We start from the raw sequence: 55,829 nt of genomic DNA, 5'->3' as shown, positions 1-55,829 counted from the left end.
GACCTCGAAGGGAGCGCCGTTCTTGATCTGTGCGTAGAACTGTCCGGTGGCGCCGAAGGCGGCGACCAGCTTGTGGCCGGTGTCTTTCTCGAAGTCCTTGGCAATGGCCTGGATGGGTGCGGTGAAGTTGGCTGCGACGGCCACCTGGACTTCATCGGCCCACGCGCTGTTGAGGGAGATCAGGCTGGCCAGGGCACTGGCGGCCAGGTGGGACAGACGAATACGCATGAAGACGGCTCCTGGGGAGGGGTTATCGTTATATAGCGGACTATATAGCGATAACCTCCTCTCCGGGAAGAGGTGAAATCATGGCAGGGTGATATCGGTCGCCCGCTGACCTCGCGTCAGCTCCGTATCACCCTGCAGATGCCGGTTCAGGCGACTTCGCGCGAGTCCCGAACCATGTCCACGTGAGGAATGCCGGCTTCGAGAAACTCCTCGCTGACCACCTTGAAGCCCAGGCGCTCGTAGAACGAGGTGGCATGAACCTGCGCACTGAGCATCTGCTGCTTGAGGTCACGGTTCTGCGCCTCGGCGATCACCGCCTTCATCAAGGCATCGCCGACCTTCAGCCCGCGCCAGTCCCTGAGCACCGAGACCCGGCCGATGGTGCCGTCCGGCAGCAGGCGAGCGGTGCCGATCGGGTAGTCGCCCTCCAGCGCGAGGAAATGCACGGCGGTCGGGTCTTCGGCATCGAATTCCAGCTCCGGCGGCACGTGCTGCTCGGCGATGAACACGGCGCTGCGGATGCGGTGGATATCGGCGTTGTCTTTGTGCCAGTCGGCGAGGCGAACGCTGATCTTATTCATTGGCAAATCCCAGGCTTCCTTGTTGGACCAGCTGGCAGACCAGCGTCAGGCCCTCTTCGTCTTGCAGCCACTCTACAAGGTTTTCGCTGTGCAAGGCGTCGGCTGAACAAATCAGTTGCAAAAGAGCGCGCAGGTGGCCGGACAGCAGGCGGCTCTGGCCGCTGGCGAACAGCAGCAGGTTGTCGTCGACTTCCGACCAGGCCAGGCGCGCGCTCGGGTTGCGCACCAGGATCGCGCCCTGTTCGAGGTAGTTGACCAGCTCTTCCTCGCTCAGCGCTTCGCCCGCGACCTGCTCGGGGTAGCGCGGCTCGGTCATGAACTGGCCGAACCAGGTCAACAGCAGGCGCTCGTCACCCATGTGCTCGGCCAGCAGCGCCTTGAGGCGGTCCAGGGCGTCGTGCTGGATCTGGTGCGGGTCGCTGACCGGCTGGGCATCGGCGTCGCTGTAGCGCTCTTCGTCAGGCAGGAACTGGCTGAGGAAGTCGGTGAAATGGGTCAGCACTTCGGCGGCGCTCGGTGCGCGGAAGCCGACCGAGTAGGTCAGGCAGTCGTCCACGGCAACGCCGTGGTGGGCCAGGCGCGGCGGCAGGTAGAGCATGTCGCCCGGCTCCAGGGTCCACTCGTCGCTCTGCTCGAAGTCGGCGAGGATGCGCAGGTCGGCGTGCTCGATCAGCGGGCTTTCGCTGTTGCACATCTGCCCGACTTTCCAGTTGCGCTTGCCGTGGCCCTGCAGCAGGAAGACGTCGTAGTTGTCGAAGTGCGGACCGACGCTGCCACCCGGGGCGGCGAAGCTGATCATCACGTCGTCGATGCGCCAGCTGGGCAGGAAGCGGAAGTTCTCCAGCAACTCGGCCACTTCCGGGACGAACTGGTCCACCGCCTGCACCAGCAGGGTCCAGTCGCGCTCGGGCAGGGTGGCGAAGGTGTCTTCCTCGAACGGACCACGACGCAGTTCCCACGGGCGCTCGCCGTGCTCGAGCACCAGGCGCGACTCGACTTCCTCTTCCAGGGCCAGGCCGGCCAGTTCGTCAGGATCGATCGGGCTTTCGAAATCGGTGAAGGCCTGGCGCACCAGCAGGGGCTTCTTCTGCCAGTAGTCGCGCAGGAATTCACGAGCGGTAAGGCCGCCAAGCAGCTGCAGTGGAGTATCAGGATTCATGTTCAACCTATTGAAAAAACGTAATTTTCGTCCGGGAATAAAAACGCCCGGCTGAGCCGGGCGTTGTACGCAGGGCGCAGGTCAGATGCGTTTGGCCTGGGCGGCTGCGTTGCCGATGTAGGTGGCCGGGGTGAGCAGCTTGAGCTCTGCCTTGGCGTCGGTCGGCATATCCAGGCCGTCGATGAAGGTCAGCAGCGCTTCAGGCGTGATGCCCTTGCCACGGGTCAGCTCCTTGAGCTTCTCGTAGGGGTTCTCGATGTTGAAGCGACGCATGACGGTCTGGATTGGCTCGGCCAGCACTTCCCAGCAGGCGTCGAGGTCGGCGGCGATGCGCGCTTCGTTGACTTCCAGCTTGCCGATGCCCTTGAGGCTGGCTTCATAGGCGATGACGCTGTGGGCAAAGCCCACGCCCAGGTTGCGCAGCACGGTGGAGTCGGTCAGGTCACGCTGCCAGCGCGAGATCGGCAGCTTGCTGGCCAGGTGCTGGAACAGTGCGTTGGCGATCCCCAGGTTGCCTTCGGAGTTCTCGAAGTCGATCGGGTTGACCTTGTGCGGCATGGTCGAGGAGCCGATTTCGCCGGCGACGGTCTTCTGCTTGAAGTAACCCAGCGAGATGTAGCCCCAGACGTCGCGGTCGAAGTCGATGAGGATGGTGTTGAAGCGCGCGATCGCATCGAACAGCTCGGCGATGTAGTCGTGCGGTTCGATCTGGGTGGTGTACGGGTTGAACTGCAGGCCCAGTTCGTCTTCGATGAAGGCGCGGGCGTTCTGCTCCCAGTCGATCTGCGAGTAGGCCGACAGGTGGGCGTTGTAGTTGCCCACGGCGCCGTTGATCTTGCCCAGCAGCGGCACGGCGGCCACCTGGGCGATCTGGCGTTCGAGGCGGTAGACGACGTTGGCCAGTTCCTTGCCCAGGGTGGTCGGCGAAGCTGGCTGGCCGTGGGTGCGCGACAGCATGGGGACGTCGGCGTGGGCATGGGCCAGGGCGCGGATGGCGTCGGCGATCTGGCGCATCAGCGGCAGCAGCACCTCGTCACGACCGGCGCGCAGCATCAGGGCGTGGGACAGGTTGTTGATGTCCTCGCTGGTGCAGGCGAAGTGGATGAACTCGCTGACCTTGGCCAGCTCAGGCAGCTTGGCGGCCTGCTCCTTGAGGAGGTATTCGATCGCCTTGACGTCGTGGTTGGTGGTGCGCTCGATTTCCTTCACGCGTTCGGCGTGCTCGAGCTTGAAATCGGTGGCCAGGCTGTCCAGCAGGGCATTGGCTTCGGCGGAGAACGCCGGCACTTCGCCGATCTGCGGGTGGGCGGCCAGGCGCTGCAGCCAGCGCACTTCGACCAGGGCGCGGAAACGGATCAGGCCGAATTCGCTGAAGATGGGGCGCAAGGCCTGGGTTTTGCCGGCGTAACGGCCGTCTACAGGGGAAACCGCAGTGAGCGAAGAAAGCTGCATGGGGTGTTCTCGGACAGTCAGGCTTTTGGAAGGGCGCATATCATACATGAAAAATGCACCGAGGTCGGGTGGCTGACCAAAGGTCGGCCGTCGAAAGTGGTGTCGCAGTCCTTGTGGGAGCGGGCTTGCCCGCGAATGCGGCGGTGAATCCGGCATCGCATTCGCGGATGAACCCGCTCCCGCAGGTCAGGAAGGTGCGCGCATCATGTCGTACAGTTCGTTGAGCAGCTTGCGGCGGCTGAACACCAGTTGCCAGCGATGGCCGCCGAGCTGGCGCCACAGGCGAGCGGCACGAATGCCCGCCAGCAGCAGGGCACGGATCTTCGAGGCATTGCTGGCCTGCTGCAGGAAGCGCATGTCGCCGTGTACCTGGATGCGCTGGCGCAGGGTGCTCAGGGTGTCCTGGTACAAGGCTCCGCTGGAAGCGATGACGTTTTCATGAACCAGGCCGAAATGATCGGCCTGCGACTGGATCTGCGGCAGGCGGTTGCCGATGGTGTCGAGCAGGTCGCCACGCTTGGCCAGCTGGCGCTCCAGGCCCAGCATCGACAGGGCGTAGCGCAGCGGTTCGCGCTGCAGGCTGCTGGGGTCGCGCTCCAGGGCGCCGACCAGTGCGCGGTAGCCGTCGCGCAGGTTCAGGTCGTCGCCGCCGAACACCTCCAGGGTGTTGTTCGGGTCGCGCACCAGCAGGCTGCCGAGCATGCAGCCGATATTGGCTTCGCTGGCCTGGCCGGTGCGGGCGATGCGATCGACCAGCACTGCGGCCTGGAACACGCCGCCCAGGGCGATCAGTTGCTCCTGCAGGTTGCTCATGCGCGCGGGCTCCAGGGCTCGGCGGTTTCGATCACGCCGCCGCCCAGGCACACCTCGCCGTCATAGAACACCACCGACTGGCCCGGCGTCACGGCGCGCTGCGGCTCGTCGAACACGGCGCGGTAGCCGGTTTCGGTGCGCTCCAGGGTGCACTGCTGGTCGCCCTGGCGGTAGCGCACCTTGGCGGTGAGTCGGCGTGGGCTGGCCAGGTCGATCGGGTTGACCCAGAAGATGTCTGAGGCGAGCAGGGCGCGGGAGAACAGCCACGGGTGCTCGTTGCCCTGGCCGACCACCAGTACATTGCGCGCCAGGTCTTTTTCCAGCACGTACCACGGCTCGTCGCCGGCGTCTTTCAGGCCGCCGATGCCCAGGCCCTGGCGCTGGCCGATGGTGTGGTACATCAGGCCGTGGTGCTGGCCGATCACTTCGCCGTCGGTGGTCTGGATCTCGCCGGGTTGAGCGGGCAGGTACTGCTTGAGGAAGTCGCTGAAGCGTCGTTCGCCGATGAAGCAGATGCCGGTGGAGTCCTTCTTCTTTGCGGTGGCCAGGCCGTGTTTCTCGGCGATGGCGCGGACTTCGGGCTTTTCCAGCTCGCCGACGGGGAACAGGGTGCGGGCGATTTCCGCACCGCCCACGGCGTGCAGGAAGTAGCTCTGGTCCTTGTTCGGGTCCAGGCCCTTGAGGAGCTCGGTCAGCTCGCCGGTATCGCGGCGGCGCACGTAGTGGCCGGTGGCGATCAGGTCGGCGCCCAGTGACAGTGCGTAGTCGAGGAAGGCCTTGAACTTGATTTCACGGTTGCAGAGGATGTCCGGGTTGGGCGTGCGACCGGCCTTGTACTCCTCGAGGAAGTGCTCGAACACGTTGTCCCAGTACTCTGCGGCGAAGTTGGCGGTGTGCAGCTTGATGCCGATGCGGTCGCACACGGCCTGGGCGTCGGCCAGGTCTTCGCGGGCGGTGCAGTACTCGGTGCCGTCGTCCTCCTCCCAGTTCTTCATGAACAGACCTTCCACCTGATAGCCCTGCTCCATGAGCAGAAGGGCGGAGACGGAAGAGTCCACGCCGCCGGACATGCCGACGATGACGCGGGTCCTGGAGGGATCTTTGGATACTGGGCTGGTCATGGCTACCGATGTGTATCTGGGGGAAAAATTCCGATTCTATCAGGACGGCGCATCCGCGTCAGTCGCGCAGCAGCGAGAGGCTGTGCAGCGGTCCGGCCAGGTAGTCGTCCAGGCAGCGTGGCACCAGCTCGCTGCGCCAGCGCTCGGGTTCTGCGAGCAACTGCTCGCGGGTCAGCCAGACGGCGCGGACGATATCGCTGTCCGGTGGCAGGTCGGGGCGGTGGCGCAGCGGCCGGGCAGCGAAGCAGACGCGCTGGTAGGTGACGCCATTGCTGGGCGCGGTATAGAGGTAGATGCCGATCACACCGGTCAGTTCGACCTCCCAGGCGGTTTCCTCGAGGGTTTCGCGCAGGGCGGCCTGGATGAGCGTCTCGTTGGCTTCGAGGTGGCCGGCGGGTTGGTTGAAGACGTGCAGGCCGGCCTTGAACTCTTCGACGAAGAGAAACTTGCCGTCCTGCTCGACGACGGTGGCGACAGTGATGTGGGGTTGCCAGGTCATTTCATGGGTTCCTCGAGAACCCCTGTAGGAGCGGGCTTGCCCGCGAACGCGATGGTGCATTCACTGCCGCATTCGCGGGCAAGCCCGCTCCTACAGGGTTCGCGTTGACTGTTGCAAGGCATTCAGCCAGAAAGCACAAACCCCGGTGCGTGGCCGGGGTTTGTGCTGTTACTTCAAGCGAACCTTACAGTGCGGCGATGGCGCTGTTCAGGGTCTGGCTCGGGCGCATCACCTTGGCGGTCAGCTCGGCATCCGGGGCGTAGTAGCCACCGATGTCGGCCGGCTTGCCCTGGACTGCGTTGAGCTCGGCGACGATGGTCGCTTCGTTCTCGGTCAGGGCCTTGGCCAGCGGGGCGAAGCGTGCCTGCAGGGCAGCGTCGTCGCTCTGGGCAGCCAGGGCCTGGGCCCAGTACAGGGTCAGGTAGAAGTGGCTGCCGCGGTTGTCGATACCGCCGACTTTGCGCGAAGGCGACTTGTTGGTATCGAGGAACTTGCCGGTGGCCTGGTCCAGGGTGTTGGCCAGTACTTTGGCACGCGGGTTGTCGTAGGTGTTGCCCAGGTGCTCCAGCGAGGCAGCCAGGGCCAGGAATTCACCCAGCGAATCCCAACGCAGGAAGTTCTCTTCGACCAGCTGCTGCACGTGCTTGGGTGCCGAGCCGCCGGCGCCGGTTTCGAACAGGCCACCGCCGTTCATCAGCGGCACGATCGACAGCATCTTGGCGCTGGTGCCCAGTTCCATGATCGGGAACAGGTCGGTCAGGTAGTCGCGCAGCACGTTGCCGGTCACCGAGATGGTGTCCTTGCCTTCGCGGATACGGGCCAGGGAGAACTTGATGGCGTCGACCGGGGCCAGAACGCGGATGTCCAGGCCGGTGGTGTCGTGATCCTTCAGATACTTCTGGACCTTCTCGATCATCACGCCGTCGTGGGCACGAGCCGGGTCCAGCCAGAACACCGCCGGGGTGTTGCTCAGGCGGGCGCGGTTGACGGCCAGCTTGACCCAGTCCTGGATCGGCGCGTCCTTGGTCTGGCACATGCGGAAGATGTCACCGGCTTCGACGTTCTGCTCCAGCACGACGTTGCCCTTGCCATCGACCACGCGCACGACGCCGTCGGCCTTGATCTGGAAGGTCTTGTCGTGGGAGCCGTACTCTTCGGCCTTCTGCGCCATCAGGCCAACGTTCGGCACGCTGCCCATGGTGGTCGGATCGAAGGCACCGTGCTGCTTGCAGTCTTCGATGGTGGCCTGGTAGATGCCGGCGTAGCAGCGGTCCGGGATGATCGCCTTGGCATCCTGCAGTTCACCGGCGGTGTTCCACATCTTGCCCGAGTCGCGGATCATTGCTGGCATCGAGGCGTCGACGATGACGTCGCTCGGTACGTGCAGGTTGGTGATGCCCTTGTCCGAGTTGACCATGGCCAGGGCCGGGCGAACGGCGTACAGGGCCTGGATGTCGGCTTCGATCTCGGCCTGCTTGTCGGCTGGCAGGTCCTTGATGCGGGCGTACAGGTCACCGATGCCGTTGTTGGCGTTGAAGCCCACTTCGGCCAGCGCAGCAGCGTGCTTGGTCAGCACGTCGTTGTAGAACTCTTCGACGATCACGCCGAACATGATCGGGTCGGAGACCTTCATCATGGTGGCTTTGAGGTGGACCGACAGCAGTACGCCAGATGCCTTGGCATCGGCGATCTGCTCGGCGATGAAGGCTTTCAGGGCCTTGCGGCTCAGGGTGGCGCAGTCGATGACTTCGGCGGCCTTGACGGCGGTTTTCTCTTTCAGGACGGTGGTGGAACCGTCCTTGCCGACCAGTTCGATGCGCAGGCTGTCGTCAGCCTCGATCAGTGCGGCTTTCTCGCTCCCGTAGAAGTCGCCCTGGGTCATGTGGGCAACGTGCGACTTGGAGTCGGCGGCCCAGGCGCCCATCTTGTGCGGGTGCTTGCGCGCGTAGTTCTTGACCGACAGCGGTGCGCGACGGTCGGAGTTGCCTTCGCGCAGCACCGGGTTCACGGCACTGCCCTTGATGCGGTCGTAACGCGCGCGCGATTCCTTCTCTTCGGCGGTGGCCGGCTCGTCGGCGTAGTCGGGGATGTTGAAGCCCTTGCCTTGCAGCTCCTTGATCGCTGCCTTCAGCTGTGGAACCGAAGCGGAGATGTTCGGCAGCTTGATGATGTTGGCTTCAGGCGTGGTGGCCAGCTGGCCCAGTTCCGCCAGGTGATCGCCTACCTGCTTCTCTGCGCCCAGTTGCTCCGGGAACGCCGCGAGGATACGGCCAGCCAGGGAAATGTCGCGGGTTTCGACGGCGATGTCAGCCGAAGCGGTGAACGCTTCGATGATCGGCAGCAGCGAGTAGGTGGCGAGGGCGGGGGCTTCGTCGGTGAAGGTGTAGATGATCTTGGAACGGGTGGGCATGCGGGTTAACTCTCTATGTGCTGAGCGTACTCGAGTCTCGAGGTGCGCAGGGTAGGCGCTTCGCCCTGGCGACGCCATGAGCGGATGGTCGAGAGGCTGCGAGCGGTGATGGTGGATGCATCAGTCGAGCGTCAAATGCTGGGATGCGGTAACAGCCCAGGCTTTCTGGCCTTTCCTGGCCGAGGGCGAGCCGCATTTTCCAAGGGTTCGCCCCGATGACCCTGCGGTCAGGCCCGGAGTATATCAAACCCTTTGGGCTAATCAGCAAGGCGAAGTGATATCGACGCCTTTATAAGACCAAAGATGTACGGGCAATGTGGCGTGATGCCGCAGGCGCCGGGGGGCTCCGGCTTGCAGGTCGGCGGATGTGGTTTAGGCTGATGGGATCGCATGATGTCCAACCACACCCGACAGCGGAGTAGTGCAAGCATGGGATACCAGAAAATCAAGGTTCCGACGGATGGCGCCAGGATCACCGTCAATGCAGACCATTCGCTCAACGTTCCCGATAACCCGATCATCCCCTACATCGAGGGCGACGGCATCGGTGTCGATGTCTCTCCGGTCATGATCAAGGTGGTGGATGCCGCCGTGCAGAAGGCCTATGGCGGCAAGCGCAGGATCGCCTGGATGGAGGTGTACGCGGGCGAGAAGGCCACCCAGGTGTACGATCAGGATACCTGGCTGCCCCAGGAGACCCTCGATGCGGTGCGCGACTACGTGGTGTCGATCAAGGGGCCGCTGACCACGCCGGTCGGGGGCGGCATCCGCTCGCTGAACGTCGCCCTGCGCCAGCAGCTCGACCTGTACGTCTGCCTGCGCCCGGTGTTGTGGTTCCAGGGCGTGCCGAGCCCGGTGAAGAAGCCCGGTGATGTCGACATGGTGATCTTTCGCGAGAACTCCGAGGATATCTACGCTGGCATCGAGTGGAAGGCCGGCTCGCCCGAGGCGAACAAGGTGATCAAGTTCCTCAAGGAGGAAATGGGCGTCACCAAGATCCGCTTCGACCAGGACTGCGGCATCGGCGTCAAGCCGGTCTCCCGCGAGGGCACCCGGCGCCTGGTGCGCAAGGCCCTGCAGTATGTGGTGGACAACGATCGCGAGTCGCTGACCCTGGTGCACAAGGGCAACATCATGAAATTCACCGAGGGCGCGTTCAAGGATTGGGGCTACGAGATCGCCAGGGAAGAGTTCGGCGCCGAGTTGCTCGATGGCGGGCCGTGGATGAGGTTCAAGAACCCCAGGACCGGGCGTGAAGTGATCGTCAAGGACGCCATCGCCGACGCCATGCTCCAGCAGATCCTGCTGCGCCCGGCCGAGTACGATGTGATCGCCACCCTCAACCTCAACGGCGATTATCTCTCCGACGCCCTGGCCGCCGAAGTCGGTGGCATCGGCATTGCGCCGGGGGCCAACCTCTCGGACACCGTGGCCATGTTCGAGGCCACCCACGGCACTGCGCCCAAGTATGCCGGGCAGGACAAGGTCAACCCGGGGTCGGTGATCCTCTCCGCCGAAATGATGCTGCGGCACATGGGCTGGACCGAGGCGGCCGACCTGATCATCAAGGGCACCAACGGCGCGATCGCCGCCAAGACCGTGACCTACGACTTCGAGCGACTGATGGACGGGGCCAGGCTGGTGGGCAGTTCGGGCTTTGGCGACGAGATGATCAAGCACATGTGAGGTAACAAAAAACCGGTCGCCCCTTTGCGTTAAAGAGGCGGCCGGTTTTTTCGTCTACGACAGAGGGCAGGGGTCAGGCCTGTTCGGTCGCGCTCGGCTGTGGCGCACCGGCCGTGGCGGCGGCGCTGGAAATGTTGACCGCGTGCAGCCCCTTGGGGCCCTGGATGATCTCGAAGGATACGCTCTGGCCGGCCTTCAATGTCTTGTAGCCGTCCATCTGGATCGCCGAATAGTGGGCGAACAAATCCTCTGTCTTGCCCTCTTCGTTGATGAACCCATAGCCCTTGGCATTGTTGAACCACTTGACTTTACCGCTTGCCATCCCTATGTCCCTCTGCAAAGGACTCCATCACTGGAGTATCATCCACTTCATCCGCATACGAACCGTGCGAAAAATCTGGTTGACTGCGCGGATCTTTATAGACCACGGTGGGTTCTTATTGGTTGTAACACCGTTTTGCCGATAGTCAAGGTCATGCGGCGGCCGCTCCAGCGGTGACTGCGCGGTCAATCCATAACCCTAACCTGTCGATATGATGAAATTCTTTCCATGCATGCACTCAGGCAGATTCGACTAACATTCAATCAGGATCATCCGAAGTCCGACGAGGACGACGGTGCAGGTCTGGCAGTGCAGGAAGCCAAGCCGATCCTGCAGGCGCCACCGATGTACAAGGTGGTTTTGTTCAATGATGACTACACACCGATGGATTTCGTCGTCGAAGTGCTCGAGACGTTCTTCAGTCTGAACCGCGAGCTGGCGACCAAGATCATGCTGACCGTCCATACCGAGGGGCGGGCAGTATGCGGATTGTTTACCCGTGACATCGCCGAGACCAAGGCCATGCAGGTCAATCAATACGCAAGAGAAAGCCAGCATCCGCTACTCTGTGAAATCGAGAAGGACGGTTAATCGCCGACCACTTGGGTATGAGGTGAAGCTATGTTAAACCGCGAGCTCGAAGTCACCCTCAATCTGGCCTTCAAGGAGGCCCGTTCGAAGCGTCATGAGTTCATGACCGTCGAACACCTGTTGCTGGCACTCCTTGACAACGAGGCCGCCGCGACCGTTCTGCGCGCCTGTGGCGCCAATCTCGACAAGCTCAAGCACGACCTGCAGGAGTTCATCGATTCCACGACGCCGCTGATCCCCGTCCATGACGAGGACCGCGAGACCCAGCCCACGCTCGGTTTCCAGCGCGTGCTGCAGCGCGCCGTGTTCCACGTGCAAAGCTCCGGCAAGCGCGAAGTGACCGGCGCCAACGTGCTGGTGGCGATCTTCAGCGAACAGGAAAGCCAGGCTGTGTTCCTGCTCAAGCAGCAGAGCGTGGCGCGCATCGATGTGGTCAACTACATCGCCCACGGCATTTCCAAGGTGCCGGGCCATGGCCCCAACACCGACAGCGACCAGGACATGCAGGACGAGGAGGGGGGCGAGGCGGCATCGTCGAGCAACCCGCTGGACGCCTATGCCAGCAACCTCAACGAACTGGCCCGTGCCGGGCGTATCGACCCGCTGGTGGGGCGTGAGCAGGAAGTCGAGCGCGTTGCGCAGATCCTGGCGCGCCGGCGCAAGAACAACCCGCTGCTGGTCGGTGAGGCCGGGGTGGGCAAGACTGCCATCGCCGAAGGCCTGGCCAAGCGTATCGTCGACGGCCAGGTGCCCGACCTGCTGGCACAGAGCGTGGTCTACTCGCTCGACCTCGGCGCGCTGCTGGCCGGTACCAAGTACCGCGGCGACTTCGAGAAGCGCTTCAAGGCGCTGCTCGGCGAGTTGCGCAAGCGTCCGCAGGCGATCCTGTTCATCGACGAGATCCACACCATCATCGGTGCCGGTGCGGCGTCCGGTGGCGTGATGGATGCCTCCAACCTGCTCAAGCCGCTGCTGTCGTCCGGCGACATCCGCTGCATCGGCTCGACGACCTTCCAGGAATTCCGCGGCATCTTCGAGAAGGACCGCGCCCTGGCGCGGCGCTTCCAGAAGGTCGATGTCAGCGAGCCGTCGGTGGAAGACACCGTGGGCATCCTGCGCGGGCTGAAGGGTCGTTTCGAAAGCCATCACAACATCGAGTACAGCGACGAAGCCCTGCGCGCTGCAGCAGAGCTGGCCGCCCGCTACATCAACGACCGGCACATGCCGGACAAGGCCATCGATGTGATCGACGAAGCCGGTGCCTACCAGCGCCTGCAGCCGGAAGCCAACCGGGTCAAGCGCATCGACGTGCCGCAGGTCGAGGATATCGTCGCCAAGATCGCGCGGATTCCGCCAAAGCATGTCACCAGTTCCGACAAGGAGCTGCTGCGTAACCTGGAGCGCGACCTGAAGCTGACCGTGTTCGGTCAGGATGCGGCCATCGACTCGCTGTCCACCGCGATCAAGCTGTCGCGTGCAGGCCTCAAGGCGCCGGACAAGCCGGTCGGCTCGTTCCTGTTCGCCGGCCCCACCGGTGTCGGCAAGACCGAAGCGGCGCGACAGCTGGCCAAGGCGCTGGGGGTCGAGCTGGTGCGCTTCGACATGTCCGAGTACATGGAGCGCCATACCGTGTCGCGCCTGATCGGTGCGCCGCCCGGCTACGTCGGTTTCGACCAGGGCGGCCTGCTGACCGAGGCGATCACCAAGCAACCGCACTGCGTGCTGCTGCTCGATGAAATCGAGAAGGCCCATCCGGAAGTCTTCAACCTGCTGCTGCAGGTGATGGACCACGGCACCCTGACCGACAACAACGGGCGCAAGGCCGACTTCCGCAACGTGATCCTGATCATGACCACCAACGCCGGTGCCGAAACCGCCGCGCGGGCCTCGATCGGCTTCACCCAGCAGGACCACACGTCCGATGCGATGGAAGTCATCCGCAAGAGCTTCACGCCTGAGTTCCGCAACCGCCTGGACACCATCATCCAGTTCGGCCGCCTGAGCCACGAGACGATCAAGAGCATCGTCGACAAGTTCCTCATCGAGCTGCAGGCCCAGCTGGAAGACAAGCGCGTGTTGCTGGAGGTCAGCGACGAGGCGCGTGGTTGGCTGGCGGTCAAGGGCTACGACGTACAGATGGGAGCGCGGCCGATGGCACGGCTCATCCAGGACAAGATCAAGCGGCCGCTGGCCGAGGAGATCCTGTTCGGCGAGCTGTCCGAGCACGGTGGCGTGGTGCATGTCGAGCTGCGTGACGGCGAGCTGGTGTTCGACTTCGAGACCACGGCCGAGGTTGCCTGACACCAGCGCTGCGCCGTGTCGGTGGGAGTGGCATCAGTCGCGAACACCGGCCCGGCCGACGTCATTCGGCGCAGCGGTTCGCCTTTGTTCTTCAGGTACAAAAAAGCCCGGCACATGGCCGGGCTTTTTCATGGCTGGAGCTTAGCGCGCACGGTAGGTGATGCGGCCCTTGCTCAGGTCGTAGGGCGTCAGTTCGACGCGGACCTTGTCGCCAGTGAGAATACGGATGTAGTTCTTGCGCATCTTGCCGGAGATGTGCGCGGTAACGACGTGCCCGTTTTCCAACTCCACGCGGAACATGGTGTTGGGCAGGGTGTCGACGACAGTGCCTTCCATTTCGAAGCTGTCTTCTTTCGACATGCAGTAAAGCCCTCGGTATCCAGTGATGGCCCGACGCGCGACTGCACCGGGCAAAAAAAGTGGCGTGGATTATGCCCGAAAAATGTGTTTCAAGCCAATGCTTTCAATTGAGGCTGACCCAGCGCTGATTGATCAGCAACTCGATCGGGCGGTACTGGGTCTTGTAGTTCATCTTCTTGCAGTTCTTGATCCAGTAGCCGAGGTACACCGCCTCCAGATCCTGGCGCAGCGCTTCGGTGATCTGCCAGAGAATGGCGAAGCGACCCAGGCTGCGGCGTTCCTCCTCGGGCTCGTAGAAGGTATAGACCGCCGACAGGCCGTTGGGCAGCAGGTCGCACACGGCGACGGCCAGCAGCCGCTCGCCGAGGCGGAATTCGTAGAACCAGCAGAATGGCAGGTCGCGTACCAGGAAGGTGGAGAACTGGTCGCGGCTGGGCGGATACATGTCACCGTCCGAGTGACGTTGTTCGATGTAGCGCCGGTACAGGTCGAAATACTCTTCCTTGAACGCCGGGCGCGCGGCCGTGACGGTCAGGTCGGCGTTGCGCTTGAGGATGCGCCGCTGCTGGCGGTTGGGAATGAAGCGCGCAGCGGGAATGCGCGCCGGCACGCAGGCGTTGCAGTTCTGGCAATGCGGGCGGTAGAGGTGGTCGCCGCTGCGGCGAAAGCCCATTTCCGAGAGGTCGGCATACACATGCACGTCCATCGGCTGGCTCGGGTCCAGGAACAGCGTGGTCGCCTGCTCCTCCGGCAGATAGCTGCAGGAGTGGGGTTGAGTGGCATAGAACTTCAACCGCGCCAACTCTGTCATGATCGACCCCTTGGGCAAGACGTTGTCTTAAGTGTAAGCCAGCTATGGGAACTCGCCTAGCGAACCCAGGCCGCGTCGCAGGGCTGGTCGAGGTGCCGCGCCAGGTATTCGGCGAACTCGGCACGGCTGATGGCGCGGGCGCCAAGGCTGTGCAGGTGGTCGGTCGGCATCTGGCAGTCGATCAGGGCGAAACCGGCCTGGCGCAGGCGCTCGACCAGGGTGGCGAAGCCGACCTTGGAGGCGTTGTCGGCGCGGCTGAACATGGATTCACCGAAAAACAGCTGGCCCATGGCCAGGCCGTACAGGCCGCCGACCAGTTCGCCGTCCTGGCGCACTTCCACGGAATGGGCGATGCCGCGTCGATGCAGCTCGCAATAGGCGGCCTGCATGCTGTCGGTGATCCAGGTGCCGTCGGCGTAGTCGCGCGGTGCGGCGCAGGCGGCGATCACCCGGGGGAAATCGCTGTCGAAGCTGACCTGGTAGCGGCCCTGGCGCATCACCTTGGCCAGCGACCGCGACACGTGCAGTTCGTGCGGAAACAGCACGGTGCGCGGATCCGGCGACCACCAGAGGATCGGCTGGCCATCCTGGTACCACGGGAAGCAACCATGACGATAGGCTTGCACCAGGCGCTCGGGCGTCAGGTCGCCGCCCGCGGCGAGCAGGCCGTTGGGCTCGTGCAGGGCTTTTTCCAGGGGCGGGAAGGTCAGCGAGTCGCGAGTCAGCCAGGTGAGCATGGTCTTTCGTGCGGTGGGGGAGGGGAGTGGGCAGCATGGCGGCTGGGGCCGGTGTGGTCAATCTCTGGCCTTGTGCCGCCTGGCCTGAGGCCGTTGCGCAATGGCTCGCGGCTGCGGGAAGTTGGCAGCTTCGGTCGAGCGAGTCGGCGTTTTCCTACGCATTCATGTGGCATCTGGCACCATCGCCGACATTTGCTGTCATACCTGTGCAAAAATACAGCATAAGCCTTTGTCACAGAACAAAATGCATGCTCAAATTGCAGCCATGGAAATCGGCCCTCCGTTCATGCGCCATGCGGCGTGCCGCCATGGCGGCAGGCGGGCAGTAATGATAAAAGTAGTGGTTCGTCGGCCAGTCACCGGCCCGATCACTATTTAACGCGCAGCAAGCGCAGGAATAGACGCGTTTTGAAGAAATCCACCGCAACCCCAGCCCCCTTGCCCGTGCCGCTGTGGCGCCAGCAGTTGCATTATCGCCTCAAGGAAGGCGCGCTGATCGCCGTCGGCGCCCTGTGCCTGTACCTGTGGATGGCGCTGCTCACCTACGACACGTCGGACCCAAGCTTCAGCCACACCAGCAACGTCGACCAGGTGCAGAACGCTGCCGGTCGCGCCGGCGCCTTCTTCGCCGACATCCTGTTCATGGTGCTCGGCTATTTCGCCTATATCTTCCCGCTGCTGCTGGCGATCAAGACCTGGCAGATCTTCCGCGAGCGCCACCAGCCCTGGCAGTGGAGCGGCTGGCTGTTTTCCTGGCGCCTGATCGGCCTGGTGTTCCTGGTGCTGTCGGGTGCGGCACTTGCGCACATTCACTTCCACCCACCGGCGAGCATGCCGTTCTCCGCCGGCGGCGCCCTGGGCGAAAGCCTCGGCGAGCTGGCGCGCAACCTGCTGAACGTGCAGGGCAGCACGCTGATGTTCATCGCCCTGTTCCTGTTCGGCCTGACCGTGTTCACCGACCTGTCCTGGTTCAAGGTGATGGATCTCACCGGCAAGATCACCCTCGACCTGTTCGAGCTGGTGCAGGGTGCGGCCAGCCGCTGGTGGGAGGCACGCAACGAACGCAAGCGCCTGGTGGCGCAACTGCGCGAGGTGGATGACCAGGTCGACGAAGTGGTCGCCCCGGTGGTCGCCGACAAGCGCGAGCAGATCAAGGCCCGCGAGCGCATCATCGAGCGCGACGAGGCGCTCAGCAAGCATGTGGCCCAGCGTGAGCAGCAGCCGGCACCGGTGATCAACATCCCGGCGCCGCCGCCCAAGGCCCCGGAGCCGAGCAAGCGGGTGATGAAGGAGAAGCAGGCGCCGCTGTTCGTCGACAGCGCCGTCGAAGGCACGCTGCCGTCGATCTCCATTCTCGACCCGGCCGAGCAGAAGAAGATCGAGTACTCGCCCGAGTCGCTGGCCGGTGTCGGCCACCTGCTGGAAATCAAGCTCAAGGAGTTCGGTGTCGAGGTCTCGGTGGATTCGATCCACCCGGGCCCGGTGATCACCCGTTACGAAATCCAGCCCGCGGCAGGCGTCAAGGTCAGCCGCATCGCCAACCTGGCCAAGGACCTGGCGCGCTCGCTGGCCGTGACCAGCGTGCGGGTGGTCGAGGTGATTCCCGGCAAGACCACCGTGGGCATCGAGATCCCCAACGAGAACCGGCAGATGGTGCGCTTCTCCGAAGTGCTGTCGACGCCGCAGTACGACGAGCAGAAATCGCCGGTCACCCTGGCGCTCGGCCACGACATCGGCGGCAAGCCGGTGATCACCGACCTGGCCAAGATGCCGCACCTGCTGGTGGCCGGTACCACTGGTTCCGGTAAGTCGGTGGGTGTGAACGCGATGATCCTGTCGATCCTGTTCAAGTCCGGCCCGGAAGATGCGCGGCTGATCATGATCGACCCGAAGATGCTCGAGCTGTCGATCTACGAAGGCATTCCGCACCTGCTGTGCCCGGTGGTCACCGACATGAAGGACGCCGCCAACGCCCTGCGCTGGAGCGTCGCCGAGATGGAGCGCCGCTACAAGCTGATGGCGGCCATGGGCGTGCGTAACCTGGCGGGCTTCAACCGCAAGATCAAGGACGCGCAGGAGGCCGGCGAGGTCATCCACGACCCGCTGTACCGCCGCGAGAGCATGGAAGACGAACCACCGGCCCTCAAGACCCTGCCGACCATCGTGGTGGTGGTCGACGAGTTCGCCGACATGATGATGATCGTCGGCAAGAAGGTCGAAGAGCTGATCGCCCGTATCGCCCAGAAGGCGCGGGCTGCCGGCATCCACCTGATCCTCGCCACCCAGCGTCCGTCGGTCGATGTGATCACCGGCCTGATCAAGGCCAACATCCCGACCCGCATGGCGTTCCAGGTGTCGAGCAAGATCGACTCGCGGACCATCATCGACCAGGGCGGTGCCGAGCAGTTGCTCGGTCACGGTGACATGCTCTACATGCCACCGGGCACCAGCCTGCCGATCCGTGTCCACGGCGCCTTCGTTTCCGACGATGAAGTGCACCGCGTCGTCGAGGCGTGGAAACTGCGCGGCGCGCCGGACTACAACGACGACATCCTCAACGGTGTCGAGGAGGCCGGCAGCGGCTTCGACGGTGGCGGCGGTGGTGGTGGCGATGGCGACGACGCGGAAACCGACGCCCTCTACGACGAGGCCGTGCAGTTCGTGCTCGAAAGCCGTCGCGCGTCGATTTCCGCGGTACAGCGCAAGCTCAAGATCGGCTACAACCGCGCCGCGCGGATGATCGAGGCGATGGAAATGGCCGGCGTGGTCACCCCGATGAACAGCAATGGCTCGCGGGAAGTGATTGCCCCCGGCGGCCCGCGCGATTGATGATTACCTTGCCGGGCGCCAACGAGGGTGCCCGGCCTATTCACTGCTCAATGAGGATTCCCATGCGCGCGATTCGCATGCTGTTGGTTTCTGCCCTGACCCTGGGCTCGGTTACCGCTTATGCCGGTGAGCAAGATGTGCAGCGCCTGACCCAGTTGCTGGAAAAGTCCCAGACCATCGAGGCCAACTTCTCGCAGCTGACCCTGGACGCCAGCGGCACCAGCCTGCAGGAAACGTCCGGCAAGATGACGGTCAAGCGCCCGGGCCTGTTCTACTGGCACACCAATGCGCCGCAGGAGCAGGTGGTGGTGTCCGACGGCCAGAAAGTCACCCTGTGGGATCCGGATCTTGAGCAGGCCACCGTCAAGAAGCTCGACGTGCGCCTGAGCCAGACGCCAGCCCTGCTGCTGTCCGGTGACGTGTCCAAGATCAGCCAGAGCTTCGATATCGTATCGAAGGAGCAGGGCGAGGTCATGGACTTCACCCTCAAGCCCAAGACCAAGGACACCTTGTTCGACTCCCTGCGCATCTCGTTCCGCAAGGGGTTGATCAATGACATGCAGCTGATCGACAGCGTCGGCCAGCGCACCAATATCCTGTTCAACGGGGTCAAGGCCAACCAGGCCGTCCCGGCGAGCACGTTCCAGTTCAAGATCCCGGAAGGCGCCGACGTCATCCAGGAGTAACGCGAGGCATCATGGACCTGTTTCGAAGCGAACCCGTTGCCCAGCCCCTGGCTGCCCGCCTGCGTCCGTCCAACCTGGACGAGTACGTCGGCCAGGAGCACCTGCTGGCACGCGGCAAGCCGCTGCGTGAGGCGCTGGAGCAGGGTGCGCTGCATTCGATGATCTTCTGGGGCCCGCCAGGGGTCGGCAAGACCACCCTGGCGCGGCTGCTGGCGCAGTTCTGCGATGCGCATTTCGAAACGGTCTCGGCGGTGCTGGCGGGGGTCAAGGAGATCCGCCAGGCCGTCGAGGTGGCCAAGCAGCAGGCCGGTCAGTATGGCCGGCGTACCATCCTGTTCGTCGATGAAGTACACCGCTTCAACAAGTCCCAGCAGGACGCCTTCCTGCCCTACGTGGAAGACGGCACCCTGCTGTTCATCGGCGCCACCACCGAGAATCCCTCGTTCGAACTGAACAACGCCTTGCTCTCGCGGGCCCGCGTCTATGTGCTCAAGAGCCTCGACGAAGCGGCCCTGCGCAAGCTGGTCGACCGCGCCCTCAGCGAAGAGCGCGGGCTGGGCCAGCGCAACCTGCGGGTGGGCGATGAAGCGTTCAGGATGCTCATGGCGGCAGCCGACGGCGATGGCCGGCGCATGCTCAACTTCCTCGAGAACGCCTCGGATCTTGCCGAAGATGGCAGCGAGATCGATGTGCAGATGCTGCAGAGCCTGCTCGGTGACAGCCGCCGCCGCTTCGACAAGGGCGGCGAGGCGTTCTACGACCAGATCTCGGCGCTGCACAAGTCGGTGCGCGGTTCCAACCCCGACGGTGCGCTGTACTGGTTCGCGCGCATGCTCGACGGTGGCTGCGACCCGCTGTACATCGCTCGCCGGGTGGTGCGCATGGCCAGCGAAGACATCGGCAACGCCGACCCGCGCGCCCTGAGCCTGTGCCTGGCGGCCTGGGACGTGCAGGAGCGCCTGGGCAGCCCGGAGGGCGAATTGGCGGTGGCCCAGGCCATCACCTACCTGGCTTGCGCACCCAAGAGCAACGCCGTGTACATGGGCTTCAAGACAGCTTTGCGCGAGGCGGCCGAGCACGGTTCGCTCGAGGTGCCACTGCACCTGCGCAATGCCCCGACCAAGCTGATGAAGCAGCTGGGCTACGGCGATGAATACCGCTATGCCCACGACGAGCCGGACGCCTATGCCGCCGGCGAAGACTACTTCCCCGATGAGCTCGAGCCGCGCCCCTATTACCAGCCGGTGCCGCGCGGCCTGGAATTGAAGATCGGCGAGAAGCTGCGCCACCTCGCCGAGCTGGACCGCAACAGCCCCCGGCAACGGAGAAAAACGTGATTGCCCTTATCGCTTCGGTGAGTGTCGCAGGCATCGCCGGCACTTTGCTGCGCTTCGCCGCAGGCAACTGGGTCAATGCCCACTGGCCACGGCACTTCTATCTCGCTACGCTTGCGGTCAACCTGGTGGGTTGCCTGATCATCGGCGTGCTGTACGGCCTGTTTCTCAACAAGCCCGGCGTGCCGATCGAAGTGCGCGCGGGGCTGATCGTCGGCTTCGTCGGCGGGCTGACCACCTTTTCGTCCTTTTCACTGGATACCGTGCGCCTGCTCGAAAGCGGACAGGCGCCCCTGGCGTTCGGCTACGCCGCCGCCAGCGTGCTCGGCGGGCTGCTCGCAACCTGGGCTGGCCTGGCCCTGACCCGAATCTGAACCAACACCTAAACACAACGAGAGAACGATATGCTCGATTCCAAACTGTTACGCGGCCAACTTCAGGAAGTGGCGGATCGCCTGGCCTCCCGTGGCTTCAGCCTGGATGTCGCGCGCATCGAATCACTGGAAGAGCGCCGCAAGTCGGTGCAGACCCGCACCGAGCAGCTGCAGGCCGAGCGTAACGCCCGTTCCAAGTCCATCGGCCAGGCCAAGGCCAAGGGCGAGGACATCGCCCCGCTGATGGCCGACGTCGAGCGCATGGCCAACGAGCTGGCGGCCGGCAAGACCGAGCTGGACGCCATTCAGGCCGAGCTCGACGGCATCCTGCTGACCATCCCCAACCTGCCGGATGCCAGCGTCCCGGTCGGTGCCAGCGAAGACGACAACGTCGAGGTGCGTCGCTGGGGCACGCCGAAGGCCTTCGACTTCGACATCAAGGACCACGTCGCCCTCGGCGAAGCCAGCGGTGGCCTGGATTTCGAAGCCGCAGCCAGGCTGTCCGGCGCCCGCTTCGCCGTGCTGCGCGGGCCGATCGCCCGCCTGCACCGCGCACTTGCGCAGTTCATGATCAACCTGCACACCGGCGAGCACGGCTACGAGGAGCACTACACCCCGTACCTGGTGCAGGCGCCGGCCCTGCAGGGTACCGGCCAGCTGCCGAAGTTCGAGGAAGACCTGTTCAAGATCACCCGCGAAGGCGAGGCTGACTTCTACCTGATCCCGACGGCCGAAGTGTCGTTGACCAACCTGGTGGCCGAGCAGATCCTCGATGCCCGGCAACTGCCGCTGAAACTGGTGGCCCACACCCCGTGCTTCCGCAGTGAAGCCGGTGCGTCCGGCCGCGACACCCGCGGCATGATCCGCCAGCACCAGTTCGACAAGGTCGAGATGGTCCAGGTGGTGGAGCCGGGCAAGTCGATGGAAGCCCTGGAAGGCCTGACCGCCAACGCCGAGCGTGTGTTGCAGTTGCTGGAACTGCCGTATCGCGTCCTGGCCCTGTGCACCGGCGACATGGGCTTTGGTGCAGTCAAGACCTACGACCTGGAAGTCTGGGTCCCCAGCCAGGACAAGTACCGTGAAATCAGCTCCTGCTCCAACTGCGGCGACTTCCAGGCGCGCCGAATGCAGGCGCGCTGGCGCAACCCGGAAACCGGCAAGCCCGAGCTGGTGCACACCCTCAACGGCTCCGGCCTGGCGGTAGGTCGTACGCTGGTGGCGGTGCTGGAAAACTACCAGCAGGCCGACGGTTCGATCCGTGTCCCTGAGGTGCTCAAGCCTTACATGGGCGGCGTCGAGGTCATCCGCTAAATGAAGTACCTGCCGCTGTTCCACAAGCTGCAGGGTGGCCGTGTGCTGGTCGTCGGCGGCGGTGAGATTGCCTTGCGCAAGGCGCGTCTGCTGGCCGATGCCGGCGGCGTGCTGCGGGTGGTCGCACCGGAAGTCGACGGGCAGCTGGCCGCGCTGGCCAGGGAAGGTAGCGGAGAGGTACGGGTGCGCGGGTACCAGCAGGATGACCTGGACGGTTGCCGGCTGGTGATCGCGGCCACCGACGATCCGGCGCTCAACGCCCAGGTGTCGGCCGAGGCGCAGGCCCGCAACCTGCCGGTCAATGTGGTGGATGCGCCGGCGCTGTGCACGGTGATCTTCCCGGCCATCGTCGACCGCTCGCCTTTGGTGGTGGCCGTGTCCAGTGGCGGCGATGCGCCGGTGCTGGCACGTCTCATTCGGGCCAAGCTCGAAGCCTGGATTCCCTCGACCTATGGCGAGCTGGCCGGGCTGGCCGCGCGTTTTCGCGACAAGGTCAAGACGCTGTACCCGGACGTCAACCAGCGCCGCGGTTTCTGGGAAAACGTGTTCCAGGGGCCGATCGCCGAGCGTCAACTGGCCGGGCAGGGTGGCGAAGCCGAGCGTTTGCTGCAGGCCATGGTCGACGGCGCGCCGGTGCAGCAGGGCGGTGAGGTGTATCTGGTCGGCGCCGGTCCTGGTGATCCCGACCTGCTGACCTTCCGCGCCTTGCGCTTGATGCAGCAGGCCGATGTGGTGCTTTACGATCGCCTGGTGGCCCCGGCCATCATCGAGATGTGTCGGCGCGACGCCGAACGCATCTACGTCGGCAAGCGTCGCGCCGACCATGCCGTGCCCCAGGAGCAGATCAACCGTCTGCTGGTGGATCTGGCCCGGCAGGGCAAGCGCGTGCTGCGTCTCAAAGGCGGCGATCCGTTCATCTTCGGGCGTGGTGGCGAGGAGATCGAGGAGCTGGCCGAGGAGGGGATTCCCTTCCAGGTGGTGCCGGGCATCACGGCAGCCAGCGGCTGTTCAGCCTACGGCGGCATCCCGCTGACTCACCGCGACTATGCCCAGTCGGTGCGTTTCGTCACCGGTCACCTCAAGGATGGCACCAGCAACCTGCCGTGGAATGACCTGGTGGCTCCGGCCCAGACCCTGGTGTTCTACATGGGGCTGGTGGGGTTGCCGACCATCTGCGCCGAGCTGATTCGCCATGGCCGCGCGGCGAGCACCCCGGCTGCGCTGGTCCAGCAGGGCACCACGCGCAACCAGCGGGTGTTTACCGGAACCCTGGCCGACCTGCCGGAGCTGGTGGCTCGCCACGAAGTGCATGCGCCAACCCTGGTGATTGTCGGCGAAGTGGTGCAACTACGGGACAAGCTGGCCTGGTTCGAAGGGGCCCAGAACAGCTGAAATCACAGGGGCCGCTTTGCGGCCCCTTTCATTTCAACCTTGCCATATTCCTTTGCCCGCCAGACGCTCGCGATCATGGGGCAAGGTGAAGTCCTGCAACGGCCCCTTGGGCACGATGCCATTTGGGTTGATGGTCTTGTGGCTCAGGTAATAGTGTTTCTGGATGTGCTCCATATCCACCGTCGCCGCAACCCCCGGCCACTGATACAGCTCACGCAACCAGTTCGACAGGTTCGGGTAGTCTGCCAGGCGGCGCAGATTGCACTTGAAGTGCCCGTGGTACACCGCATCGAAGCGCACCAGTGTGGTGAACAGCCGTACATCGGCCTCGGTCAGGAACTCTCCGGCCAGGTAGCGCTGGGTGTCGAGCAACTGCTCGAGCTGATCCAGCTCGTTGAATACCTCGTCGAACGCCGTCTCGTAAGCTTCTTGCGTAGTGGCGAAGCCTGCGCGGTACACGCCATTGTTCACTGCCGGGTAGATGCGTGTGTTGAGCGCGTCGATGGTCGCGCGCAGCGGTTCGGGGTAGAGGTCCAGGCGGTTGCCGGTCAGCTCGTCGAAGGCACTGTTGAAGATGCGGATGATCTCGGCCGACTCGTTGTTGACGATGCGCTTCTCCTGCCTGTCCCACAGCACCGGAACCGTCACGCGGCCGGTGTAGTGCGGGTCGTCGAGGGTATAGCGCTGGTGCAGATACGCGAGGGCATCGAGGTGATCGCCGGTCGAGCCCTGTGCGGTATCGAAGGTCCAGCCATGCTCACCCATCAGCCAGCTCACCACCGACACATCGATCAGGGGCTCCAGGCCCTTGAGCGCGCGCAGGATCAGGGTGCGGTGCGCCCATGGGCAGGCCAGCGAGACATACAGGTGATAGCGGCCTGCTTCGGGTGCAGGCAGCGCATTGCGGCGCTGGGCGTTCTCGCGGCGGAAGGCACCGTCCTGGCTGTTCTGGTACCACTGGTCATGCCAGCGGCCATCGATCAAAAGGCCCATGTGAAGCTCCAATAACACAGTTGTCTGTCGTTGGAGCCCAGTCTAGGGAATATCGTTCGAATAACTAGCGCAAAGATCGCCCGGAATCTATCGATTAAATGGATGTTTTCCGGTTCGCCCAATAACCGCGCGCCAAGTCGAAGGCGTGTTCGCGATCCTGGCCCAGGCCACGCAAGGCCAGGGCAATGGTTGCCACCACCGCCAGTTCGCCATAGCTGTCCTGCGCTTCGCCGCGCCATACCGCCAGCAAGTGCGTGGGCTCCAGGGTTGCTGGCTTGACGTGGCGCTGGGCACTCAGGGCCGGCCATTGCTCATCCCAGGCCTGGCCGTCCTGGGTGCCGTACAGGTGGCTGATGACATCCGGGTTGACTTCGATTTCGCCGCCGTCCCCCTTGATCACCAGTGCATGATCGCCCAGCAGGCGGCTGGCTTCGCGGTGCACGGCCTGGTAGCCGGGGTGGAAGATGCTCTGCAGGCCGCAGCGGGCGCCGAGCGGATTGAGCACGCGGGCCAGTGAGTGGATCGGCGAGCGCAGGCCCAGGGTGTTGCGCAGGTCGATCATTCGCTGCAGCTGCGGTGCCCAGTCCTGCAGCGGGAAGAACGCCAGGCCCTGCTGGTCCAGGCTGCTGGCGACCGACTGCCAGTCACGGCACAGGGGAATGTTCAGCAAACCGAGCAACTGCTCGGTATACAGGCGCCCGGCAGTGTGCGCGCCACCGCCGTGCATGAGGATGCGCACGCCGTTATCCGCCAGGCATCGGGCGGCCAGCAGGTACCATGGCAGGTGGCGTTTCTTGCCCGCATAACTGGGCCAGTCGAGGTCTACCGCGATCTGCGGAGCCTGCAGGTGGGCGCGCAAGGCTTCGGTGAAACCGGCCAGTTCCTCGGCGCTTTCCTCCTTGTGCCGCAACAGCATCAGGAAAGCGCCCAGCTGCGTGTCCTCGACCTTGCCTTCGAGCAGCAGGGTCATCGCCGCTCGTGCCTCCTCGCGAGACAGGCCGCGGGCGCCACGCTTGCCCTTGCCGAGAATGCGCACGAACTCGGCGAAAGGGTGCTCGGCCGGGGTTTCCAGGGTCAGGGGGCGTGGGCTGTCGGTCATGGGCTCGGTCATATGCAGTTGGTCGGCTTGGGCAGGCCCGCCAGCTTGGCGGCCAGTTTGGCAGGGGTGCCGTTGAACAGGCGGTTCAGGTGCGGGCTGTTGCCCTTGTCGGCACCCAGCTTCAGCGCGGTGTACTTGATCAGCGGCCGGGTTGCCGGCGACAGCTGGTACTCGTCGTAGAACTGGCGCAGCACCTGCAGCACTTCCCAGTGCTCCGGGGTCAGGTCGATGGACTCGCGGGCAGCCAATGCTTCGGCCACTTCGTGGGACCAGTCCTGCAGGTCGGCGAGAAAGCCGTCCTTGTCCAGGGCGATCTGGCGATCGCCGACAGTGAGCGTGCTCATAACCAGGTGTTGACCTTGTCGTAGTGCAGGGTGAGTGCGACGAAGGCGGGGTAGTCCACGGCGTTTGCCGTCTCGCCGGTGATCGCCCTGGCCTGCAGGTCTTCTTCGAGGGCGAACAGGCGCTGCGCCAGCCCTGCAGCCTGCAGCAGGCGGCTGGGCTCGCTGCCTGGCTTGAGTGCGTAGGTGGCATCGCCACACAGCAGCAGTGCGTCCTGCTCGCTCATCAGGCGCAGGCAGCTGGCCAGGCGGTCGTCGCCGAAGGGGGAGTGGCTGATTACATGCAGGGTCGTCATCAGAGCGTTACCACCTGGTCGAAACGGGTGATCAGTGCAGCCAGGGCTGCGTCATCGAGTACCTGCACCGGCAACTCCAGCGCGTGGCTGTCCAGCCCGCGTGCCTTGAGGCTGTGCGCGCAGGCGAACAGTTCCTCCACACCAAACATCGGCAGCGCCTGCAGGTTGGCCGCGAGGTTCTTCTGCTCCAGCTGCGTCGGTTGCTGGCCGCTCGCAAGCTGGAACACGCCGTCGTCGAGAAACAGCATGCCCAGCGGCAGGTCGAAGGCGCCCCCGGCCAGGGCAATATCCAGTGCTTCACGGGCTGATGGCCCGTTCCACGGTGCCTGACGGCTGATGATCAACATGGACTTGGCCATCTCAGTCGCCTCCAAAGCAGACCAGGCGGTCCGCAAGCTGCGCCGTCTCGTGCAATTGCCCGAGACCGGACAGTTCCCAAGGTGCAGGGAGGTTCACGGCAGGGCGCTGGTAGCGGTTGGCTTCGGCATCGTCCAGCACGCCCCGGCGCAATGCCGCAGCGATACAGACCACCGCATCGAGCCGATGCTGGCTGACGAAGCTGCGCCATTGTGCGGCCACATCCAGCTCATCTTGAGGGGCGACGACGTTGGCCGAGGCGCTGTGCACCCCATCCTGATAGAAGAACAACCGGGCAATTTCGTGCCCGCCGGCCAGCACCGCCTCGGCAAAGCGCAGCGCGCGGCGCGAGGAGGGCGCATGGGCCGGAGAAAACACCGCGATGGCGAATTTCATGGAAAGCTCGTGCAAAGAAATGCCGCCATGATAAAGCAAAAAGCCCGCACCTGTAGGCGCGGGCTTTTGTCTGCCGCAGGCAGGCTCAGCTGCGCTCCTTGGCCTCAGGCAGGAACCAGTTCAGCACCAGCGCACAGATACCGCCGGTGGCCACGCCCGATTCCAGCACATTGCGCAGCGCTGCCGGCATGTGCGCGAGGAACTCCGGCACCTGCGCCACGCCCAGTCCGAGGGCCAGCGACACGGCGATGATCAGCAGCGCCCGGCGGTCCAGGCGGGTGCTGGCGAGGATATTGATCCCCGAGGCCGCCACCGCGCCGAACATCACCATCGCCGCACCGCCCAGCACCGGCTCCGGCACCGCCTGGATCACCCCGGCCACGCTCGGGAACAGCCCCAGCAGCACCAGCATCAGTGCGATCCAGACACCGATATGACGGCTGGCAATGCCCGTCAGCTGGATCACCCCGTTGTTCTGGGCAAAGATCGAGCTGGGGAAGGTGTTGAACAGCCCGGCCAGCAACGAATTGGCGCCGTTGACCAGCACCCCGCCCTTGATCCGTTGCATCCATATCGGCCCTTCGACCGGCTGGCGCGACACCTTGCTGGTGGCCGTCACGTCACCGATGGCTTCCAGCGAGGTCACCAGGTAGATCACCAGCATCGGAATGAACAGCGCCCAGGAGAAGCCCAGGCCGAAGTGCAGGGGCACCGGCACCTGGAACAGCGCCGCCTCGTGCATGCCGGTGAAGTCGAGGCGGCCCAGGTAGCCTGCCAGCGCGTAGCCTACCGCCAGCGCGATGACGATGGCGCAACTGCGCATCCACACCACTGCAATACGGTTGAGCACCACGATGATCGCCAGCACCACACCCGACAGCAGCAGGTTCTCGCCATTGGCGAAGGTACCGTTGCCCATGGCTGCAAAGCCGCCACCCATGCTGATCAGGCCGACCTTGATCAGGGTCAGGCCGATCATCAGCACCACGATGCCGGTAACCAGAGGGGTAATCAGGCGCTTGATGAACGGCAGGATGCGCGACACGCCCATTTCCACGAAGGAGCCGGCAATCACCACGCCAAAGATCGCTGCCATCACGCCTTCTACGGGCGTGCCCTGCTTGACCATCAACGCGCCCCCGGCGATCAGCGGCCCGACGAAGTTGAAGCTGGTGCCCTGGACGATCAGCAGCCCGGCACCGAACGGCCCGAAGCGCTTGCACTGAACAAAGGTGGCGATGCCGGAGATCACCAGCGACATCGACACGATCAGGTTGGTGTCGCGCGGCGACACGCCCAGTGCCTGGCAGATCAACAGGCCGGGGGTGACAATCGGCACGATGATCGCCAGCAGGTGCTGCAACGCCGCCAGCAGGCCGATCAGCGGCCGCGGCTTGTCCTCGAGGCCAAGCACCAGCTCATTGGCAGGCGCTGAGGCGCCTGGCTCGTGTTCGAGTGAACTCATGGGAAACCGCCCCCGAAGCAAAAAAGGAGCGCATTCTACGGGGCGCGGCGGCGAAGGGGTAGAGGCAAGCCCAGGTCGGGTCGCACAGCTTTATTTGCCACAGAGGGATCGACCTCGGCTCCGGTGACACCCGCCCACGAAAAAGCCCGCCGAAGCGGGCTTTTCTGAATCATCCAACCGGGGGCTGTCAGTCGTCGCGACCCATGATGCCAAACAGCTGCAGCAGGCTGACGAACAGGTTGTAGATCGATACATACAGGCTGATGGTCGCCATGATGTAGTTACGCTCGCCGCCATGGATGATGGCGCTGGTCTGGAACAGGATGCACACCGACGAGAACAGCACGAAGCCGGCGCTGATCGCCAGTTGCAGGCCGCTGATCTGGAAGAAGAAGCTCGCCACCACGGCGCCCAGCAGCACGAAGAAGCCTGCGGTGATGAAGCCGCTGAGGAAGCTCATGTCGCGGCGGGTGATCAGCACGTAGGCCGAAAGACCACCGAATACCAGCGCGGTCATGGCGAAGGCCGAGCTGACCACTTCGGCGCCACCGGCCATGCCGAGGTAGCGGTTGAGGATCGGGCCGAGGATGAAGCCCATGAAGCCGGTGAGGGCGAAGGTGGAGACCAGGCCCCAGACCGAGTCACGCAGCTTGGCGGTGAGGAAGAACAGCCCGTAGAAGCCGATCAGCACCACGAAGACGTTCGGGTAGCCGACACGCATCTGCTGGGCGACGAAAGCCATCACGCCGCTGAACGCCAGCGTGAGCGCCAGCAGGCTGTACGTGTTGCGCAGGACCTTGCTGACCTCCTGCTGTTCGACCTGCTGGCCGTGTTGTACGGCGTAATCCTGTTCGCGCATGGCGACACTCCTGTGGGTTTGAAACGTTCGGATGCAAGGATCATAACAGAGCCTCTGCAATCAGCGACATAGAGAGTTTGACAGCGTGTTTCATTACGGTATGATTGCCGCCGCAAAACCTGCTGGAAGCGTGGCCGAGTGGTTTAAGGCAACGGTCTTGAAAACCGTCGATGGGCAACTATCCTAGAGTTCTTATCTTAGGCGGTTCCCAGATGCACACTAGACGTTCCCCAGCTGTATCTGCATCGGGAAATTGGCAGAGTGGTTGAATGCACCGGTCTTGAAAACCGGCGAACGTGAGAGCGTTCCCAGGGTTCGAATCCCTGGTTTCCCGCCAACATTGTCTAGTCCTGAAATAGGTTTACACCTGTTCAGGTAGGCCGACAGGCCTCAAAACGCCCGATGCACCGCATCGGGCGTTTTGTTTTTTAGGGCCATATGGGGCCGTTCTGTGTTGTAGATCTGCACTGCCTCATCAACCATCTTCCTCGCCTGCTCAAGATCTTCAGGGCTCCTCAACAGCAGCTCCGTCTTGAGGATTCCGTTGATGCGCTCCGCCAGCGCGTTCTGATAGCAGTCATACCCATCAGTCATGGAGCACTGAACGTCGTGCCGCTGGTGCAGTGACTGGTACAGCGTCGAGCAGTATTGGATGCCTCGATCCGAATGGTGGACCAATGGCTGGCGACGACGTCGCTTTCGTAAGGCCTGCTTGAAGGCTTGCGCCACTGACTCGGCATGCAGGCTTTCATGGACGTGGTGGCCAACAATTTTCCTGGAGTACGCATCCGTTACCAGGCTCAGATACAGCGGGCCGTTACGGGCGGGCAGATAAGTAATGTCGGCAACCCAGACGTGTTCCGGCCTTGTCGGAACAATCTGGCTTGGCCCGGGCTTGAGTAAGTTGGGGTGACGATAGAAGCGATGAAAGCTCTGCGTTGTCTTGTGATACGCCCGCTTAGGGAGCACTAGCAAGCGGCGCTCACCCAAGACCTGGAAAAGCCTGTCTCGGCCGACCTGGACTCGTCTGTCAGGTTGGCAATGCAGCAGATAGTGCAGCTTGCGTGTACCCAGACGAGGCTGACGCATCCGGATTTGCTGTACGAACTCAACCACTCGATCCGTCTGGCGCTCTTTGTCATCAGCGGCTTGGTTGCGCTTGTAGTATGCCTGTCGACTGATGCCTAGAAACTGACAAGCCCTGGCAATGCTCAGTCCTGCGACTTGACCTTGCGTGAGGACTTGCCGGATCGCTTTTTTACGACCGATACACCGTAGTCATTTTTCAGAACATCAACGACCGTCTCAAAGAACTGAGCCTTCTGACTCATCAGCTCAAGCTGCTGCTCAAGCTCTTTGATTCGCTGCTCTGGAGTGAGCGTTTTGGGGTCAGACATCGCGTAGCTCCTCTCGTCGCGGATCGAGGCCCCCTGGCTCCAATCCTGCCGACCGTGCTTACGCAACCATACCAGAACCGTAGATTTTCCTTGGATGCCGTACCGCTCCCGGGCCTGGGTGCAGGTCAGCTCGCCTTTTTCGACCTGATCGACCACTGCCAATTTAAAAGACAGCGGCGTTTTTCAAGGTAGTTGTCGCGTCAACCATCCAACTATGCGGCTTGCTTCACGTGCTGTTGTTCCCGATCAGGGTTCAGAAGCACGGTACCAATTGGCTCCCAGTTGCGAGTGCGTCCTGACCATCGCTCCGGATTCCTATTTCGAGCGCGCTCATAGAGTTCGTGGCGCAGGGCAAGGATTTGCCTGTCCTGGCCTCGATGACGCTCTGCTGGCGTGACGAAGCGGATTCGGCTGTGTCGGTGTTCGTGGTTGTACCAACGGATAAAATCACGCACCCAGCATCGTGCAGCATCCAAGGTCTCGAAGCCCTTGGTCGGCCATTGCGGGCAGTACTTCAGTGTTCTGAAAAGTGCCTCCGAGTATGGATTGTCATTACTGACACGCGGCCTGCCGCGGGACGGTGTTATGCCCAGCTCGTACATCTTGCTCAGCAAAGTGGCCGATTTCATCGGCGTGCCGTTGTCCGAGTGCAACACCAACGGCTCTCTCAAGCACTGTTCGCTGATTACACTTCTCTGCAGCAACACTGCAGCTTTGGCGCCGTCTTCGTTCTCGTGTACCTCCCAGCCCACAGTCTTGCGGCTGTAGATGTCTTCGATCAGGTACAGGTAGTAATACTTTCCACGCACCGAAGATGGCAAGTATGTGATGTCCCACGACCACACCCGGTTAGGTGCGCGGGCAGCATGCGTTGTCGGCTCGGCATGACGCCCAGGGCGCTGAGCGCGCCCTCGGCGTTCTCGCTGTCCAGCAGCCCGAAGCACCCGGTAGAAGGTCGACTCCGAGCCTATGTAGAGCTGCTTGTCGGCCAGCCTCGGCACGATCTGGCTAGGTGGCAAGTGAGCATACTCAGCGCTGTTGCACAGGTTGAGAATCGCTTGTCGCTCGTGCTCGCTCAGCGCGTTTGGTGGGGTTGCGCGAACTGTAGTTGTGCGTGCATCAGCCGCCACTTCTTCCGTTTGAGTCCAGCGCTGCAACGTTCGGAGCGTCAAGCCAACTTCCTGACATGCCGTCAATTTCCGAGCTCCGGAATTAATCGCCTCAGTCAACCAAGTCACCAGCAGTTGCCGTTCCGGCAAAGCAGTCAATTGTCCTCGTCGTCTACTCCCCAGTAGTCGTTGAGCTTTTTTCGCAGCACCAGTAACGCGGCTGTTTCAGCCAGCGCCTTATCCTTGCGGCGCAGCTCGCGCTCGAGCTGTTTAATACGTTTCTGATCCTGACGGGCCTGCTCCCGATCAACCTTGGGCTGCGCTTTTGGAGGGGCCATCCCACTCAGGAACGCTTGCCGCCAGGCAGCAATCTGCTCCGGATACAAGCCTTTGCGACGGCAGTATTCACCCACCTCGATCTCGGACAAGCTGGCACATTCAGCCACAGCTGCGAATCTCATTTCTGCCGACCAGCTCTCGGTCGGGTGTTTGGGATCGGTCACCACCACACATCCTTCGGCACTGGCTCGTTTGCGCCAGGTATACAGCGACATTTCAGTAACGCCCTCACGCCTAGCGACTTCGGCCATCGTCAGGTTGAGTGGAGGACCCAGCATCTTGAGCAGTTCGGCTTTGCGCTCAGAGGAATAGTACGGCATAACGGCTCTCTTTCAGCCCCCGGGGTCTGGTTTCAGGTAAATCTGGCGAGGCGACAACTATCCTGACACCGGGGGACAGCGAGTAATCACGCTGTGTGCGCTTTACACCTTGATCCATCTGACTCTCCGGAAATTCGGGATGGGAGGTGTAAACCTTATTTAGGACGGGACACATCAATGAAATAAGGGCCTTGAGCGATCTTGGCCCTTTTTTCATGCCTGTTTTTCCCTTGCTGCTTATGGCATTCAGTGCCCCTGGTAGGCCCAAAATCCAAAGCACGCAACTACTCAGTTGCGTACTACTGCCAACTGCTGCGCACTACAAAAGGGGCTTGGCTCCAACTGCATACTTGGGGAAGTCCGGAAATCTCTGGTCTCTAGGGCGTGAGCCTCAGAGTTATCTGCGGGAGGCTGATCAGTCGCGGCAGTGTCTTCTGAGCACTTGGGCGTGCCGATCACTACTCTCCCCAGTCCGTCGGGGCAGAGTCCATATCTACCCCGGCGAGCTGCTGACTGCCCAAGCGACCTAGGTGGCTACTTCGCGCTCCACTGAAAGTCGGAGTGGTGCCAACGGCTAAAGCGGTACCTCCGCGAAAATTGTCGCTGCGCCTTCAGCCCCGCTACAGACCCAGATCCGCCCCGAATTTGAAGTCGCGGAGCTCTTTGGGCACATCCTCAAAAGCGATGTCGAGCAGGAGGTGCCGCGCAAATTGCCGGAATGGATGGAGGTCTGTTGGAATACCCGTTCCCTCGTAGTCCGACAGCCGATCCATAGACGCGACCCCGAACCTAATCCCGCTGTCCTGCGAAAGCGTCATGAATGCATCGAAGAGTGCTGCGGCATGCCTCTGAGGTAAAGCTGATAAGTCGACTAATACCTCCTGGCTTGGCTGATCATCAATAAAGTCGAAAAAGAACTCGCTGGCCTTCTGTGCTAGCGATTGCGGCGACAGAGATCTACAAGCGATTTCGATGATCTGCATGTCTTGCAGCACTGCGCTGAGCTGCTCGCTCCGCTCGTCTTGTACCATTACCTTTGCTCAATTGATGCGGGAAAAATGAAGGCGGGTAGTGTACCTGATGAGGGCAGTCGCTCAGGTTAATCAGGCGGTGTTCGTGTGGCCAATACCTGTGCCTCGCGCGAGCCACGCCGCGTCAGCGACTCCAGGGCAGAGGAGCTAAATAGCCTTTAACGCTGGGTAGAGCGATGTGGGCTGGGATCAGAAATCGGAAAAAGAGCCGCAGCTGAACTCACAATTTTTGAGTGCAAGTGCGCTCCTTGCCTTCAAGTCCTGTACCTGATGGGGCGTAGGGCGTAGCAGAGGAGGTAAAGCTGCGACATCCCTCAGCCGCGGTCAGGGCATCCTGAGCGCCCAAAATCAACGTCTCTAGGGTCGCGTGGTGGCAAGATGCCGTGATAGCGTGGCATCTTTCACAAAAAGGATTGCTTGCAATGGCAGGTAGAAACGCGCCGCCAGCCGACACAGATGCTCCTAAGCTTCAGCTCAGTCCGGCTCAGATGAAGCTCGGGATTGAACGGCTGGATGAGCGATTGGGGGATCTAGAGGCGTTTGATGTCGATAAATTGGTCAAGGGCAGGAGCTCGGAATTAACAGCGCTGGAAACCGCGATCACTGAAACATTGATTCGCTGCTTTGGTGAGAATACTTCTGCTTTCCGGCGTTACTCGGGGGCTGGAAAGCTTCGCTATTCTCCATCGGTGGTCTCGTCTAGATCGCAGGTGGACTATCGCACTCCGACAGCGCGCAATGTCGGTGATGCCATCGCTTTACTTCAGCAAGCGAAAAAAGCCCTGGGTGATGACTTGGTAGATCATCAACAATTGATCGCCAGCACGCCTCCACAGACTAAAGCTCCGATCGCGCCTTCTAACGAAGTCTTCGTAGTGCACGGGCACGACGAGGCAGCTCTGCAAGGCCTTGCACGCTTTTTGGAGAAACTGGGCCTAGAAGCGATAGTGTTGAGGGAGCAGGTGGATCAGGGGCGAACGATCATTGAGAAATTCGAAGCTTGCGCGAATGGCGTTGGCTTCGCAGTCGTTCTCTTAACCCCTGATGACCTAGGTGGCGCGGTCAGTGCCGCAGAGCCTAATGCTCGCGCCCGCCAGAACGTCATCTTTGAGCTTGGCTACTTTGCTGGAAAGCTGGGAAGAGGCAAGGTGTGTCTGCTACGCAAGGGCAGTGTTGAGATTCCGTCGGATCTCTACGGAGTCATCTACACCGAGATGGATTCGGCAGAGGGATGGCACACGAAGCTGGTCAGGGAAATGAAAGCGGCAGGGCTCCAATTTGATGCGAATCGACTGTGGGATTGATTCCTGGATGCTCGCTCACAGCTGGCGGGCTATCAGGCTGCTTTGAATTTTGCTTGTAACGCAATAAGGGGGAGAGGAGCGGAGGCCGTTAATACGGGCTCCCTCATGCTGTCCTAGCCCCTTACGGCTTCGTTCGGCGTTGTACAACGGTGCTGTTGGTAATTCGCCTGTTGATCTTTTCTTTCCATGCGATTTGCTTGGCACTGAGCTTACGTTTGAGCCGAGTGCTCATCAAAAATGAATATTCGCTTTCGTAGATATACCCAAGCTTGTAGGCGTGAATGATGAGGTCGAGATTCGCATTGGCCTGGCTGTTCTTGGCGATCCGCTTCAACCCGTCAAACAGTGATCCGGTGTCGATGCCGAGGAAGCGGTTGATGCACACGTTGCCTACATAGGTCTTGTGGCCTGTCAGCTTGTTCTCAATCCAGCAGTGTTCCTTGATGTCCTGCCCGCAGGGGCAGCTATCAAATTCTTCGCTGATCTCGATGCCGACCAGTGCCCACTCGTGCCGCGCCACTGAGAAAGTCTTGGCCATTGAAAGCGGAAGGATATGTGCCTGCAGTCGTTCGAAATTGTGCTCCATATCCGCCTCCGCGTTGATCCTTCAGACCAGTCTCAAAGGTGACTCAGGTGGTGTGAGCATGAAGCGGCTTTCAACCATCTCGCGGGTAAGTCCACAAGCCTTGAGAGCCTTTCTCCAGCTCGCGTGATCCAGCAAGTCCAGCGCGCGCTGCACCAGACGAGGTGACTCCATCTCGATCAACTCATCGAGATCTTCCCGCCGTGTGAAGCCTTTACGATTTAGGTAGGTGAAGCCTGATTTGGCCTGCTCTTGGGTGATGAGATCCAGAGCCTGAGCCCGATAAATCAGAGCCTTGAAACTAACTTTCCACCTCAGCTTGAGCTCACCCAAGGCTTGCCAGTTGAGATACCTGCCTCGCATCGCAGGGAATTCTCCTGCAAAGCTTGCCCTGGGCATCAACAGGGCACTTGCGAACTGGTTGGCCTGATCTTCCGTGTGTCTGCAGCCCGTTTCCACACCTTGGTGCATCACTAGGTGGCCGAGCTCATGGGCGATGTCGAAACGTTGCCTGCATGGGTTCTGCTTCGCGGTATTGCGAACAATCAGTGGGCGCTTGTTGTGAAGGGAAAAGGCGTCGATGCGATCATCCGCTTCAGCGATATTGACGACCAGCACTCCAATTTTTTCGACCAACTTGGTGACGTTAGAGATGGGGCCAAGCCCCAGCGACTGCTCTCTACGGAAACGCTCGGCGATCTGTTCGATGGTGTCGACGCTGGTTACTGGTTCATCATGAGTCCGGAAGCTGATGTCCGGAAACGCGACTTCTTTGTCGACCTCGTCGATCAGCAGTTCGAAGAGCTCAACTTGAGCTGCAATCGATTTTTTCACTGTCACCGTTGAGGCGCGCACGCTTCGGAAATGGCATTGCTCAAGTTCAACGGAGCTGCGTCTGGGGGCAAAAAAGAACTCATGAGTGACGCCCAGCGCCGTGCTCAGCATTTCCAGCTGCACGGGGGAGGGAAGCCCATTCACCTCCAGTTTGTGAGCGTACTGCCGGGTAACTCCAAGCAGGTCGCCGATGTCTGCAAGCGACCAACCGGACGCGCAGCGCGCCAAGCGCAGCTTGTCCGGAGAGAATTCGTCGCCTAATGCCAGTTGCTGTGTTCTATCGTCCATCTACGCTGCCAGGTTCGTCGGGTTTTTTCGTGTCGGCGTCTTTGTTTCTGCGAACCATCAAAGGTTCCTCGATCTCGACTTGAGCAGGCAGATCGCTTGTTCTGACTGGCACGCTGGCCTTGTATTCATGTGTCCAGTAGCAAAGGATATTTTGGTTAATATCGAAGCCCACGATCGTTGCTTTGAATTCAGGGAATTCGAGATCGTTGTTCCCATCCACAAACAGTCTCCAGGTGGAAACCTCGGGGCTGGCCTCGAAGAGGTTCAGTTGATGCAGCTCGACCAGATTGGCTTTGAGCCTATGCAGCTTCTTGGGAGCATTTGGGTCATCGGTGACGATCTGTAGCAACACACCGTTGATGCTGATCGTGAAATCCATGGTGCCGTTTCGCAGCTCAAGCCATGGCAAGGTCACATCCGCGCCCAGCGCTTTACAAAGCCCCTGCAGACGCCCGTAGAGCAAGGTCGCGCGGGTATATGCGGTATCGTTTGGCGTAGATGCATCAGCCAGCGCCTGATACGCAACTGAGATTACTTCTTGGCAGACCAGATCCAGGTATTTGGGGAGTAACTCGGATGCGAAATGACTTGGGTGCTGAGTTTCGTGCATCGATACGACCTCGAAAACTGTGCAATTATGGAATACTGTCAACCGGCATTTTTGTGCAGAATCCTATGTTTGTCAACTAGCGAGGCTGCGAGCTCTCAACGCACACGAACGGTTGGTTTATCCACGCGACGGATCGCGAGCACTGCAAGTGCCGCCCTGATGCGATGCAATGAGGTTCAAGCATGTCCAGCTACGGGATTGCTCAACCAACGGCGCTATCCGCTGCAGAGTCCCAAGTCTCGCGAGCCTCGGAACCGCCACAATTTCATTCGCTTGCCAAGGCCGTTGGGTAGGTCAGGCGTTGCATTGCACTGGCATCATCCGTAGCATTGCCAGTTGACTACGTAGACAGCAGAAAATTTGTCGGCGGTGCTGCGTAGGCCCTTTAGCTGTGGGTCATATGAAGGGAAATCGGAGGCGCTTGGGCTGTTCCGCTTCAGTGCGGGAGGCTTGCTTCTGAGGCCGTCCTTCCTCCGTAGTCACGAAATGCTCCGCACCTTGGCCTCCGTCGCGTGGAAAGCGGTGACGGGGGCCAAGTACTTTCTAGTGCCTTCCTGGCACACCTTGATGACGGCGACTGCCTGGTAGCGTGTTTTCCCCACCAGCACCTTGCGCCCGCCGCTGAACATCACCATCTGTGCATGCTTAGGTTTGTTGAGTCCAACCTGGCTCTGGCTGCAGTAAGCGCTCGTTAGAATCTCAAGCACCTCATCAGCTGTGCAGCCGTCTTTTAGCTGTCGAGCGAGCAGTGGATGTTTGATCGACTCCAGGTCGAAGCGGATACCTCTGCAGTTTGGTTCGGGCCATTGTTGTTGGCGGCATATTTTTCGAATTCGATCGAACTGCTTCGCGGTAAGGATGTAAGTGAACTCTGCGACATGACCAGCTTGATCGAGGCGCAGGCCCGCTTGCTCCAGACGCGTCGCATGATCTAGCAGCGCTCGGAATGCTTGAGCGACTGCTGCATCACCATACTGGTTATTGCCCATTGTTGAGCCCTCTTAGCCGACCAAGGCTGTGGCGTTGATGAGCTACTGGGACGCCTTCGCCCTAGAGGTCGCTGGCTTCTTCCTGGTAGTGGCCACCGCTTTTGCTCCCCGCTCAACGATCATTTGTTTGGCGTAGGTACGCGCCTCTTTGATGAGGCCATCGAACGAATAACTGTTGCTGAGATTGCCGCCGCTGCTCGCGAAGCGCTGGTTGCGTTCGATGTAGCCTTTGCGCTCAAGCTCTGCAATGGCGCGCTGTATCGTACGCGAGTCAACGCCGATTTTCCGGGCGAGGGTGGCTTTGCTTGGGAAAGGGTCATTGCCTTTGCGCCACCAGTACCCCGCGAGATGGAGGATGATCACGATATGGTGTGACTTCAGTCCCAGCTCCTGTGAGTATTCGAACAAGACGTTCGGAATAGCTGTCCACCCAGCTGCTGTGAGGTCTTTACCCCAGCGATCAACGATCGATTTGTCCTCTGCAGGCGGCTTCTTGCTTTTCCTAGGTTTGGCAGGAGAGCTCGTGTCCGTTGACTCTGTGCCGGTGCTCACCGTCTCCTTAGCCGAACTACGCTTCTTGCGCACCACTTGCTCAGGAGTAGCATCGCTCGCAGTACTGTCTGATCCGGTGCGTTTGATGGCTGGTTTTTTTGTGCTCGAAGCGTCTTTGGCTGAAGTCGCTTTGGGCGCTGCGGTCTTCTTGTGCGTTGCAGCAGAGTTTGGAGTGGGGGACATGATGGGCTCCGTTAAATATCAGTCGGAGCGGATTATGGAAGCGTAAAAAGCGGCGTGGCAATGGGGTGGGTGGCGACATAAATGCCTCCCCCTCGCTGGTATGGTACGTGTGCCCTTCGCTGGATGTGTTCCAAAGTGGGTATTATTAACGCTCGGTATACTTTGTAGGACGTTGGCGTCGCCAGGGAGGGAGTACTGAAGGTCATCCCCCTTGGGGGCGTAGGAACCCTCCCGGGAGGGCGTTTATGTCCTACAGTTGCCTAAAAATATTTTTGTCGACTCTGCGTTTATCAGGCGTTTAGCAGGCGAAAGTACAGGGCAGGCATGAGCCTTCGCGCTTGCTCGTGCTGGGTCTATTCCTCGTCTATGTGAGGATGCCCGGCTGCTAATCGTTTTGCTCAGCGCCGTGCGGCTTTTCAACGGTTCTCTTTTGCCTGAATCGGGTCTGGTGCCTTGTCGGGAATGGCCGACTCGACTGGCTTTAATGGCTCGACACTCTGTGTACTTTCGGAGGTAAGGTGAGGTGGTGGCTCCCTGCCAGCCTTAGAAGCGGGTGAGCCCTTGTCTTCATGAGAAGCCTTGTCCTTAGCGGCCTTGTCCTTAGCAGCGGCTGCGAGTATGCCCATGGCATCTTCCTTGAATCCTCGATCAGGCAGGCCTTCGCATCCTTTGGTTTTCATGAAATCCTGCAGCGCTTCAGTAACCTCGGGTTCGGTGCGCGCGATGAGAAGTTTCGTCTGGATGAATAAGCCCCATGCATAAGCCCAGTCGGGGCTCAATTTAGGCTTGCACAGCTCACTTCGTAGGCTTTCAAGCGCAGCTTGAGGGTTCACTTCGAAAGGGGAGTCGCTACCCTGTGGCCAGTCGTCTGATTCTGCTAGCGACAAGATTTTGAAGGGCTCACGCGCAGTGAAGGTCAGCGTACCTTCTCCTCCTTTGACTTCAAACAGCGAGGTCGCCTGGAGTGTAGTCGTCAGAAAAGCGACATTATCGAAAGAGGTGTTGAAGAATGACGAGAGCGTAAGGTCGGCATTGACGAATTTGGCGTTTCTCACCGTCACATTGTCCCAGTACGATCCTTTCATGCTCGTCTGGGCGAAATCGGTGGCTACCAAATCCATGTTCATGAATGTCGCGCCGTCTAACGAAGCCAATTCGAAATTGGCCCCGTTCAGCGTGGTATTGACGAAGACTGATCCGTAGAGGCGAGAAAAGGCGAAATTCGCGCCGGCGAGATCAGCGTTATGCGCCCAGATACGAGGGATCACCTGCAAGCTGACGTCGAGGTATCGTAGATTGCGCGAGCGCAGATCCATCGCTACCTCGCGCACCATGAAATACTCTTTGGCGTCAGCATGGCCTGAGTAGGATGCAAGCTCGGCATCCGTCTTGGAGGGGCCGCTCCACAAGCGCTCGCCGCGGTCAATCGCGATATGAGGAACCCACGCGACAGTCCCACCGTCTTCGTTGTCTAGCCAGTAGGTATGGGTTTTGACCCAAAGCACTGGAGACAGGTGTGCGGGCAAGAAAATCACATCGACGCACACCAGCAGCCACATCTCGAATACACCCGACCCGATTTGTCGAAGCCATCGGGTGCTCGTACGGGTGCCGCTGCTCAAGTGCGTGGCTAGTAGCTCTCGACCGCGGATGCGCGCGGCGTAGCAAGCGCAGTAAAGCGCCGCTACTTGAATTAAGAACAGGTGGGGGCTCTGGTACGCAGTAAATTTGGTAAGAATGTAGATCAGAGTGCCGGGGCCCGCAGATAGCAGGCAAATCAGCATGAGCAAGTCAGTACGACGACTGAGTTTGTCCGAAGCGTTGTTCGGGGCTGCAGACTTGAGCCCGGGGAACATCTTCGGAAGCTTTCGTAAGGTCACAAGGTGGCCAGCCAATACGATCAGTGGGCTCAAGAAGTAGAATCCCGCCACAGATACCGTCACGCTTACTAGCGGCAGCTGGATACCTTTGTTCGGCATGAGCAGCATCGAGTCTTTCGTCGATGACACGCTTGCCAGCACGTAGAGAATGAGAAGAGCGTAGGAAAGGACTGACGTAGGCTCGGTCTGAGCCGCTTCCTCCTTGCGTAGTCTTTTGCGAGGGAAGACCTCCCTAATGGGCTGCTTACGATTCAATGGCATGTGGTTGGACAGGGGGCAAGAAAATTGAGCGCCAAAGGGTATCGCAGCGCCTTGGCGATAGACAGTGGCGTCGGCGCAGTAATGCGCGTGCCACCCTGAATACATACGCCGAATGGTGAGACCACTTGCGACATGTTCGTGATTTTCAAGCTTCCATTGCATCCTAATGCCAAGATTCGTTTGGTAATTTCACCGGCGGTAAGCGGTTTTGATACCAAACGAATGCTACCTTTACCTTGCTGTTTAAGGCTGAGGTGTAAACCATTTTTTTGATGTGTAAACCTCTTTGCTTTACACGTCAAAAAATTGGTTTACAAGTCCCCGAGATGGCTAAGGCAGGTCGCCAGCGATTCACCGGGTGGCTAATGAATCGAGCAAGGAGCGGCAATGATTGACACTGTAATGGTCGAATGCCACTGGAAGCGCCATTCTGAATTTGATCTCAAACGTATCATGAAGGCGAAAAGCCAAGGTTTCACGAAGCCTGTTACGGCCTATCTCACAGGCGTGATCATCTACGCGCGAGCTGCCGTGGGCGTAGTATTCGGACATGTGAGAAAGGACTCGCTAGGTCGTTTTGCGGATGGCCACATCATTCGCACATCCGATGTGCTGGACATAGCAAGGGAGGGGCGGTTCTGGGTGATTACGACTGAAAACAGCCGGTACGTTATCGCCACTTTCAGCTCTGATGGAGGCCGTCAGAGTCTGCGAGATTTTCGGCGTCTGGCCGTCAAATTGACCTACCTCACAGCCAATCATCTGCATTGAAGCGGATCGCCCGTGGCTCAGTACTTCGGCATTCATGTGACTTGATAAAAAAGGAGCGCGTACGAAGCGTGGTGGAGGATCACTCTGATAGCTTCTCAGAACCGACCTACCCTTGTTATAGAGGCCCGCACGCGTCTAGGCTCAAGCTTTAAGCGTACGGGCTACAAGCGGCTGAAAAGCTCGCTTTATCATCCTGGGGGAATACAGTCCCCAGCGTGTGGCGCCCTTTAACATATCCGTTGCTTGGTAGTCCTTGATCTCGTCTTATGATCATGTGATTATATGATCATAAAAAGGTTAGGAGATGACATGAATATCATCATCAAGAGTGTCGAACACGATTCCGAAGATGGCATCAACTTCATCGTCGTCGAGTTTTTCGTCGACGGTGACTATTACCGACATGCTTTGGAAGACGAGCGCTTCCTTGATCGGTCGAGCCTGGATCTCGACAGCGACACATTGGATGCGGTTCAGCAGGCCCTGTATGCCTTTATCGACGCTCATGCTGTAAGCACCGAATTGTACGATATTGATGACTTGAGCCATCAAGCCAAACTGCTGGGGTATCGCCTAGGTACCCGCTATGTGCTTGACCAACTGGGTGAGACCGTCCAGCTGGTTGAAGTTACCGATCGTTATAGGAAGATGGTTATTTCGTTCAATGATCGTCCCGAATGTGCCTTCTGGCTGCGCGGCCAGCTGGCGGATCCGCTTTTGGAAGAGGGCCCAGTCAAGCGCGTCAATGCGAACATCCCTAAGCCCTTGCATGATGACTTCAAGGCCATGTGTGTGCGTCGAGGGGTCGACATGCAAGATGTGCTGACTGAGTTGATTATTGGCTGGATGAAATAATGATGACCCTCCCCATTGAGATGGAAGGGCAGCTGTGGAAGCAGGCCCTAAAATATTTTGGAGCTGATGAATTAAGGCACCTGCTCATTAAGGCACAGGACGATTTCTATCGTGGTCATGACTTTCCGCTTAATCGCAAGGCGACCAAGTGGGGAAGGATCTTTACCGTCAACGGCACGGCTTACTGTAATTTTAGGAAGCCAATGCTGCGGAAGGTGTTCGGCCCTACTGTCCTTGCTTTCATCAGGAATACGCCTGATTTGCGGCTGAATGAAGGGGAGTCTGGAAAGCTAGAAATGCCTGAGCGGCTGCGTATCCATCTGTCTGGCGCCTTGCTCAGAAAGCTTCCTGCAGAGCTACTAAATGACACCCAACGTGACCAGCTTTTTGCCTCAGATATCGGACTTTAAGCGGGTAAAATTATCTGTGGAAAAGTCACTGGTCATGTGACATATTGTCACTTTCATAGTGACAGGGTGCTCGCATGCATGAGGAAGAGGAAGTAGTCAGTATTTCCGAGCGTACCGCTACAGAACTAGCCCAGGAGCTGCGCGTTTCCTTGGATGAGCTTGGCTGGTCAGCTGCCGGGCTGATGGATCGCATGCGCTCCCTCGGCGACTACCGCACCCCGGCCACGATCCTCAGAGGCATTAATCGCGCTCTGGAAGGCCAGATCAAACCGTCAGGCGAGCTGATGGCCTTGGTGCAGCAGGCTGTGCGCTTCCAGCGCAGGTTGTTGCGCACATACAGCAACACGCCGTGGTCGCAACTCGGGGATGGTTCTTACACGACACGCTTGGAAGATTTCACCCTTACGATCACGCCGCAAAGCCGCGGAAGATGGCGTGTGAACCTGATACATAAAGACGGCTTCAGCCCGCCTTTCCCAAGATGGCAAGACAGCCTGGATGCAGCAAAACGCATGGCTTTCATCACGCTCGACAACGGTCAGAACTGGCTTCAAGAGTATGCTGAGCAGCAGGCTCGCGAAGCCGCAGAGAAAACGGCTGTATACCGTGGCGAGTCTTCTGATCGATAGCGAATTTAATGCGATGACGGCCGAGTTTGATCAGGCTGGAGCTTGGATGCAGGATCAGTTGCGTGCTCAACCGAGAAGAGCGATGAACCGTCGTGAACAGCATGTGATTAGCCTAGCGTGAGACAATTTGGACGAGCTCGATGTGATCAAACCCTCGGCGCGCAAATTCGGCACGGACGCCTTGGAGCCTGGGGTGTTGTGCTGGGGCACTGTGCGTGCTCGATCCGGATGGGCTGGTTCACGCAATTAGTCGGCAGCACAATCCCTCCGTAATTGGTATGAGTGTGCCGTTTCGGATGCTACAGCGGCTCTGTGATCAGCTTTTCAAGCGGAAGCCACTGTTGTTGCAGCGCCCAAGCTAACGCTGCAGAGGAGAGCAGCACGCATCACTGTCGTGGGGATCCTGGTTGTCGATGGTGCGAGCTGCTCAGAAAGCGCTCGATCCTCTCCAGCACGACGTATCGCTCCTGATCACGAGGCGGCGAGAGAACCGGAAAGCCCGGTTTGTTACGATTTTCTCCTGGCAACCAGCGACGCTATCGTCTAGGCTCCGCCCGCATTGCTGGTCACCCCAGTTGATGGACTGCTTTGCACTATGACTGCGCATCTCGTGGCCTCCCTGCTATCTCGCACCGGTGCCCGTGCTGATGACGTGAGAGCCATTCGGTCTATCCATCGGCGAAACAGAGTGAAATCGAGTTGATCATTTTTCGGCTTGGCTGCTACCCTGAACATGCCCGTCATACCATTTCCTTTTCCGGTGTTTTGCCCATGAACAAGCCTAAGTCACGCGCTGCAGTTGTAGAGGCTGCGGTGTCTTCCCTGTCCGCTGAGGACTTGGAGGCTATTGCTGAGTGGTTGCAATCCGAGGAGGGCAGCCAGGCTCTGAGCAACGCTGCAGCTGAGGCCCGCCAGGCCATCAGTGAGCTAAATCGTTCTCGATCCGTCGACCGAGATGATTTGCATAAACCTATAGTCGTGGTTGACCGAGCAATCGGCGCCGGGGCTGGCTATCTGACTACCCGCGTGGGGTAAATCAATCCGTGGGGTAGACCAATCTTGGCCTATAAGCTCTATCCGTACAGCGTCGAAAAGCTCATTGAGTGTTTGGCCGTAGGGTCTACCTTTGCGGATGAAAAATGGATTTCTAAAAAGCTGCACCTTGTTTACTTCAAGGAGTACTTCGAGGAGCTGGGCGCTAAGACGATCGTGGTCGAGGAAGACTACATCGACCGCGACTACCTTGAGGACTATGCGGCGTACTACGACCGGTGCTTCCAGAACTACGGGCGGCGTACACTACGCTTACATTTCTTCGATTTGGAATTCGATGAGGACGTGTTCGTCACGGCCGTCACGGCAGGTGAGGGATGTGCTCAGGAGAAATCCCTTCAAGATGCGTACCTTGGCTTTGTAGTCGTTAAGCCGTTGCCGCAATCAGTGGTCGGCCGTACCTGCCTCAGGACATATCCCAATGATGCCGGGCGTAGACATTTTCCGTGTTTGCGCACCTATGACGTCAACCTGTTCGGCATGCAGCTTAAGGTCAGAAGTCTGGCTTACCAGGAGCAGGATACCGTTGTGGCTGCATGCGCAACGAGTGCGTTGTGGTCATGCTTGCAAGGCACAGGCAAGCTATTCCAACACCCGATACCCCCGCCTGTTGAGATCACAAATTGGGCTGCTGAGCACATGCCTGAAAATCTAGGCGCGGTGAGTTCTCGGGCGTTCCCCAACAACGGCCTGACGGCAAGCCAGATGGCCTACGCTGTCCGCCGTGTTGGATTGGAACCTATGGTCATTGGCTCCCCTGCACGTTATGACCTCAATGGTTTGGCCTATGCCTTCTTGAGGGGGCGCATCCCATCAGTCCTGGTCTATACGTTGAAGGAATGGGATGGGGAGAAGCTAAAGGAGGTTGGCCAGCATGCCGTGGCTGTGACGGGGTATTCGCTCGACGAGGGCCCGCCGATCCCTCACCTCCGTACTGGGCTTCAGTTACGCTCGACGCGGATCGATAAGCTCTACGGGCATGATGACCAAGTTGGGCCTTTTGCCCGGATGATCTGGAATCCCCCTGTCAATAGCGACTTCGGTGTTGCGCACCCAGGGGATTTCAACCTGCTGAAAACCTCGGGTTCAGACCAGGTCTTTGCGGAAATCAACTTCGTTCTTCTCCCGCTGTATCACAAGATCCGAATTCCCTACTCGTTGATCCACGACACCGTGTTCTCGCTGGATAAGTTCATTGAGCAGGCGCGGCGAGGCCGTGTGGCCAAGGGTGAGTGGGATATCTTCTTGACGACCGCTAACGACTACAAGATATCGGCCCGTAGCGATTACCCAACCTGGGGTATTGATCCTGCAGCAACCCTTTATAAGTCGCTACCGCGTTTTATGTGGCGTGTGTTGCTGAGGGTCAACAACAAGGTTGAGCTGGACATCTTATTCGATGCGACCGGGATTGCTCAGCACAGCTTGGTTGTGCATCAGGTCGCGCAAGGCGGTTATAAGAGCATGCTTGAGCAGCTCGCCCGGGTGCGGGTCAAGAAGGGGCTCGATGTCGATGTACAGGTTGCTGCGGTGCTGGAGCAATTCGCACCGGTGTGGGTCGGGGAGGCGGGAGGTGCCATCAAGGGTGTTGCCAGGAATGTCGAAACCGCTGTTGCTACTGAGGGCGGCGCGGCCAACCACTGAAGTGTTTCACGACGATTCAGCCGCTACCCGCTGTGCTGGGGTTGTGGTATTCATGCTATCCTTCGTGTGTGACAACCCCTTCATCATCGGAAACGTCTATGTTTCGCAGCCGCATTGGTAACAGAAGCGAGTCGCAAAAAAAGGATGACGAGGCCTTCATGGCAGCGTTGCGTGAAATCGACACCCTTGAAGCCAAAGATGGCCATGTGTCCATGGACTCTTCTGACCTTGAGCAGCAGCTGAAAGAGCTGCACGAATCTGGCCAAAAATTGGTTAAAGGCTGATTGATCCTTCCTCATGGCACTGTTGCTCATTCTGCCGCTGCTTGTCAGTGGTCTTCTCGTTTGTCTGTATGACCCCCTGAATTACTACAAACTGCACCGGTACGAAGGCCAGCTGCTCTACCTTCAGGCCGGGCGCTTTGGGCTTCAGTGCCTTATAGCGGCCTTTTTGGTTGTTGGGATCGTGTCATTGGTTTTCTCCCATAGCTGGGGCCAGATCTGCTTGGATGGTGGCAATCCGCACTCGGTTCTTTCGGGGTGTCATGATTTCAGCACGGACTATTTATCGTGGATCGGTCATCTTCTGCTCGATGCCAAGCTTGTCACGACGCAGGAGGGCGGCCAGGCCACCGTGTTTGGCTTCCTGACGGGCATAGTCACTTTGATCATGCCCTTTGTCTGGGCTGCTCGATCCAAAAGTGGTCTAAAGGCGTACTTGAAGTCGAAAGACGAGGCGAAGCTTCATAGCTTTTTGACTCGTGAAACCCTCCGCCACAGTCCGATTGGCTGCAAGATCATGGATGCGTTTGCATTCAAAAGGGCTGTGATGATCACCATGAGTGACCGAAAGGTATACGTAGGGCTCATCCAGTCGGTGGGCGCTCCTACAGAGGTCACTGGCCTTGACCTGGAAATCCAGCTACTGCCGTCTTTCAGTGGTTACCGAGACAAGGATACGCTGAAGGTGACGTACACAAACACCTATCCAAGCGAGCCGTCCTTGGTCGAGCCTATCTGTCTGATGCAGGAGAATATTGTTTCTCTCAGCATGTTCAGTGAAAAGATCCGGGAGCATTTCAAGTCGGAAGAAGCCAGCTCAAAGCGGTACTACGACCTCTGATGCCCTAAGCCGTCTAAAGCAGTGGGCCCATTCCCCTTGATCTGTAGGCCGCTCTAACCCTTCAAGCGGCCATGAAGTCACCCTTCCCAACGGTCGCTGCAAGTGCCGTTGTTTCCCAGAGGTGGCGTTGCTCAGGGCAAAGAAGTGGCACTCGCCCCTCCATTCCTCCAAATTAACAACGGATGAATTCTCTCTTGAACACCAAGGGTGGAAAAGTTTAAGTGGTTTTCTAAACCAATAGACTGTCTAAGCTGAATTCGAATGCCTCGAAATCATAGTTGGATTGCGGAGCAGGGTTGACATCCAAATACGTAAACGTTGCATGCAAAGTCGCAGCAATGCTGTCATTTAGATTCTGATTTGGATTGGAAGCAGCTTGGGCGCTGTGATAATTCAATGCTCGATCGCGCAGCGTTGTCAGTAGTTGATTGCCAGGACTCAGAGAGTTCAACAACAGCTTTACAACATTCGGTTCATTCATTGACAGGTTTGCAGCTTGTGTCCGGGCGGACTGCTGCTCTTTATGATCTGTATTGAAAAGAAGGGTGGCGAATTGTTCCAGGATCGATGGGTCGGTGATCAGGTGGCTCATAGTGCATCCTTTCATGAGAGTCTTTATTGAATTTTACGATAATCTGACGCCATGATAATCTCTCAGGTTAGGCTTGCTGTCTAGCAGCGTGGTGATCAACCCCGAACTCTTTTCCCTGACATGAGTGGGATTTCCTTGGGGCCAGAAAAAGGCTGCCCTGCAGGAAGAGCAGCAGGAGCGACACTCTAGAGGGTCAGAGTCCAGATTACACATGAGGCTCCCATTTTGGTGGCGATTCGACCATAGCCTGCTCAGGATATTTGAACAGATTGGGCTGGAAGATAACCGCGGCGCTCATGGGCAGGAATACTTCACCACCGCTGTTGAAGTCGAAGTACCGGCGTCAATCAGCTGTTCCAGTGTTTTGGAATGCAGGTCGCTGCCGCGCGCGGCCAAGCTTCTTTCTTTTGGGAAGAAGCGGAAGTAGGCAAGGCTCTGTTTTCGCATCGCATCCAGGTCATCTGGAGAGGCGATAAAAACTTTGTCCAGAAGCTCGGCGTAGCGCCCGATTCGGCTTGCAGGCAGATGCTCGACCCGCACAGTGCACCGCAAAGCGCTTCCACCTTTACCAATGACGCCCTGCCGTAGAGCGCGAGATGTTCATGAGGCGTGCGATCTCTGCTTTGGTATGCCCTAGCGCTTTCAAGCGCTGTACTTCTTCGCGCACCTTAGCCGCCTCCGTAATGCGAGGGTGAACGGCCGGTTCAGAATCAATTAAGACAGGTGCATCAAAACCGCCCAGGGCTTCCAACTCTCGCTGACAGAGTGCCAGCAAGTCTGATGGGGAGACCTGCTCGCTAGCAGCGCACGTTAAAGCGACCAAGGTCAGAGGGTGCACCTTTAGCTGAGCAGCGATCTCGTCAAGGGTTTCCAGGGTAACGCTGGACTCTCCACGCTCCAGTCGAGAGATGTGCGATTGCGACACGCCCCCCTCGAAATCGCTTTGAGCGACCGCGGTCTGGCGGCGCATGAAACGTAAGGCGCTAGCGAAAGCTTTCCTGAGCATGGGTGGCCGATACCTGCAAAGCCCACTGTATGCCGTGTTTGCATGGTTCGACTCAAACCCGTATATTCATATGGTGATACACTCGTTGCTGGCTCGCTGTTCGACGGAGGAGTTCTCACGCAGTGGCGGCGAGTTCCTCCATCCGAGCAACCGCAATATCACGCTAAATGCACGTTGAAGCTTAGGGCATTTCCATACCGCTTCACTGATCAATTAATAGCCAAAATCGCGTATGCACGCTCAGCGACTGGAGACCTACTTTTGAAAGTCTGCATCTACTCTGATCTTCACTGCGAGATGGATGCGCGACCCAGTCTGCTTCCACAGCGCACGAGCGATGACGTCGATCTCGTCATCCTTGGCGGCGACATTCACACGAAGGGCCGGGGGGTGAAATGGGCTCAGGCAGCCTTTGACACCCCGGTCGCGTATGTATGCGGGAACCACGAGTTTTATTTAGGGCACATCGACAAGACGCTTAGATCGATGAAAGAGCAGGCTGAAGGAAGCCAGGTGCACGTGCTGGAGAATGAAGTCTTGATTGTCGGAGATGTCCGAATTCTGGGTGCCACCGCTTGGACAGACTTCTCCGCTCATGGAAATGTCTACCAGTCGTCCCAGGAAGCTAAACGATGCATGAACGATTTCCGCAAAATCAGGGCAGGTGAGGGGTATCGTGCCCTTGCCGTCAGCGATGTCATCAGCCGCAATCACGAAACATACCAATGGTTGGCGAGGGAGCTAGCTCAGGAGTTTGAGGGCAAGACCATTGTCGTGACCCATCACTGCCCATTAGCCCAGTTTTCAGGCCCTGAACAGGGCTCTGCTCTCATGCCAGCCTATTCAAACCAGTGGCCAGAATTGGTTAGCCAAGCGGATGTATGGGCATTTGGCCACACGCATAGCAAAGTTGATGAAATATTTGAAGGCTGCCGGATCATTAGTAACCCAAGAGGATACCCGAGCGAAGAGTGCGGATTCGACGCAGCTTTTGTGATAGAGGTTTAACGAGGCAGTATCAAATGCGGAATTATCAAGAAAAACTGGCAGAGGCTGCTCGGCGTAAATTCAGTAAGCAGATAACTGGGTTTCTATTTGATGTCCGTGCGAGAGATAGAGGCATTAGAGGTGCCATATTTTATGACGCCCTCAGCCGCTACGAAGATGGTGATACCTTTACCACATCTGATGTCGGTGAAACGTGGCAAGAGCATGGTTACACATTGTTCCTCACCGTTCGCGGCTCCTGTTACGTGGCAGTGAGTCATATGTTATTTGTGGAAGAAGCGCTGGATGGTGTTGTGCAAACTATGATAATGCGCGCAAGTTGATTGCGCTAGGCATTTAATTTTCATTTCTCCCTAGTAACTGAACGCATTCAGGGTTTGCGTTCGTCTGACTATGCCAAAGGAAAAAGCATGTCTGATCTCAAAAAAATCAAGGTGACTGTCCGGAAATATGATGTGCAAGGCCGGGGTGATCTTGATGTTTTATTTAATAGGGTGAGATTGGAGGATGAACAGGGTAACACGCTTGACTTCAAGAAAGTTGTAATGTTGCGATACCTTGAGCGGCAGGGAGCAATGGCGATCAATACTCCAATAGTCTGGTATTATAAGCCGCTAGGCAAAAAGACCGTCGTGTTGGTTGCGTTTGAAAGGTCTGGCGGGAATGTCGAGTACGAGCTCGAAGACATGAACCAGATCGTGAAATCCGCTGTCCTGAAAGGAATTCTGGTGGCGCTGGGAATGATTCCGGGAGGCATTATCGCAGCAACCGCTACTTTTGGGGTTGGCTTGCTCCTAATCCCATTGGGGCTTTGGTACGGCTATCGGAACGCCTTCAAGTTGCCCGCGATGCTTCGCAGGAGCGTGTTGGTGAAGGATCTTGCTGCTTTCGGAGTTTCAGTTCGTTAAGCTTATTTTGGCACAAGCCGAATAGATCCAGGGAAGGGGCTTTATGAACTGCGCGGTGATACTTGACGTATTTGGCACGCTTTTAGAGATTCGCAAGCGGACGAATCCGTACAAAGCGTTGCTGAGGGAAGGGACTCGCCAAGGACGTTGCGCAGCCCCGGATGACCTACGGTTTTTTATGACCTTTAGCGGAGGGCTTGCCGAGGCCGCCGATACGCTTAAGATCAAAATTGCTCAGGATAAGTTGGCCGAACTGCAAGAAATTTTGGAAATCGAAGTAGAATCTATTCGGCTGTATGACGATGCCCTTCCGGCGCTGGACATGCTCAAGCGTCATGGACTGCGGCTTGGGCTTTGCTCCAATCTTGCCAGTGCCTATTGTTCGAAAGTTAGAGAGCTGCTGCCGCAGATGGATGGGTATGCGCTCAGCTGCGAGTTAGGTTTGATGAAACCTGATCCTCGAATGTATGCAGCTGCTTGCGACCTATTAGCCGTGAAGCCAGGGCTTGTCGATGGCACGGCAGCCAATTCGGTGCTGATGATTGGCGATTCTTTGAAATGTGATCGCGACGGGCCCAAGCAAGCGGGAATAATCGGCTATCACCTGAGTCGCCGAGGTACTGGCCCTTATGTGGATTTGCTGAGATTTGCCCATGCTGTAACAGAGAGCAACTGATTGTCTTAGCCCCCCGGTGTCAGGATAGTTGTCGCCTCGCCAGATTTACCTGAAACCAGACCCCGGGGGCTGAAAGAGAGCCGTTATGCCGTACTATTCCTCTGAGCGCAAAGCCGAACTGCTCAAGATGCTGGGTCCTCCACTCAACCTGACGATGGCCGAAGTCGCTAGGCGTGAGGGCGTTACTGAAATGTCGCTGTATACCTGGCGCAAACGAGCCAGTGCCGAAGGATGTGTGGTGGTGACCGATCCCAAACACCCGACCGAGAGCTGGTCGGCAGAAATGAGATTCGCAGCTGTGGCTGAATGTGCCAGCTTGTCCGAGATCGAGGTGGGTGAATACTGCCGTCGCAAAGGCTTGTATCCGGAGCAGATTGCTGCCTGGCGGCAAGCGTTCCTGAGTGGGATGGCCCCTCCAAAAGCGCAGCCCAAGGTTGATCGGGAGCAGGCCCGTCAGGATCAGAAACGTATTAAACAGCTCGAGCGCGAGCTGCGCCGCAAGGATAAGGCGCTGGCTGAAACAGCCGCGTTACTGGTGCTGCGAAAAAAGCTCAACGACTACTGGGGAGTAGACGACGAGGACAATTGACTGCTTTGCCGGAACGGCAACTGCTGGTGACTTGGTTGACTGAGGCGATTAATTCCGGAGCTCGGAAATTGACGGCATGTCAGGAAGTTGGCTTGACGCTCCGAACGTTGCAGCGCTGGACTCAAACGGAAGAAGTGGCGGCTGATGCACGCACAACTACAGTTCGCGCAACCCCACCAAACGCGCTGAGCGAGCACGAGCGACAAGCGATTCTCAACCTGTGCAACAGCGCTGAGTATGCTCACTTGCCACCTAGCCAGATCGTGCCGAGGCTGGCCGACAAGCAGCTCTACATAGGCTCGGAGTCGACCTTCTACCGGGTGCTTCGGGCTGCTGGACAGCGAGAACGCCGAGGGCGCGCTCAGCGCCCTGGGCGTCATGCCGAGCCGACAACGCATGCTGCCCGCGCACCTAACCGGGTGTGGTCGTGGGACATCACATACTTGCCATCTTCGGTGCGTGGAAAGTATTACTACCTGTACCTGATCGAAGACATCTACAGCCGCAAGACTGTGGGCTGGGAGGTACACGAGAACGAAGACGGCGCCAAAGCTGCAGTGTTGCTGCAGAGAAGTGTAATCAGCGAACAGTGCTTGAGAGAGCCGTTGGTGTTGCACTCGGACAACGGCACGCCGATGAAATCGGCCACTTTGCTGAGCAAGATGTACGAGCTGGGCATAACACCGTCCCGCGGCAGGCCGCGTGTCAGTAATGACAATCCATACTCGGAGGCACTTTTCAGAACACTGAAGTACTGCCCGCAATGGCCGACCAAGGGCTTCGAGACCTTGGATGCTGCACGATGCTGGGTGCGTGATTTTATCCGTTGGTACAACCACGAACACCGACACAGCCGAATCCGCTTCGTCACGCCAGCAGAGCGTCATCGAGGCCAGGACAGGCAAATCCTTGCCCTGCGCCACGAACTCTATGAGCGCGCTCGAAATAGGAATCCGGAGCGATGGTCAGGACGCACTCGCAACTGGGAGCCAATTGGTACCGTGCTTCTGAACCCTGATCGGGAACAACAGCACGTGAAGCAAGCCGCATAGTTGGATGGTTGACGCGACAACTACCTTGAAAAACGCCGTAGCAGATAAGTTGGCTTCTGCTTCCGGTGTCTCGCATGGGTTACCATGTGGAAAATCTCTTCAGCGGTGTCATACCAAATAATATGCTTGCTGTGCGGTGTGGGAATCACAAAGCGTCGAATCTCAAGCGGCGCAAAAGTGAAATATTTGGGTAACTTCAGCCGTCTCTTAATCGTGCCGTCCGTACTGTTGCACTGCTCGCAAATGATGGTTCTGGCAAAGGTCATAATCCGACGAGGTTCACCGGGACGAAAAGTATCTGCGCACAAATGTTCTCCGTGATCGTGATGTGCGTGAAGTCCCCCAGCCCAGCCCTCATGTCTGTCAGGTCTGTTCGGGTATCCCGCCATGCCTTATCCGTCTTACGCGCGGGTTACGGATGAGGATATGAAGGCGCTTTATGCGTACTTCATGAAGGGGGTACCGGCTGTTTCGCAGGTAAACAGGGAAAGCGAAATTCCATGGCCCCTGTCCATGCGCTGGCCCCTCGGCATATGGCGTTGGATGTTTGCCCCTGATCCAGCTAGCGCTCTGCCTGTCGTCACTGAGGATCCTGTGATCGCCCGCGGAGCGTACCTGGTCGAAGGTCTGGGTCATTGCGGTACCTGTCACACTCCCAGAGCCATCACGATGCAAGAGAAGGCCCTCAGCGACAGTGATAGCAGCCACTTCCTGGCAGGCGGCGCTCCGTTGGAGGGCTGGGTGGCGAAGAACCTGCGCGGTGAAAATGCAACTGGCCTGGGCACCTGGTCAGTAGAGGAGCTTGTTCAATTTCTGCAGACGGGCCGGAACGACCGTACGGCAGCGTTTGGCGGCATGAGTGATGTCATCGAGCATAGTCTTCAACATCTGTCCCTAAGCGACCTCACGGCAATTGCTCGCTATCTAAAAACACTCCCGCCATCCGGTGCAGCGCAGAAGCCCGTTGGGCAATCTCAAACAACGGAGTTGCTCCATAATCTCCAGATCCAGGGCAATCTGGGTGCTCAGGTCTATGCCGATAACTGCATGGCTTGTCATCGCAGTGATGGCCGAGGCTATGCGCAGACCTTCCCCGGACTTGCAGGAAACGGCGTGCTGAATGAGGAAGACCCCACCTCCGTGATCAGGATCATCCTTGGCGGTTATACCCTGGCAGGTACGGAAAAAGCGGTGACTGCCTTTACAATGCCCGGCTTCGGATGGCGGCTGAGCGACGAGGAGGTCGCCGCGGTCGTCACGTTCATACGATCGGGATGGGGAAATCAGGGAAATCTAGTGTCCGCCAAGGACGTCGAAGGCGTAAGAAGCTCAATGACTGCTGCTCAACTCGCTGTCCCGGGTACCGACGTACATGAGGGCGCCATCCTTCCTTTTAGGCCTTAAGTGGCAATCGACCTCAAGCGACAAACCCATGCTCTAGCCGGGTAATCAACATGAGAGCGTGTTCGAGTGGCACATCGCTCGGGCGTTTATCCCCCAACGCCTTAAGCGGTTGTGATAACCACTTGATCGCGGTTGCCTGATTGCCGAACAACGCGATTGCTGCATTGATCAGTTGCGGATCAATGGCCTGGAGTTCGGGGCTTGCACGCCCCGAATTCATCGCGTCCTCAATCGCGGCTGCAAGCGTCTCCAGAGCATCGCCGAGCCGAGCATCTTCACGAGCGTCCTGAGAGATTGGTTGATGTTCCGTGCAATGGCGTAGCAGGGCCTGAGCGTCGTTGAAGTTCAAATCGAGTTCGATGAGCATTGAGGTTCCTCAAGACTTTGCGCACTGAGAAAAATACAAACCGTCCGCCGGTGCTGAAGCATCCGGGGATCGATCACGTGAGCGGGGCAGGGCATTCTAGCCGGTGCTGGCTTGCGCGTGCTGGCCCGCCAAGCAAATCTCGCATCTTGAATGGCGATTCTGGCAGGAGGCATCCGCTTCGCTCGCCGGGTGTCTTCCCTCCGACGACGCAACACTCATGCATGGGTCACTGGTTGGATCACCGGGGTACTAACTGTGGCGTGAGATCCCGTCCGATCTTGCGCTCTCGTCGAGGTCTGGAAGGCCAATCGCGAGGATGATTCAAGGTCGTCGGTTCGGCAGGGAGCTGAGGGCAGGGAGCTTCGGGTCTCAGCCAACAAAGCGGGGCGATGCGAAAGCGAGCTCTTTCTGTAGCGTTACTTTCCAAGAAAAAGGCTAGCTGTATAGCGCTAGCCTTTCACACAACTAGACCGCGTCACTCGGTGTTGTCAGGCGTACGGAAGATCTGAAACCAGACGCGTCCCGGTTTGCTAGTTGCCGGGGCTTTCTCGTGGTCACGGATCGTGCAGTAGCGACCATGCTTGGTCAATACGGCAGTTTTTGCAGTGTTCAGGGTCACTTCTTGAAATGACCCACCATTGCGATTGACAAGATTGCCGGGAGTTATCACATAAGCCATGCTGAAGCCTCAGTAGTGGGATAAATGAATGGCTGATGGCCATCATTAGTCACTATGCACTATCCAGGGCAATTGCTGATGACCCTGGTCAGTGGTTTTGAGACCTGGGCGCGAACGTCGTGATCCCTCGGGCCGCGAGTAGGAGAAGGGAGATGGGTTTAGTCGTGGCTGAAGCGTATCCTTCGAGAGCGCTGTTTGACCGACTATGGCCATTGAAAAAGGTGGTCACAGCCTTTGATGTTTTTGAGAGCGCCACGATCCCGAGTTCGGCGCCGAGAAGTCAGAGCGCGGAGAAGCACAGCTCGGTTTGTAAGCTGCGGGGCTGGGAAGGCCTGCGACTAGCTGCTTTTTTGGAGCGGTCGGCCAGGGCTGCCTCTGCGTTGCAAGGTTCAGTATTACTCCAAGCCAGGCTCTTGATTTCAGCGTGAACATTGGCGATGAGCTCTGTGGCGGGTTTACCGCTTTCCTCGGACAGTGTGAGGGTCAATAGAGTGAGGGGGCTTAACCCCAACCCCTGGCTAACCTGATCCAGTTTGTCCAATGTGATGCTGCTGCGCCCACCTTCGAGTTTGCTGAGGTAA

56 protein-coding genes, 2 tRNA genes and 1 pseudogene (2 of these 59 cut by a window edge) are annotated in these 55,829 nt (G+C 59.5%); 25 read left to right on the top strand and 34 right to left on the bottom strand.

The annotated features are described in order from the left end of the window. From modA to AC1TXO_RS16990, 8 genes are all read right to left on the bottom strand, one after another. A protein-coding gene (modA, locus tag AC1TXO_RS17025; protein WP_486402824.1) for a molybdate ABC transporter substrate-binding protein crosses the window boundary here: on the bottom strand, positions 1-228 show its beginning. Its footprint begins 531 nt before the window's first position; 228 of the gene's 759 nt are visible here — the first part of the coding sequence; it begins with the start codon at positions 226-228; its stop codon lies beyond the left edge, outside the window. 146 nt (positions 229-374) lie between these two features. Next, positions 375-809 carry a GNAT family N-acetyltransferase gene (locus AC1TXO_RS17020; RefSeq protein ID WP_486402823.1) on the bottom strand — a complete coding sequence of 145 codons (435 nt, stop codon included), beginning with the start codon at positions 807-809 and terminating at the stop codon, positions 375-377. Continuing rightward, positions 802-1,968: a ribosomal protein uL16 3-hydroxylase gene (locus tag AC1TXO_RS17015; RefSeq protein WP_486402822.1), complete on the bottom strand. Its 1,167-nt coding sequence runs from the start codon at positions 1,966-1,968 to the stop codon at positions 802-804. The genes AC1TXO_RS17020 and AC1TXO_RS17015 overlap by 8 nt, the downstream gene beginning before the upstream one ends. A gap of 81 nt (positions 1,969-2,049) precedes the next feature. Next, complete coding sequence (gene purB, locus AC1TXO_RS17010; protein ID WP_486402821.1) at positions 2,050-3,420, bottom strand: adenylosuccinate lyase; 1,371 nt, start codon at positions 3,418-3,420, stop codon at positions 2,050-2,052. Between the two features lie 186 nt (positions 3,421-3,606). Further along, on the bottom strand, positions 3,607-4,233 hold the full coding sequence (gene hflD, locus AC1TXO_RS17005) for a high frequency lysogenization protein HflD (protein WP_186669842.1): 627 nt from the start codon (positions 4,231-4,233) through the stop codon (positions 3,607-3,609). Further along, positions 4,230-5,354, bottom strand: a complete 1,125-nt coding sequence (mnmA, locus tag AC1TXO_RS17000; protein ID WP_486402820.1) for a tRNA 2-thiouridine(34) synthase MnmA — start codon at positions 5,352-5,354, stop codon at positions 4,230-4,232. Before mnmA ends, hflD begins: the two co-directional genes overlap by 4 nt. 58 nt (positions 5,355-5,412) lie before the next feature. Then, positions 5,413-5,853 carry an NUDIX hydrolase gene (locus AC1TXO_RS16995; protein WP_486402819.1) on the bottom strand — a complete coding sequence of 147 codons (441 nt, stop codon included), beginning with the start codon at positions 5,851-5,853 and terminating at the stop codon, positions 5,413-5,415. A 184-nt stretch (positions 5,854-6,037) separates the two neighbouring features. Then, entirely contained in the window at positions 6,038-8,263 is a 2,226-nt protein-coding gene (locus AC1TXO_RS16990; protein WP_486402818.1) for an NADP-dependent isocitrate dehydrogenase, read from the bottom strand. Between the two features lie 429 nt (positions 8,264-8,692). Between AC1TXO_RS16990 and icd the strand changes: the two genes are divergently transcribed. Next, positions 8,693-9,949, top strand: coding sequence for an NADP-dependent isocitrate dehydrogenase (gene icd / locus AC1TXO_RS16985; RefSeq protein ID WP_486402817.1), 1,257 nt, complete (start codon positions 8,693-8,695; stop codon positions 9,947-9,949). A gap of 73 nt (positions 9,950-10,022) precedes the next feature. Here the strand turns inward: icd and cspD are convergent, their stop codons facing one another. Further along, positions 10,023-10,271, bottom strand: coding sequence for a cold shock domain-containing protein CspD (gene cspD, locus AC1TXO_RS16980; protein ID WP_486402816.1), 249 nt, complete (start codon positions 10,269-10,271; stop codon positions 10,023-10,025). Positions 10,272-10,499: 228 nt separating this feature from the next. Between cspD and clpS the strand changes: the two genes are divergently transcribed. Together clpS and clpA are read left to right on the top strand one after the other, a co-directional pair. Next, on the top strand, positions 10,500-10,862 hold the full coding sequence (clpS, locus tag AC1TXO_RS16975) for an ATP-dependent Clp protease adapter ClpS (protein WP_054892333.1): 363 nt from the start codon (positions 10,500-10,502) through the stop codon (positions 10,860-10,862). Between the two features lie 30 nt (positions 10,863-10,892). Continuing rightward, entirely contained in the window at positions 10,893-13,163 is a 2,271-nt protein-coding gene (clpA, locus tag AC1TXO_RS16970; RefSeq protein ID WP_486402815.1) for an ATP-dependent Clp protease ATP-binding subunit ClpA, read from the top strand. 141 nt (positions 13,164-13,304) lie between these two features. Here clpA and infA read toward each other — a convergent pair whose 3' ends face one another. The 3 genes from infA to aat all read right to left on the bottom strand — a co-directional run bounded on the left by infA (position 13,305) and on the right by aat (position 15,071). Beyond that, positions 13,305-13,523 (bottom strand): translation initiation factor IF-1, encoded by a 219-nt coding sequence (gene infA, locus AC1TXO_RS16965; RefSeq protein WP_002553999.1) that lies wholly within the window; start codon positions 13,521-13,523, stop codon positions 13,305-13,307. Between the two features lie 103 nt (positions 13,524-13,626). Further along, entirely contained in the window at positions 13,627-14,334 is a 708-nt protein-coding gene (locus tag AC1TXO_RS16960; protein WP_486402814.1) for an arginyltransferase, read from the bottom strand. A gap of 56 nt (positions 14,335-14,390) precedes the next feature. Next, complete coding sequence (aat, locus tag AC1TXO_RS16955; RefSeq protein ID WP_486402813.1) at positions 14,391-15,071, bottom strand: leucyl/phenylalanyl-tRNA--protein transferase; 681 nt, start codon at positions 15,069-15,071, stop codon at positions 14,391-14,393. A gap of 408 nt (positions 15,072-15,479) precedes the next feature. Between aat and ftsK the strand changes: the two genes are divergently transcribed. From ftsK to cysG, 6 genes are all read left to right on the top strand, one after another. Further along, positions 15,480-17,900 carry a DNA translocase FtsK gene (ftsK, locus tag AC1TXO_RS16950; RefSeq protein WP_486402812.1) on the top strand — a complete coding sequence of 807 codons (2,421 nt, stop codon included), beginning with the start codon at positions 15,480-15,482 and terminating at the stop codon, positions 17,898-17,900. Positions 17,901-17,962: 62 nt separating this feature from the next. After that, positions 17,963-18,586, top strand: a complete 624-nt coding sequence (lolA, locus tag AC1TXO_RS16945; RefSeq protein WP_486402811.1) for an outer membrane lipoprotein periplasmic chaperone LolA — start codon at positions 17,963-17,965, stop codon at positions 18,584-18,586. A gap of 11 nt (positions 18,587-18,597) precedes the next feature. After that, complete coding sequence (locus AC1TXO_RS16940) at positions 18,598-19,923, top strand: replication-associated recombination protein A (protein ID WP_486402810.1); 1,326 nt, start codon at positions 18,598-18,600, stop codon at positions 19,921-19,923. Continuing rightward, positions 19,920-20,294 (top strand): fluoride efflux transporter CrcB, encoded by a 375-nt coding sequence (crcB, locus tag AC1TXO_RS16935; protein WP_486402809.1) that lies wholly within the window; start codon positions 19,920-19,922, stop codon positions 20,292-20,294. The genes AC1TXO_RS16940 and crcB overlap by 4 nt, the downstream gene beginning before the upstream one ends. Positions 20,295-20,324: 30 nt before the next feature. Beyond that, positions 20,325-21,605, top strand: a complete 1,281-nt coding sequence (gene serS / locus AC1TXO_RS16930; RefSeq protein WP_486402808.1) for a serine--tRNA ligase — start codon at positions 20,325-20,327, stop codon at positions 21,603-21,605. Then, positions 21,606-22,997 carry a siroheme synthase CysG gene (cysG, locus tag AC1TXO_RS16925; protein WP_486402807.1) on the top strand — a complete coding sequence of 464 codons (1,392 nt, stop codon included), beginning with the start codon at positions 21,606-21,608 and terminating at the stop codon, positions 22,995-22,997. A gap of 33 nt (positions 22,998-23,030) precedes the next feature. Here cysG and AC1TXO_RS16920 read toward each other — a convergent pair whose 3' ends face one another. The 8 genes from AC1TXO_RS16920 to AC1TXO_RS16885 all read right to left on the bottom strand — a co-directional run bounded on the left by AC1TXO_RS16920 (position 23,031) and on the right by AC1TXO_RS16885 (position 28,803). Further along, on the bottom strand, positions 23,031-23,990 hold the full coding sequence (locus AC1TXO_RS16920) for a glutathione S-transferase family protein (RefSeq protein ID WP_486402806.1): 960 nt from the start codon (positions 23,988-23,990) through the stop codon (positions 23,031-23,033). A 94-nt stretch (positions 23,991-24,084) separates the two neighbouring features. Then, the gene (locus AC1TXO_RS16915) at positions 24,085-25,089 is read right to left on the bottom strand and encodes a glycosyl transferase family protein (protein WP_486402805.1); all 1,005 of its coding nucleotides are present in this window, start codon (positions 25,087-25,089) and stop codon (positions 24,085-24,087) included. 8 nt (positions 25,090-25,097) lie between these two features. Next, positions 25,098-25,433 carry a TusE/DsrC/DsvC family sulfur relay protein gene (locus AC1TXO_RS16910; RefSeq protein ID WP_486402804.1) on the bottom strand — a complete coding sequence of 112 codons (336 nt, stop codon included), beginning with the start codon at positions 25,431-25,433 and terminating at the stop codon, positions 25,098-25,100. Further along, complete coding sequence (gene tusB, locus AC1TXO_RS16905) at positions 25,430-25,726, bottom strand: sulfurtransferase complex subunit TusB (protein ID WP_486402803.1); 297 nt, start codon at positions 25,724-25,726, stop codon at positions 25,430-25,432. Before tusB ends, AC1TXO_RS16910 begins: the two co-directional genes overlap by 4 nt. Then, positions 25,726-26,085 (bottom strand): sulfurtransferase complex subunit TusC, encoded by a 360-nt coding sequence (tusC, locus tag AC1TXO_RS16900; RefSeq protein WP_486402802.1) that lies wholly within the window; start codon positions 26,083-26,085, stop codon positions 25,726-25,728. Before tusC ends, tusB begins: the two co-directional genes overlap by 1 nt. A gap of 1 nt (position 26,086) precedes the next feature. Beyond that, complete coding sequence (gene tusD, locus AC1TXO_RS16895) at positions 26,087-26,479, bottom strand: sulfurtransferase complex subunit TusD (protein ID WP_486402801.1); 393 nt, start codon at positions 26,477-26,479, stop codon at positions 26,087-26,089. An 85-nt stretch (positions 26,480-26,564) separates the two neighbouring features. Next, the gene (locus tag AC1TXO_RS16890; protein ID WP_486402800.1) at positions 26,565-27,944 is read right to left on the bottom strand and encodes a nucleobase:cation symporter-2 family protein; all 1,380 of its coding nucleotides are present in this window, start codon (positions 27,942-27,944) and stop codon (positions 26,565-26,567) included. A gap of 187 nt (positions 27,945-28,131) precedes the next feature. After that, positions 28,132-28,803, bottom strand: coding sequence for a Bax inhibitor-1/YccA family protein (locus tag AC1TXO_RS16885; protein ID WP_486402799.1), 672 nt, complete (start codon positions 28,801-28,803; stop codon positions 28,132-28,134). 124 nt (positions 28,804-28,927) lie between these two features. On the opposite strand from AC1TXO_RS16885, the gene AC1TXO_RS16880 reads away from it, so the two are divergent. Continuing rightward, positions 28,928-29,013: transfer RNA gene (locus tag AC1TXO_RS16880), tRNA-Ser, on the top strand. Positions 29,014-29,050: 37 nt separating this feature from the next. Beyond that, positions 29,051-29,140, top strand: a tRNA-Ser gene (locus tag AC1TXO_RS16875). Between the two features lie 53 nt (positions 29,141-29,193). On the opposite strand, the gene AC1TXO_RS16870 is transcribed toward AC1TXO_RS16875, so the two are convergent. From AC1TXO_RS16870 to AC1TXO_RS16860, 3 genes are all read right to left on the bottom strand, one after another. Then, positions 29,194-30,374, bottom strand: a protein-coding gene (locus AC1TXO_RS16870; RefSeq protein WP_486406854.1) for an IS3 family transposase whose coding sequence is annotated in 2 segments (ribosomal slippage) — positions 29,194-30,065 and positions 30,065-30,374 — 1,182 coding nt in all. Because the reading frame shifts where the segments join, the coding sequence is not laid out codon by codon here. A gap of 38 nt (positions 30,375-30,412) precedes the next feature. After that, positions 30,413-31,968, bottom strand: a protein-coding gene (locus tag AC1TXO_RS16865) for an IS3 family transposase (protein WP_486402409.1) whose coding sequence is annotated in 2 segments (ribosomal slippage) — positions 30,413-31,503 and positions 31,503-31,968 — 1,557 coding nt in all. Because the reading frame shifts where the segments join, the coding sequence is not laid out codon by codon here. Between the two features lie 620 nt (positions 31,969-32,588). Next, on the bottom strand, positions 32,589-32,999 hold the full coding sequence (locus AC1TXO_RS16860) for a hypothetical protein (RefSeq protein ID WP_125923917.1): 411 nt from the start codon (positions 32,997-32,999) through the stop codon (positions 32,589-32,591). A 422-nt stretch (positions 33,000-33,421) separates the two neighbouring features. Here AC1TXO_RS16860 and AC1TXO_RS16855 point away from each other — a divergent pair, with 422 nt between their 5' ends. Next, on the top strand, positions 33,422-34,303 hold the full coding sequence (locus AC1TXO_RS16855; RefSeq protein WP_125923918.1) for a TIR domain-containing protein: 882 nt from the start codon (positions 33,422-33,424) through the stop codon (positions 34,301-34,303). A 121-nt stretch (positions 34,304-34,424) separates the two neighbouring features. Here AC1TXO_RS16855 and AC1TXO_RS16850 read toward each other — a convergent pair whose 3' ends face one another. From AC1TXO_RS16850 to AC1TXO_RS16825, 6 genes are all read right to left on the bottom strand, one after another. Further along, on the bottom strand, positions 34,425-34,889 hold the full coding sequence (locus AC1TXO_RS16850) for a hypothetical protein (protein ID WP_125923919.1): 465 nt from the start codon (positions 34,887-34,889) through the stop codon (positions 34,425-34,427). A 21-nt stretch (positions 34,890-34,910) separates the two neighbouring features. Further along, positions 34,911-36,008 (bottom strand): XRE family transcriptional regulator, encoded by a 1,098-nt coding sequence (locus tag AC1TXO_RS16845; protein WP_125923920.1) that lies wholly within the window; start codon positions 36,006-36,008, stop codon positions 34,911-34,913. Then, entirely contained in the window at positions 35,998-36,618 is a 621-nt protein-coding gene (locus tag AC1TXO_RS16840; protein ID WP_486402798.1) for a hypothetical protein, read from the bottom strand. The genes AC1TXO_RS16845 and AC1TXO_RS16840 overlap by 11 nt, the downstream gene beginning before the upstream one ends. Before the next feature lie 479 nt (positions 36,619-37,097). Continuing rightward, on the bottom strand, positions 37,098-37,607 hold the full coding sequence (locus AC1TXO_RS16835; protein ID WP_125923922.1) for a hypothetical protein: 510 nt from the start codon (positions 37,605-37,607) through the stop codon (positions 37,098-37,100). Between the two features lie 42 nt (positions 37,608-37,649). After that, a complete protein-coding gene (locus AC1TXO_RS16830; protein WP_486402797.1) occupies positions 37,650-38,342 on the bottom strand; it encodes a helix-turn-helix domain-containing protein in 693 nt (230 codons plus the stop codon). A gap of 416 nt (positions 38,343-38,758) precedes the next feature. Then, positions 38,759-40,330 carry a pentapeptide repeat-containing protein gene (locus AC1TXO_RS16825; protein WP_486402796.1) on the bottom strand — a complete coding sequence of 524 codons (1,572 nt, stop codon included), beginning with the start codon at positions 40,328-40,330 and terminating at the stop codon, positions 38,759-38,761. Positions 40,331-40,870: 540 nt separating this feature from the next. Here AC1TXO_RS16825 and AC1TXO_RS16820 point away from each other — a divergent pair. The 7 genes from AC1TXO_RS16820 to AC1TXO_RS16790 all read left to right on the top strand — a co-directional run bounded on the left by AC1TXO_RS16820 (position 40,871) and on the right by AC1TXO_RS16790 (position 46,967). After that, a complete protein-coding gene (locus tag AC1TXO_RS16820) occupies positions 40,871-41,254 on the top strand; it encodes a hypothetical protein (protein ID WP_125923925.1) in 384 nt (127 codons plus the stop codon). A 309-nt stretch (positions 41,255-41,563) separates the two neighbouring features. After that, positions 41,564-42,109, top strand: a complete 546-nt coding sequence (locus AC1TXO_RS16815) for a plasmid partition protein ParG (protein WP_158621134.1) — start codon at positions 41,564-41,566, stop codon at positions 42,107-42,109. Then, positions 42,109-42,519 (top strand): hypothetical protein, encoded by a 411-nt coding sequence (locus tag AC1TXO_RS16810; protein ID WP_125923927.1) that lies wholly within the window; start codon positions 42,109-42,111, stop codon positions 42,517-42,519. The genes AC1TXO_RS16815 and AC1TXO_RS16810 overlap by 1 nt, the downstream gene beginning before the upstream one ends. A gap of 74 nt (positions 42,520-42,593) precedes the next feature. Further along, the gene (locus AC1TXO_RS16805; protein ID WP_486402795.1) at positions 42,594-43,148 is read left to right on the top strand and encodes a hypothetical protein; all 555 of its coding nucleotides are present in this window, start codon (positions 42,594-42,596) and stop codon (positions 43,146-43,148) included. 1,059 nt (positions 43,149-44,207) lie between these two features. After that, complete coding sequence (locus tag AC1TXO_RS16800; RefSeq protein WP_125923929.1) at positions 44,208-45,845, top strand: hypothetical protein; 1,638 nt, start codon at positions 44,208-44,210, stop codon at positions 45,843-45,845. 98 nt (positions 45,846-45,943) lie between these two features. Continuing rightward, the gene (locus tag AC1TXO_RS16795) at positions 45,944-46,129 is read left to right on the top strand and encodes a hypothetical protein (protein ID WP_125923930.1); all 186 of its coding nucleotides are present in this window, start codon (positions 45,944-45,946) and stop codon (positions 46,127-46,129) included. A 13-nt stretch (positions 46,130-46,142) separates the two neighbouring features. Next, positions 46,143-46,967, top strand: coding sequence for a hypothetical protein (locus AC1TXO_RS16790; RefSeq protein ID WP_125923931.1), 825 nt, complete (start codon positions 46,143-46,145; stop codon positions 46,965-46,967). Positions 46,968-47,196: 229 nt separating this feature from the next. Here the strand turns inward: AC1TXO_RS16790 and AC1TXO_RS16785 are convergent, their stop codons facing one another. From AC1TXO_RS16785 to AC1TXO_RS16775, 3 genes are all read right to left on the bottom strand, one after another. Continuing rightward, positions 47,197-47,559: a hypothetical protein gene (locus AC1TXO_RS16785; RefSeq protein ID WP_486402794.1), complete on the bottom strand. Its 363-nt coding sequence runs from the start codon at positions 47,557-47,559 to the stop codon at positions 47,197-47,199. A 294-nt stretch (positions 47,560-47,853) separates the two neighbouring features. After that, positions 47,854-48,099 (bottom strand): 2-oxoadipate dioxygenase/decarboxylase family protein, encoded by a 246-nt coding sequence (locus tag AC1TXO_RS16780; protein WP_486402793.1) that lies wholly within the window; start codon positions 48,097-48,099, stop codon positions 47,854-47,856. A gap of 25 nt (positions 48,100-48,124) precedes the next feature. After that, positions 48,125-48,565 carry a helix-turn-helix domain-containing protein gene (locus AC1TXO_RS16775; RefSeq protein WP_486402792.1) on the bottom strand — a complete coding sequence of 147 codons (441 nt, stop codon included), beginning with the start codon at positions 48,563-48,565 and terminating at the stop codon, positions 48,125-48,127. Positions 48,566-48,826: 261 nt separating this feature from the next. Between AC1TXO_RS16775 and AC1TXO_RS16770 the strand changes: the two genes are divergently transcribed. The 6 genes and pseudogenes from AC1TXO_RS16770 to AC1TXO_RS16745 form a co-directional block, all read left to right on the top strand. Beyond that, entirely contained in the window at positions 48,827-49,573 is a 747-nt protein-coding gene (locus tag AC1TXO_RS16770; protein ID WP_486402791.1) for a metallophosphoesterase, read from the top strand. Between the two features lie 14 nt (positions 49,574-49,587). Then, on the top strand, positions 49,588-49,896 hold the full coding sequence (locus AC1TXO_RS16765; RefSeq protein WP_486402790.1) for a hypothetical protein: 309 nt from the start codon (positions 49,588-49,590) through the stop codon (positions 49,894-49,896). Between the two features lie 87 nt (positions 49,897-49,983). Beyond that, positions 49,984-50,481: a hypothetical protein gene (locus AC1TXO_RS16760; protein WP_486402789.1), complete on the top strand. Its 498-nt coding sequence runs from the start codon at positions 49,984-49,986 to the stop codon at positions 50,479-50,481. Between the two features lie 43 nt (positions 50,482-50,524). Continuing rightward, positions 50,525-51,157 carry an HAD family hydrolase gene (locus AC1TXO_RS16755; RefSeq protein ID WP_486402788.1) on the top strand — a complete coding sequence of 211 codons (633 nt, stop codon included), beginning with the start codon at positions 50,525-50,527 and terminating at the stop codon, positions 51,155-51,157. Between the two features lie 85 nt (positions 51,158-51,242). Further along, positions 51,243-52,798 (top strand): IS3 family transposase gene (locus AC1TXO_RS16750; RefSeq protein WP_486402409.1). Its coding sequence is split into 2 segments (ribosomal slippage): positions 51,243-51,708 and positions 51,708-52,798, totalling 1,557 coding nucleotides; the frame shifts between segments, so codons are not numbered across the junction. Between the two features lie 378 nt (positions 52,799-53,176). After that, positions 53,177-54,202, top strand: a pseudogene (locus tag AC1TXO_RS16745) (c-type cytochrome); the annotation flags it as partial. Between the two features lie 13 nt (positions 54,203-54,215). On the opposite strand, the gene AC1TXO_RS16740 reads toward AC1TXO_RS16745, so the two are convergent. Then, a complete protein-coding gene (locus tag AC1TXO_RS16740; protein ID WP_486402787.1) occupies positions 54,216-54,569 on the bottom strand; it encodes an antitoxin Xre/MbcA/ParS toxin-binding domain-containing protein in 354 nt (117 codons plus the stop codon). A 959-nt stretch (positions 54,570-55,528) separates the two neighbouring features. Continuing rightward, on the bottom strand, positions 55,529-55,829 hold the 3' portion of the coding sequence (locus AC1TXO_RS16735; RefSeq protein ID WP_486402786.1) for a helix-turn-helix domain-containing protein. The gene runs 92 nt beyond the window's last position; the window shows 301 of its 393 coding nt (coding positions 93-393); its start codon lies off the right edge, out of view; its stop codon occupies positions 55,529-55,531.

This window comes from Pseudomonas sp. FA117 (genome assembly GCF_057370475.1).
The sequence above is the reverse complement of the archived record's forward strand: the minus strand, read 5'-3'. Positions and strand labels throughout refer to the sequence as shown.

Bases quoted from the DNA above. Each gene is read 5' to 3' on its own strand.
- AC1TXO_RS16765 (WP_486402790.1), top strand. From the start codon at position 49,588: ATGCGGAATTATCAAGAAAAACTGGCAGAGGCTGCTCGGCGTAAATTC.
- AC1TXO_RS16840 (WP_486402798.1), bottom strand. From the start codon at position 36,618: ATGCACGAAACTCAGCACCCAAGTCATTTCGCATCCGAGTTACTCCCC.
- AC1TXO_RS16845 (WP_125923920.1), bottom strand. From the start codon at position 36,008: ATGGACGATAGAACACAGCAACTGGCATTAGGCGACGAATTCTCTCCG.
- AC1TXO_RS17020 (WP_486402823.1), bottom strand. From the start codon at position 809: ATGAATAAGATCAGCGTTCGCCTCGCCGACTGGCACAAAGACAACGCC.
- infA (WP_002553999.1), bottom strand. From the start codon at position 13,523: ATGTCGAAAGAAGACAGCTTCGAAATGGAAGGCACTGTCGTCGACACC.
- aat (WP_486402813.1), bottom strand. From the start codon at position 15,071: ATGCTCACCTGGCTGACTCGCGACTCGCTGACCTTCCCGCCCCTGGAA.
- AC1TXO_RS16760 (WP_486402789.1), top strand. From the start codon at position 49,984: ATGTCTGATCTCAAAAAAATCAAGGTGACTGTCCGGAAATATGATGTG.
- icd (WP_486402817.1), top strand. From the start codon at position 8,693: ATGGGATACCAGAAAATCAAGGTTCCGACGGATGGCGCCAGGATCACC.
- AC1TXO_RS16795 (WP_125923930.1), top strand. From the start codon at position 45,944: ATGTTTCGCAGCCGCATTGGTAACAGAAGCGAGTCGCAAAAAAAGGAT.
- hflD (WP_186669842.1), bottom strand. From the start codon at position 4,233: ATGAGCAACCTGCAGGAGCAACTGATCGCCCTGGGCGGCGTGTTCCAG.
- AC1TXO_RS16995 (WP_486402819.1), bottom strand. From the start codon at position 5,853: ATGACCTGGCAACCCCACATCACTGTCGCCACCGTCGTCGAGCAGGAC.
- tusC (WP_486402802.1), bottom strand. From the start codon at position 26,085: ATGGCCAAGTCCATGTTGATCATCAGCCGTCAGGCACCGTGGAACGGG.
- serS (WP_486402808.1), top strand. From the start codon at position 20,325: ATGCTCGATTCCAAACTGTTACGCGGCCAACTTCAGGAAGTGGCGGAT.
- cysG (WP_486402807.1), top strand. From the start codon at position 21,606: ATGAAGTACCTGCCGCTGTTCCACAAGCTGCAGGGTGGCCGTGTGCTG.
- AC1TXO_RS16885 (WP_486402799.1), bottom strand. From the start codon at position 28,803: ATGCGCGAACAGGATTACGCCGTACAACACGGCCAGCAGGTCGAACAG.
- AC1TXO_RS16990 (WP_486402818.1), bottom strand. From the start codon at position 8,263: ATGCCCACCCGTTCCAAGATCATCTACACCTTCACCGACGAAGCCCCC.
- mnmA (WP_486402820.1), bottom strand. From the start codon at position 5,354: ATGACCAGCCCAGTATCCAAAGATCCCTCCAGGACCCGCGTCATCGTC.
- cspD (WP_486402816.1), bottom strand. From the start codon at position 10,271: ATGGCAAGCGGTAAAGTCAAGTGGTTCAACAATGCCAAGGGCTATGGG.
- tusD (WP_486402801.1), bottom strand. From the start codon at position 26,479: ATGAAATTCGCCATCGCGGTGTTTTCTCCGGCCCATGCGCCCTCCTCG.
- AC1TXO_RS16740 (WP_486402787.1), bottom strand. From the start codon at position 54,569: ATGCTCATCGAACTCGATTTGAACTTCAACGACGCTCAGGCCCTGCTA.
- clpA (WP_486402815.1), top strand. From the start codon at position 10,893: ATGTTAAACCGCGAGCTCGAAGTCACCCTCAATCTGGCCTTCAAGGAG.
- AC1TXO_RS16860 (WP_125923917.1), bottom strand. From the start codon at position 32,999: ATGGTACAAGACGAGCGGAGCGAGCAGCTCAGCGCAGTGCTGCAAGAC.
- AC1TXO_RS16805 (WP_486402795.1), top strand. From the start codon at position 42,594: ATGCATGAGGAAGAGGAAGTAGTCAGTATTTCCGAGCGTACCGCTACA.
- AC1TXO_RS16890 (WP_486402800.1), bottom strand. From the start codon at position 27,944: ATGAGTTCACTCGAACACGAGCCAGGCGCCTCAGCGCCTGCCAATGAG.
- AC1TXO_RS16915 (WP_486402805.1), bottom strand. From the start codon at position 25,089: ATGACCGACAGCCCACGCCCCCTGACCCTGGAAACCCCGGCCGAGCAC.
- purB (WP_486402821.1), bottom strand. From the start codon at position 3,420: ATGCAGCTTTCTTCGCTCACTGCGGTTTCCCCTGTAGACGGCCGTTAC.
- AC1TXO_RS16960 (WP_486402814.1), bottom strand. From the start codon at position 14,334: ATGACAGAGTTGGCGCGGTTGAAGTTCTATGCCACTCAACCCCACTCC.
- AC1TXO_RS16940 (WP_486402810.1), top strand. From the start codon at position 18,598: ATGGACCTGTTTCGAAGCGAACCCGTTGCCCAGCCCCTGGCTGCCCGC.
- AC1TXO_RS16820 (WP_125923925.1), top strand. From the start codon at position 40,871: ATGATTGACACTGTAATGGTCGAATGCCACTGGAAGCGCCATTCTGAA.
- AC1TXO_RS17015 (WP_486402822.1), bottom strand. From the start codon at position 1,968: ATGAATCCTGATACTCCACTGCAGCTGCTTGGCGGCCTTACCGCTCGT.
- AC1TXO_RS16910 (WP_486402804.1), bottom strand. From the start codon at position 25,433: ATGAGCACGCTCACTGTCGGCGATCGCCAGATCGCCCTGGACAAGGAC.
- AC1TXO_RS16790 (WP_125923931.1), top strand. From the start codon at position 46,143: ATGGCACTGTTGCTCATTCTGCCGCTGCTTGTCAGTGGTCTTCTCGTT.
- AC1TXO_RS16815 (WP_158621134.1), top strand. From the start codon at position 41,564: ATGAATATCATCATCAAGAGTGTCGAACACGATTCCGAAGATGGCATC.
- AC1TXO_RS16830 (WP_486402797.1), bottom strand. From the start codon at position 38,342: ATGTCCCCCACTCCAAACTCTGCTGCAACGCACAAGAAGACCGCAGCG.
- AC1TXO_RS16850 (WP_125923919.1), bottom strand. From the start codon at position 34,889: ATGGAGCACAATTTCGAACGACTGCAGGCACATATCCTTCCGCTTTCA.
- AC1TXO_RS16835 (WP_125923922.1), bottom strand. From the start codon at position 37,607: ATGGGCAATAACCAGTATGGTGATGCAGCAGTCGCTCAAGCATTCCGA.
- AC1TXO_RS16785 (WP_486402794.1), bottom strand. From the start codon at position 47,559: ATGAGCCACCTGATCACCGACCCATCGATCCTGGAACAATTCGCCACC.
- AC1TXO_RS16755 (WP_486402788.1), top strand. From the start codon at position 50,525: ATGAACTGCGCGGTGATACTTGACGTATTTGGCACGCTTTTAGAGATT.
- AC1TXO_RS16825 (WP_486402796.1), bottom strand. From the start codon at position 40,330: ATGCTGCTCATGCCGAACAAAGGTATCCAGCTGCCGCTAGTAAGCGTG.
- AC1TXO_RS16775 (WP_486402792.1), bottom strand. From the start codon at position 48,565: ATGCTCAGGAAAGCTTTCGCTAGCGCCTTACGTTTCATGCGCCGCCAG.
- lolA (WP_486402811.1), top strand. From the start codon at position 17,963: ATGCGCGCGATTCGCATGCTGTTGGTTTCTGCCCTGACCCTGGGCTCG.
- AC1TXO_RS16855 (WP_125923918.1), top strand. From the start codon at position 33,422: ATGGCAGGTAGAAACGCGCCGCCAGCCGACACAGATGCTCCTAAGCTT.
- AC1TXO_RS16810 (WP_125923927.1), top strand. From the start codon at position 42,109: ATGATGACCCTCCCCATTGAGATGGAAGGGCAGCTGTGGAAGCAGGCC.
- AC1TXO_RS16920 (WP_486402806.1), bottom strand. From the start codon at position 23,990: ATGGGCCTTTTGATCGATGGCCGCTGGCATGACCAGTGGTACCAGAAC.
- clpS (WP_054892333.1), top strand. From the start codon at position 10,500: ATGCATGCACTCAGGCAGATTCGACTAACATTCAATCAGGATCATCCG.
- tusB (WP_486402803.1), bottom strand. From the start codon at position 25,726: ATGACGACCCTGCATGTAATCAGCCACTCCCCCTTCGGCGACGACCGC.